This is a genomic window from Sulfuritalea sp., assembly GCF_017302275.1.
In the GTDB taxonomy this organism is placed as follows: domain Bacteria; phylum Pseudomonadota; class Gammaproteobacteria; order Burkholderiales; family Rhodocyclaceae; genus Sulfuritalea.
In genome coordinates, this window is sequence record NZ_JAFLDR010000023.1 from 1 (window position 1) to 56,714 (window position 56,714).

56 protein-coding genes and 1 tRNA gene (1 of these 57 running past the window's edge) are annotated in these 56,714 nt (G+C 61.8%); 8 read left to right on the forward strand and 49 right to left on the reverse strand.

Annotated elements, in window-relative coordinates; translation table 11 throughout:
* Positions 1-73: 73 nt before the first annotated feature.
* The 10 genes from J0M27_RS13195 to J0M27_RS13235 all read right to left on the reverse strand — a co-directional run bounded on the left by J0M27_RS13195 (position 74) and on the right by J0M27_RS13235 (position 11,665).
* Positions 74-415, reverse strand: a complete 342-nt coding sequence (locus J0M27_RS13195; protein ID WP_294992380.1) for a P-II family nitrogen regulator — start codon at positions 413-415, stop codon at positions 74-76.
* 107 nt (positions 416-522) lie between these two features.
* Positions 523-2,859, reverse strand: a complete 2,337-nt coding sequence (locus J0M27_RS13200; RefSeq protein WP_294992383.1) for a heavy metal translocating P-type ATPase — start codon at positions 2,857-2,859, stop codon at positions 523-525.
* Positions 2,860-2,880: 21 nt separating this feature from the next.
* On the reverse strand, positions 2,881-3,240 hold the full coding sequence (locus J0M27_RS13205) for a hypothetical protein (protein ID WP_294992385.1): 360 nt from the start codon (positions 3,238-3,240) through the stop codon (positions 2,881-2,883).
* Positions 3,241-3,291: 51 nt separating this feature from the next.
* Positions 3,292-3,723, reverse strand: coding sequence for a hypothetical protein (locus J0M27_RS13210; protein ID WP_294992388.1), 432 nt, complete (start codon positions 3,721-3,723; stop codon positions 3,292-3,294).
* 21 nt (positions 3,724-3,744) lie between these two features.
* Positions 3,745-6,837, reverse strand: a complete 3,093-nt coding sequence (locus J0M27_RS13215) for a CusA/CzcA family heavy metal efflux RND transporter (protein ID WP_294992390.1) — start codon at positions 6,835-6,837, stop codon at positions 3,745-3,747.
* Between the two features lie 9 nt (positions 6,838-6,846).
* Positions 6,847-8,091, reverse strand: a complete 1,245-nt coding sequence (locus J0M27_RS13220) for an efflux RND transporter periplasmic adaptor subunit (RefSeq protein WP_294992393.1) — start codon at positions 8,089-8,091, stop codon at positions 6,847-6,849.
* A 41-nt stretch (positions 8,092-8,132) separates the two neighbouring features.
* On the reverse strand, positions 8,133-9,404 hold the full coding sequence (locus tag J0M27_RS13225) for a TolC family protein (protein WP_294992396.1): 1,272 nt from the start codon (positions 9,402-9,404) through the stop codon (positions 8,133-8,135).
* Between the two features lie 115 nt (positions 9,405-9,519).
* A complete protein-coding gene (locus J0M27_RS13230) occupies positions 9,520-9,864 on the reverse strand; it encodes a hypothetical protein (RefSeq protein ID WP_294992399.1) in 345 nt (114 codons plus the stop codon).
* 85 nt (positions 9,865-9,949) lie between these two features.
* Positions 9,950-10,297 carry an RNA-binding S4 domain-containing protein gene (locus J0M27_RS21390; RefSeq protein ID WP_365962765.1) on the reverse strand — a complete coding sequence of 116 codons (348 nt, stop codon included), beginning with the start codon at positions 10,295-10,297 and terminating at the stop codon, positions 9,950-9,952.
* 87 nt (positions 10,298-10,384) lie between these two features.
* On the reverse strand, positions 10,385-11,665 hold the full coding sequence (locus J0M27_RS13235) for a hypothetical protein (protein ID WP_294992401.1): 1,281 nt from the start codon (positions 11,663-11,665) through the stop codon (positions 10,385-10,387).
* A 281-nt stretch (positions 11,666-11,946) separates the two neighbouring features.
* Here J0M27_RS13235 and J0M27_RS13240 point away from each other — a divergent pair, with 281 nt between their 5' ends.
* The 3 genes from J0M27_RS13240 to J0M27_RS13250 all read left to right on the forward strand — a co-directional run bounded on the left by J0M27_RS13240 (position 11,947) and on the right by J0M27_RS13250 (position 13,624).
* Positions 11,947-12,339 carry a CzcE family metal-binding protein gene (locus tag J0M27_RS13240; RefSeq protein WP_294992403.1) on the forward strand — a complete coding sequence of 131 codons (393 nt, stop codon included), beginning with the start codon at positions 11,947-11,949 and terminating at the stop codon, positions 12,337-12,339.
* 110 nt (positions 12,340-12,449) lie between these two features.
* Positions 12,450-12,731: a periplasmic Cu(I)/Cu(II)-binding protein CopK gene (gene copK / locus J0M27_RS13245; protein ID WP_294992405.1), complete on the forward strand. Its 282-nt coding sequence runs from the start codon at positions 12,450-12,452 to the stop codon at positions 12,729-12,731.
* A 212-nt stretch (positions 12,732-12,943) separates the two neighbouring features.
* Positions 12,944-13,624 (forward strand): heavy metal response regulator transcription factor, encoded by a 681-nt coding sequence (locus J0M27_RS13250; RefSeq protein WP_294992408.1) that lies wholly within the window; start codon positions 12,944-12,946, stop codon positions 13,622-13,624.
* A 31-nt stretch (positions 13,625-13,655) separates the two neighbouring features.
* On the opposite strand, the gene J0M27_RS13255 is transcribed toward J0M27_RS13250, so the two are convergent.
* The 22 genes from J0M27_RS13255 to J0M27_RS13360 all read right to left on the reverse strand — a co-directional run bounded on the left by J0M27_RS13255 (position 13,656) and on the right by J0M27_RS13360 (position 37,330).
* Positions 13,656-14,948 carry an HD-GYP domain-containing protein gene (locus J0M27_RS13255; protein ID WP_294992410.1) on the reverse strand — a complete coding sequence of 431 codons (1,293 nt, stop codon included), beginning with the start codon at positions 14,946-14,948 and terminating at the stop codon, positions 13,656-13,658.
* 1 nt (position 14,949) lies between these two features.
* The gene (gene flgB / locus J0M27_RS13260) at positions 14,950-15,648 is read right to left on the reverse strand and encodes a flagellar basal body rod protein FlgB (protein WP_294992413.1); all 699 of its coding nucleotides are present in this window, start codon (positions 15,646-15,648) and stop codon (positions 14,950-14,952) included.
* A 9-nt stretch (positions 15,649-15,657) separates the two neighbouring features.
* Entirely contained in the window at positions 15,658-15,900 is a 243-nt protein-coding gene (locus tag J0M27_RS13265) for a hypothetical protein (protein ID WP_294992416.1), read from the reverse strand.
* A gap of 46 nt (positions 15,901-15,946) precedes the next feature.
* Entirely contained in the window at positions 15,947-16,210 is a 264-nt protein-coding gene (locus J0M27_RS13270) for a hypothetical protein (protein ID WP_294992419.1), read from the reverse strand.
* 116 nt (positions 16,211-16,326) lie between these two features.
* Entirely contained in the window at positions 16,327-16,902 is a 576-nt protein-coding gene (locus J0M27_RS13275; RefSeq protein WP_294992421.1) for a hypothetical protein, read from the reverse strand.
* A 211-nt stretch (positions 16,903-17,113) separates the two neighbouring features.
* Positions 17,114-17,368, reverse strand: a complete 255-nt coding sequence (locus tag J0M27_RS13280; protein WP_294992424.1) for a DUF2934 domain-containing protein — start codon at positions 17,366-17,368, stop codon at positions 17,114-17,116.
* Between the two features lie 444 nt (positions 17,369-17,812).
* Positions 17,813-18,211, reverse strand: coding sequence for a PAS domain-containing protein (locus J0M27_RS13285; RefSeq protein ID WP_294992427.1), 399 nt, complete (start codon positions 18,209-18,211; stop codon positions 17,813-17,815).
* Positions 18,212-18,455: 244 nt separating this feature from the next.
* Positions 18,456-20,651 carry a copper-translocating P-type ATPase gene (locus tag J0M27_RS13290; RefSeq protein WP_365962770.1) on the reverse strand — a complete coding sequence of 732 codons (2,196 nt, stop codon included), beginning with the start codon at positions 20,649-20,651 and terminating at the stop codon, positions 18,456-18,458.
* Positions 20,652-20,761: 110 nt separating this feature from the next.
* Positions 20,762-21,244, reverse strand: coding sequence for a hypothetical protein (locus tag J0M27_RS13295; protein WP_294992430.1), 483 nt, complete (start codon positions 21,242-21,244; stop codon positions 20,762-20,764).
* Between the two features lie 131 nt (positions 21,245-21,375).
* Positions 21,376-21,780, reverse strand: a complete 405-nt coding sequence (locus J0M27_RS13300) for a hypothetical protein (RefSeq protein ID WP_294992537.1) — start codon at positions 21,778-21,780, stop codon at positions 21,376-21,378.
* A 311-nt stretch (positions 21,781-22,091) separates the two neighbouring features.
* Positions 22,092-22,460, reverse strand: coding sequence for a cytochrome c (locus J0M27_RS13305; protein ID WP_294992432.1), 369 nt, complete (start codon positions 22,458-22,460; stop codon positions 22,092-22,094).
* A 10-nt stretch (positions 22,461-22,470) separates the two neighbouring features.
* Positions 22,471-22,707 carry a DUF2933 domain-containing protein gene (locus tag J0M27_RS13310; RefSeq protein WP_294992435.1) on the reverse strand — a complete coding sequence of 79 codons (237 nt, stop codon included), beginning with the start codon at positions 22,705-22,707 and terminating at the stop codon, positions 22,471-22,473.
* A gap of 336 nt (positions 22,708-23,043) precedes the next feature.
* A complete protein-coding gene (locus tag J0M27_RS13315) occupies positions 23,044-23,463 on the reverse strand; it encodes a hypothetical protein (RefSeq protein WP_294992438.1) in 420 nt (139 codons plus the stop codon).
* Between the two features lie 20 nt (positions 23,464-23,483).
* Positions 23,484-26,642, reverse strand: a complete 3,159-nt coding sequence (locus J0M27_RS13320) for an efflux RND transporter permease subunit (protein ID WP_294992441.1) — start codon at positions 26,640-26,642, stop codon at positions 23,484-23,486.
* Positions 26,643-26,655: 13 nt separating this feature from the next.
* On the reverse strand, positions 26,656-28,305 hold the full coding sequence (locus tag J0M27_RS13325) for an efflux RND transporter periplasmic adaptor subunit (RefSeq protein ID WP_294992444.1): 1,650 nt from the start codon (positions 28,303-28,305) through the stop codon (positions 26,656-26,658).
* Positions 28,302-29,564 (reverse strand): TolC family protein, encoded by a 1,263-nt coding sequence (locus J0M27_RS13330; RefSeq protein WP_294992447.1) that lies wholly within the window; start codon positions 29,562-29,564, stop codon positions 28,302-28,304. Before J0M27_RS13330 ends, J0M27_RS13325 begins: the two co-directional genes overlap by 4 nt.
* Positions 29,565-30,234: 670 nt before the next feature.
* Positions 30,235-30,672 (reverse strand): DUF411 domain-containing protein, encoded by a 438-nt coding sequence (locus J0M27_RS13335; RefSeq protein WP_294992450.1) that lies wholly within the window; start codon positions 30,670-30,672, stop codon positions 30,235-30,237.
* A 148-nt stretch (positions 30,673-30,820) separates the two neighbouring features.
* Positions 30,821-31,288, reverse strand: a complete 468-nt coding sequence (locus J0M27_RS13340) for a hypothetical protein (RefSeq protein WP_294992453.1) — start codon at positions 31,286-31,288, stop codon at positions 30,821-30,823.
* 31 nt (positions 31,289-31,319) lie between these two features.
* Positions 31,320-34,424 carry an efflux RND transporter permease subunit gene (locus tag J0M27_RS13345; RefSeq protein WP_294992456.1) on the reverse strand — a complete coding sequence of 1,035 codons (3,105 nt, stop codon included), beginning with the start codon at positions 34,422-34,424 and terminating at the stop codon, positions 31,320-31,322.
* 1 nt (position 34,425) lies between these two features.
* A complete protein-coding gene (locus tag J0M27_RS13350) occupies positions 34,426-35,568 on the reverse strand; it encodes an HlyD family efflux transporter periplasmic adaptor subunit (protein WP_294992459.1) in 1,143 nt (380 codons plus the stop codon).
* Positions 35,569-35,570: 2 nt separating this feature from the next.
* A complete protein-coding gene (locus tag J0M27_RS13355; protein ID WP_294992463.1) occupies positions 35,571-36,110 on the reverse strand; it encodes a hypothetical protein in 540 nt (179 codons plus the stop codon).
* The gene (locus tag J0M27_RS13360) at positions 36,107-37,330 is read right to left on the reverse strand and encodes a TolC family protein (protein WP_294992466.1); all 1,224 of its coding nucleotides are present in this window, start codon (positions 37,328-37,330) and stop codon (positions 36,107-36,109) included. Before J0M27_RS13360 ends, J0M27_RS13355 begins: the two co-directional genes overlap by 4 nt.
* Before the next feature lie 228 nt (positions 37,331-37,558).
* Here J0M27_RS13360 and J0M27_RS13365 point away from each other — a divergent pair, with 228 nt between their 5' ends.
* Positions 37,559-38,242 carry a heavy metal response regulator transcription factor gene (locus J0M27_RS13365; protein WP_294992468.1) on the forward strand — a complete coding sequence of 228 codons (684 nt, stop codon included), beginning with the start codon at positions 37,559-37,561 and terminating at the stop codon, positions 38,240-38,242.
* A complete protein-coding gene (locus J0M27_RS13370) occupies positions 38,233-39,666 on the forward strand; it encodes a heavy metal sensor histidine kinase (protein WP_294992471.1) in 1,434 nt (477 codons plus the stop codon). The genes J0M27_RS13365 and J0M27_RS13370 overlap by 10 nt, the downstream gene beginning before the upstream one ends.
* 386 nt (positions 39,667-40,052) lie before the next feature.
* On the opposite strand, the gene J0M27_RS13375 is transcribed toward J0M27_RS13370, so the two are convergent.
* The 5 genes from J0M27_RS13375 to J0M27_RS13395 form a co-directional block, all read right to left on the reverse strand.
* Entirely contained in the window at positions 40,053-40,292 is a 240-nt protein-coding gene (locus tag J0M27_RS13375; protein ID WP_294992473.1) for a sulfurtransferase TusA family protein, read from the reverse strand.
* A gap of 11 nt (positions 40,293-40,303) precedes the next feature.
* Positions 40,304-40,720, reverse strand: coding sequence for a DsrE family protein (locus J0M27_RS13380; RefSeq protein ID WP_294992475.1), 417 nt, complete (start codon positions 40,718-40,720; stop codon positions 40,304-40,306).
* 60 nt (positions 40,721-40,780) lie between these two features.
* Complete coding sequence (locus tag J0M27_RS13385) at positions 40,781-41,371, reverse strand: TetR/AcrR family transcriptional regulator (protein WP_294992478.1); 591 nt, start codon at positions 41,369-41,371, stop codon at positions 40,781-40,783.
* A gap of 224 nt (positions 41,372-41,595) precedes the next feature.
* Complete coding sequence (locus J0M27_RS13390; protein WP_294992481.1) at positions 41,596-42,438, reverse strand: nucleotidyl transferase AbiEii/AbiGii toxin family protein; 843 nt, start codon at positions 42,436-42,438, stop codon at positions 41,596-41,598.
* Positions 42,438-43,274 carry a type IV toxin-antitoxin system AbiEi family antitoxin domain-containing protein gene (locus J0M27_RS13395; protein ID WP_294992484.1) on the reverse strand — a complete coding sequence of 279 codons (837 nt, stop codon included), beginning with the start codon at positions 43,272-43,274 and terminating at the stop codon, positions 42,438-42,440. The genes J0M27_RS13390 and J0M27_RS13395 overlap by 1 nt, the downstream gene beginning before the upstream one ends.
* Before the next feature lie 407 nt (positions 43,275-43,681).
* Between J0M27_RS13395 and J0M27_RS13400 the strand changes: the two genes are divergently transcribed.
* Both J0M27_RS13400 and J0M27_RS13405 read left to right on the forward strand, forming a co-directional pair.
* Complete coding sequence (locus J0M27_RS13400) at positions 43,682-44,143, forward strand: MaoC family dehydratase (protein ID WP_294992487.1); 462 nt, start codon at positions 43,682-43,684, stop codon at positions 44,141-44,143.
* A gap of 24 nt (positions 44,144-44,167) precedes the next feature.
* Complete coding sequence (locus J0M27_RS13405; protein ID WP_294992490.1) at positions 44,168-44,767, forward strand: histidine phosphatase family protein; 600 nt, start codon at positions 44,168-44,170, stop codon at positions 44,765-44,767.
* 154 nt (positions 44,768-44,921) lie between these two features.
* Here the strand turns inward: J0M27_RS13405 and J0M27_RS13410 are convergent.
* The 12 genes from J0M27_RS13410 to J0M27_RS13465 all read right to left on the reverse strand — a co-directional run bounded on the left by J0M27_RS13410 (position 44,922) and on the right by J0M27_RS13465 (position 56,311).
* Positions 44,922-45,012 (reverse strand) — tRNA-Ser (locus tag J0M27_RS13410).
* A 51-nt stretch (positions 45,013-45,063) separates the two neighbouring features.
* The gene (gene nadC, locus J0M27_RS13415; protein WP_294992493.1) at positions 45,064-45,912 is read right to left on the reverse strand and encodes a carboxylating nicotinate-nucleotide diphosphorylase; all 849 of its coding nucleotides are present in this window, start codon (positions 45,910-45,912) and stop codon (positions 45,064-45,066) included.
* Positions 45,913-45,958: 46 nt separating this feature from the next.
* Entirely contained in the window at positions 45,959-47,611 is a 1,653-nt protein-coding gene (locus J0M27_RS13420; protein WP_294992496.1) for an FMN-binding glutamate synthase family protein, read from the reverse strand.
* Positions 47,612-47,658: 47 nt separating this feature from the next.
* Positions 47,659-48,534 (reverse strand): DMT family transporter, encoded by an 876-nt coding sequence (locus J0M27_RS13425; RefSeq protein ID WP_294992499.1) that lies wholly within the window; start codon positions 48,532-48,534, stop codon positions 47,659-47,661.
* Complete coding sequence (locus J0M27_RS13430) at positions 48,527-50,044, reverse strand: NAD(P)H-hydrate dehydratase (protein ID WP_294992502.1); 1,518 nt, start codon at positions 50,042-50,044, stop codon at positions 48,527-48,529. The genes J0M27_RS13425 and J0M27_RS13430 overlap by 8 nt, the downstream gene beginning before the upstream one ends.
* Before the next feature lie 416 nt (positions 50,045-50,460).
* Positions 50,461-50,910, reverse strand: a complete 450-nt coding sequence (locus J0M27_RS13435) for a DUF2147 domain-containing protein (protein ID WP_294992505.1) — start codon at positions 50,908-50,910, stop codon at positions 50,461-50,463.
* 167 nt (positions 50,911-51,077) lie between these two features.
* Positions 51,078-51,854 carry a 5-oxoprolinase subunit PxpA gene (locus J0M27_RS13440; RefSeq protein WP_294992508.1) on the reverse strand — a complete coding sequence of 259 codons (777 nt, stop codon included), beginning with the start codon at positions 51,852-51,854 and terminating at the stop codon, positions 51,078-51,080.
* On the reverse strand, positions 51,841-52,833 hold the full coding sequence (locus J0M27_RS13445) for a biotin-dependent carboxyltransferase family protein (protein WP_294992511.1): 993 nt from the start codon (positions 52,831-52,833) through the stop codon (positions 51,841-51,843). Before J0M27_RS13445 ends, J0M27_RS13440 begins: the two co-directional genes overlap by 14 nt.
* Entirely contained in the window at positions 52,826-53,518 is a 693-nt protein-coding gene (gene pxpB / locus J0M27_RS13450) for a 5-oxoprolinase subunit PxpB (protein ID WP_294992514.1), read from the reverse strand. Before pxpB ends, J0M27_RS13445 begins: the two co-directional genes overlap by 8 nt.
* On the reverse strand, positions 53,515-54,813 hold the full coding sequence (locus J0M27_RS13455; RefSeq protein ID WP_294992516.1) for a TRAP transporter large permease subunit: 1,299 nt from the start codon (positions 54,811-54,813) through the stop codon (positions 53,515-53,517). The genes pxpB and J0M27_RS13455 overlap by 4 nt, the downstream gene beginning before the upstream one ends.
* Positions 54,814-54,816: 3 nt before the next feature.
* Entirely contained in the window at positions 54,817-55,338 is a 522-nt protein-coding gene (locus J0M27_RS13460; protein ID WP_294992519.1) for a TRAP transporter small permease, read from the reverse strand.
* Between the two features lie 4 nt (positions 55,339-55,342).
* Complete coding sequence (locus tag J0M27_RS13465) at positions 55,343-56,311, reverse strand: TRAP transporter substrate-binding protein (RefSeq protein ID WP_294992521.1); 969 nt, start codon at positions 56,309-56,311, stop codon at positions 55,343-55,345.
* Positions 56,312-56,439: 128 nt separating this feature from the next.
* On the opposite strand from J0M27_RS13465, the gene J0M27_RS13470 reads away from it, so the two are divergent.
* On the forward strand, positions 56,440-56,714 hold the 5' portion of the coding sequence (locus tag J0M27_RS13470; RefSeq protein WP_294992524.1) for a winged helix DNA-binding protein. It continues 286 nt past the right edge of the window; the window shows 275 of its 561 coding nt (coding positions 1-275); it begins with the start codon at positions 56,440-56,442; the stop codon falls past the right edge of the window.

Consider the following 56,714-nt stretch of genomic DNA (forward strand, 5'->3'; position numbering starts at 1 on the left):
GCCTGCGCGGAAGGATTTGTTCTTTCCTTCGCTGCAGACGATGGACGCTGTTGCTTGTTTTTCATTGCCCGCCTCAGCGAATCTGGACTGAGCGCTGGATATCGCTCACAAAAATCCAGCCCGCTTCAGTCTGTCCGGTATGCGCCGCCTTGGCGATGGCGTCAACCAGAGCATCGGCCACGTCGTCCGCGCAGGCCAGCTCCAGCTTGTACTCGGTGACGACGGCTTCGGCCAGGTCCATCGAGTAATGCTGCTGCGTCGGGTCCGTGCTCGCCAGCGGCCGCTGCACCTGGGATACCGTGATGTTGTGGCAACTGGCGCCGGGGGTAGCCAGTTCGCACAGACCCGATTGCCGCAACGCCTGGAGTACGTCGGCGATGCGGTGCTGACGGATGAATGCCTTGACCTCCTTCATGTCGGTTCTCCTTCGTTCACTTTGTAATCTGTCTTTGGTTCAGTTGAACTACTCGCACGAACAAATAGCCCTCGCTCATAGCCGTCCTGTGTGTTTTCGTCTGTCATCTACTTGGTATTTTCTTCGCCGGGATAGGCCAACAGACGCAAGGCGTTGATCACTACCACGAGCGTGGAGCCTTCATGCACCAACACCGCTAGGCCAATGCCAGCCCAGCCAAATAAAGTGGCGGGAATCAGCAGTGCCACCACGCCTAGCGAGACCCAAAGGTTCTGGCGAATGATGCGCCTCGATGCGCGACTCAAAGCCACGGCAAAGGGCAGCTTGGACAGATCGTCCGCCATCAGCGCCACGTCCGCCGTTTCCAGCGCCACATCGGTGCCGGCACCACCCATCGCAATGCCGACCGTGGCGCGTGCCATGGCCGGAGCGTCGTTGACCCCGTCGCCGATCATGGCCACCTGAGCGTAGCGTTCTGTGAGCTCTTCCATGGCCTTGACCTTGTCTTCCGGCAGCAGTCCCGCTTTCACTTCATCCAGACCGACCGCGTCGGCGATGGCGCGGCCGACGCGTTCGTTGTCGCCAGTCAGCATGATGGTCTTGCTGACACCGATCCGCTGCAATCTTTCCAGCACCTGCTTTACCCCATCGCGCGGGGTATCGGCTAAACCCACGACGCCGAGGAACTGCCCGTCGGCCTGAATGAGCATGGTGCTTTTGCCTTCCGTCTGGAGGCGCTCAGTGTGCTGCCGAATGGCTTCGGGGATGGATTCGCCATCAAACAGCTTGGCGTTGCCGATGGCTATCTCTTTTCCATCGACTTCGGCGCGCAACCCTTTTCCGGTAACGGCTTCGACTTCGCCGGCCTCGCTCCAGATCAAACCGCGCCGCTTCGCCTCCGCCACCACCGCCTGCGCCAAGGGGTGGGCGCTCCGGCTTTCCACGGCGGCAGCCACGGTCAGCAGACCTGCCTCGTCCGCGTTGATGGCGACGACATCGGTCACCCTGGGCTTGCCGACGGTCAAGGTGCCGGTCTTGTCGAAGGCGATCGCCGTGAGCACGCCGAGATTTTCCAGATGCGCGCCGCCCTTGATGAGCACGCCACCGCGCGCGGCACGCGCGATGCCGGACAACACCGCCGACGGGGTAGCGATGGCAAGCGCGCAGGGCGAAGCAGCCACCAGCACCGCCATGGCACGGTAAAAGGATTCGGCGAAGGGAAAACCGAACAGCGGCGGAAGCACGATGAGCAGACCGACACCCACCAGCACGACGGGCACGAAAACTCGCTCGAAGCGGTCGGTAAAGCGTTGCGTGGGCGATTTCTGCGTCTGCGCCTCGGCCACCAGATCCATCATGCGTGCCAGCGTGCTCTCGCGTGCCAGCTTGGTCACCTCGACGATGAGGGCGCCCTCGCCGTTGACGGTAGCGGCGAAAACCTTGTCGCCCGCCTGCTTGTCCACCGGCATGGATTCGCCGGTTACCGGAGACTGGTCCACCGCCGAGTTGCCGGTCGCCACCTGACCATCGGCGGGGATGCGCTGACCGGGTTTGACGATCACCCGGTCGCCGCGCTGCAATTCCTCGACACGTACCTCGATCTCCACGCCATCTCGCTGCACGCTGGCGGTCTTGGGTGCCAGTTCCGCCAGCGCCTCGATGGCCTTGCGCGCCCGGTCCATGGCCATGTGTTCCAAGGCATGGCCCAGGCTGAACAGGAACAGCAGCAGCGCGCCTTCTTCCCAGGCACCTAGCGCCGCCGCCCCGGCCGCCGCGACGATCATCAGGGTGTCGATGTCGAAGCGCCGGCTGCGCAAACTCTGCCAGGCATCGCGCAGGGTGTAGAAACCGCCTGCCCCGTATGCGCCCAGCAACAAGCCGAGCGCCAAGCTGCGCGGTGCGTCGGCGCGACCCGCAAGCCAGCCGGCCAGCAAGAGCAAGCCGGCTACGCAGCTAAAAATTAGCTCGCGATGCTCGGCAAACCACCCGGCCTCATGGCCTTCCTCGCGCACGGCATAGCCAAGCGCCTGGATGCGCCCGACGATCGCCGAACGCTGGATTTTCTCGCTGTCGAATTCCAGGCGCAGGCGCTCGGCGGGATAGCTCACCGAAACTTCCAGCACACCGTCCGTGCGTTGCAGGGCATGCTCGATCACGGTGGCGCAGGTCGGGCAGTCCATGCCGTCGATGCGCAGGTTCTCGTGGCGAAAGCGGTCTCCGATCTTCGCGCCGGCCGCTTGCGCCAGATCGCGCACCCGGCTCACATTGAATCGCTGCGGGTCGTAGTGCAGACAAAGGCGGGCGCGGCCGTCCTCGTAGACCACGTGTGCCATTCCCATCCCTTCGGCCTGCAGCAACCTGGTCAATCGCCCCACGCAGGCGTCGCGCTCATCGGCGACATCCGGCAAGATCAGGGGCAAGTCCAGTTTAAGTTTCTCGGCCATGATGAACTTTCTGGCTGACTATCAGCGGTAGTCGGACAATTTGTGAAGGACAAAGGACGCGATATCCGGTGGCATTTCCGCGGACAGCGACTTGAACAAAGCGATGACGCGATTGGCATCAAACGCACCATCCGCAAACAACAGCGGGGTTTGCGTCTTCCCGGCAAAAGGGTTTCCTTCATCCACCGCGTAGTGACGGTATCCCTCTTCCGCGTCCCAGGTAATCGACCGCTCATCGCGATACTTGTCATACGCCAGTTGAAAGGCGACCGGGTGGTCCCGATCGTCGAACCAGACCACCAGGTCGAGGTCGTGGCAGAAAAACCAGCGACGCTTTCTTTCGCCGGGCACCTGCTCTTTCGAAGGAAGCTCTTTCAGCATGATTTTCCCGCTTTCACTCGTTATCAGCGCGCCTCGGGATTTCGTTCACGCTCACTCGAAACGGAAATTGATGTGCGTGCCCTCATCGGTCACGCAGTGCCCCTCGGGAGAAGCCATTGCCCGCCACGCGGCGGAGCAGCGCAAGCTCGCGCCATTCCCGGCGCGCAACACGGGCTCGGCCGAATACACGTAGTGGTCCGTATCCATGCCCGAAGAAATCCGATCCCAATGCTTTCGATCAATCCCGTAACGTCGCTTCAATTCCGCAAGGTTCTGATTGCGTTCGATAGCAAAACCACGCGCTTCAAAACGTGTTCCGCGAAATTCCAGCACCATCATCGAACCCTCCGGCCCCTCGTGCCGGAACGTGCCGACCGTGATCTCTCGATCGCTTTCCCCCTGAATGAGACTGTGTGTATGCCCGACACAGCCGGCCAGCGCGAGGGCCGCCAAGCAGACCGATACTGAAAATCGTGTTTTCATCGTCATCCCTTTCCGTTTCGCTCAGACCGCCGTCCGATTGCGTTCCCTACGGGTTTCCAGCCATTCGTACATCAATGGGAGCAACAGGAGCGTGAGCGCGGTCGAGGTGAACAGGCCACCGACGACGACGGTGGCCAGCGGTCGCTGCGTCTCCGCGCCGACACCCTGGGAGAGCAGCATCGGGACCAGGCCGAGGATCGCCACCGAGGCGGTCATCAGCACCGGCCGTAGCCGCAGCGCCGCCCCCTCGCGCACTGCCTCACGGATGCTGAATCCCTGTCGTCGCCGGTCGTTCAGAAACGACACCAGCACGATGCCGTTGAGCATCGCCACGCCGAACACGGCAATGAAACCGATGGCGGAAGGTACCGACACGTACTGTCCGGTGATTGCCAGGCCGAAGACGCCGCCGATCACCGCGAAAGGCACGTTGGCGATGATCAGCGCCGCGTGAGCCAGCGAGTTGAACGCCGTGTAGAGCAGGATGAAGATGAGGCCGATGGTCAACGGCACGATGACGGCGAGCCGGGCCATCGCCCGCTGCTGGTTCTCGAAGGCGCCGCCCCACTCCATCCAGTAGCCCTCGGGCAGCTTCACCTGGCTGCGAATTTTGGCGTCGGCTTCCTTGACGAAGCCATCCACGTCGCGGCCCTTCACGTCCAGTTGCAGCACGGCGTAGCGGCTCAGTTGCTCGCGGCGCACGAAGGTGTAGCCCTCGTCCATTTCCACCGTCGCGACGCGCGAGAGAGGCACCAGTGCCCCGGTCTGGGTACGCAAGGGAATGTCGCTGATGGCCTGCAGGCTGTCGCGGAAGGCCGGGTCGAGCCGCACCTGAATGTCGAAGCGGCGCACGCCGTCGAGCAGGGTGCTGACGGCCTTGCCGCCGATGCCGGCCTGCACCACTTCGAGAATCTCGTCGGCATTGATGCCGAAACGCGCCGCCGCCTCCCGATTGACCTTGACCACGATCTGCGGCTTGCCCTTGTTGGCCTCCAGCGAGAGGTCGGCGACCCCCGGCACGGTACCGAGCACCGGTTTGATCTCGGCCGCCAGGCGATCCAGCGTGCCCAGTTCGGGGCCGTAAAGCTTGAGGGCCAGGGTCGCGCGCACGCCCGAGATCAGTTCCTCGACGCGCATCTGGATCGGCTGCGTGTTGCCCAATACCACGGTCGGCAGCGCTTGTTCCAGCGTCTCCTTCATCCGGTCGGAGAGCTCGGGCATGGAAATCTTCTCCGGCCATTCGTCCCGAGGCTTCACCTCCACCAGGACTTCCATGTAGTTGGCGTCGGTGGTTTCGCCCTTCTCGGCGCGGCCGATGGTGGCGAGCACCGACCGGGTCTGCGGATACTCCTTCTTCAGCACCGCGTCCATCTTCTGCGAGACGCGCACCGACTCTTCGAGCGATGTCGACGGGATGCCGGTGACGCGGAACATGATGGCGCCCTCCTGCAGCGTGGGCATGAACTCCTTGCCCAGGAAAGGAAAGGTGGCAAGCGCCGCCACCAGCAGTACCACGGCGGCGCCGATCACCTTCTTCTTGTTCTCCAGCGCCCGGTCGAGCAGCGGCAGGTAGGCGGCCTTGACCCAGCGCACGAGGAAGGTGTCCTTCTCTTCCATCGGCTTCAGGATCAGCGCCGCGAGCACCGGCACCAAGGTCAGCGTCAGGACCAGCGAGCCCACCATGGCGAAGGTGATGGTCAGCGCCATCGGCTTGAACAGCTTGCCCTCCAGCCCGGTCAGCGAGAACAGCGGCAGGAACACGACGATGATGATGAGGATGGCGAAGGCAATCGGGTTGATCACTTCGCGCGCCGCTTCCAGGATGATATGGGTGCGGTTCACCGTCTTGCCCGCCTGGTGGGAGAGCAAGCGGAAGCCGTTTTCCACCATCACCACCGCGCCGTCCACCATCATGCCGATGCCGATGGCCAGACCGGCCAGCGACATGAGGTTGGCCGACAGGCCGAAGTACTGCATCAGCAGGAAGGCGATCAGCATGGCGAGCGGCAAGGTCACGATCACCACCAGCGCCGAGCGGATCTCGCCGAGGAACATGAAGAGCACGATCGCCACCAGGATCGAGCCTTCGGTCAGCGCCGCCTTGGCGGTCTTGATCGCCTTGTCGACGATATCGGTACGATCGTAGACGGGATTGAGCGTGACGCCGGCGGGCAGCGCCTGCTGGGCCAGCTTGAGCTTCTGCTTCACCGCGTCCACCACATTCTTGGCGTTCTCGTTGATGCGGGAGAGCGCGATGCCAAGCGTAACCTCCTTGCCGTCGCGGGTTACCGCGCCGAAGCGGACGGCGGCGCCCTCCTTGACTTCGGCCACATCGCGCACATAAATCGGCACACCTTCGTGCGCGGCGACGACAATACTGCCGATATCCGTGGTGTTGGCGACGAGCCCAAGTCCGCGCACCAGATACTGTTCCTGGCCAAGGTTGACGTACTGCCCGCCCACTTGCCGGTTGTTGGCGGCGAGCGCCTCCATCACCGACTTGAAACTCAGGGCGTACTTGATCAGCTTCTGCGGGTGGATCAGGACCTGATACTGCTTTTCCTGGCCGCCCCAGGTGGTGACGTCATCCACCCCGGGCGCGGTGCGCAGCATGAGCCGCACGCTCCAGTCGTGCAGGGTCCGCAGGTCCATCGCCGAGAGCTTCTGGTCGGCCGACTCGATGGTGTACCAGAACACCTGGCCGAGGCCCGAGCTGTTGGGTCCCAGCGCCGGCTCGCCATAGCCCTGCGGCAGGCGCTCCTTCGCCTCCTGCAGCTTCTCGCCGACGAGGCGCCGGGCGAAGTAGATATCCACATCGTCCTTGAAGTAGACCCCAACGTAGGACAGGCCGAACAGCGACACCGAGCGGATCTGTTCGACGCCCGACAGCCCCGCCATCGCGGATTCGATCGGCGCCGTGAGCAGCTTCTCGACATCCTCGGCGGCGAGTCCGGGCGACTCTGTGTAGATATTGACCTGGTTCGGCGTGACGTCGGGGAAGGCATCCACCGGCACGGTCAGCACGGCGCGGACACCGAAGAAGGTCAGCAGCACGAAGCCCAGCAGGACCAGGAGTTTGTAACGCAGCGAGAGATCGACAATTCCGTTTAGCATGCTGCCCCCTTAGTGTGCGTGGCCTTCGCCGAGCAGCGACTTTTGCACCCGTGCCTTGAGGGCATAGGTGCCGGCCGTCACCACGAGCTCGCCGGCCTGCAGCCCGGCCTTGATGACGACCCGGCCGCGCAGCCTGTCGCCCAGTTCCACGGTACGCGGCTCGAAGCCGCCATGCTCCTCGATGAACACCGTGGCTTTGCCGTCCACCAGCACGACCGCGTCTTCCGGCAATAACAGGCCGCGGCCCTTGCCGCCGGTACGGATCGCGGCGGAGGCGAACATCTCGGGCTTGAGCCGTCCGTCCGGATTGGCGACTTCGAGGCGCGCCTGGATGGTGCGGGTTTCCTTGTCGACAATTGCCGCGATGTAAGTCAGCTTGCCGCGGAAGACCTGGTCGGGATAGGCGGCGACCGTTACCTCGGCCTCCGCCCCGGTCTTGACCCGGCCGAGGTCCTTCTCGAACAGGTTGGCCTCGATCCACAGCGTCGAGAGGTCGGCTACGGTAAATATCAGCTTGTCGGGCTGGGCCAGTTCGCCGAGGATGGCGTGCTTCTCGATCACCGTGCCGGCAAACGGCGTGGTCAGCGGGAAAGTCGATACGGCCCGGCCATCGTCGGCTGGCGTTGCCGCCACCCCGAGCATGCGCAGCTTGTCGCCGGCGGCGGCGAACGATGCCTTGGCCTTGTCGTATTCGGCGTGGGCGCGCAAATGGTCCTTCTGGGCGATGATCTGGTCGCCGTGGAGTTTTTCGGCACGCTCGAAGTCGGCCTTGGCCACCGCGAGCTGGGTCTTCGCCTGGAGATAGCTGGAGTGCGCTTCGCCCACATCGAGGCTGTCGAGCACGGCCAGCGCCTGTCCGGCCTTCACCCGATCGCCGAGATTGACGTGGACCTTGACGATGCGTCCCGGCACCCGTGGCGCGACATGGGTGATGCGGTCCTGGTTGGGGCGGATGGTGGCGGTCACGATCAACTGCTCACTGATTTCCTGCGCGACGAGTTCTTCGACCTTGATCCCGGCGGCTTCGATCGCCTCGGCGCTGAGCTTCAATGACTCCTCCTCACCGTGTCCGGCCTCGCCTTCCTTGTGCTCGCCAGGCTTCTCGTGCGCTTTGTCGGCGGCTGCGGCGGGTTTCGCGGCAGCCGGCTGCGCGGCGGCCGTCGGCGATGGTTCGGGTTTGCCGCAGCCGGCCAGTGGGATGCTCGCCATGGCGATCACCAGCGCGATGCCCAGTTCCGTTCTTGATGTCTTCATGAGTTCTTTTCCAATTCGTGTGTTCTTCAGGTGGCCGCTCATCATTTCGTTCCCGTCCAGCCGGCGCTCTGTTCCAGTTCGCTGCGGGTCAGTGCAAAATCGGTCATCGCCTCCAGCACCTCGCGGCGGGTGTCGAGGACTTGCCGGGTGGCGAGCAGCATCTGCACCAGACTGATCTCGCCGGCGCGATAAGCGGCGGTGGATAGGCGCTGGTTTTCTTCGAGGCGCTGCAGCACCGACTGATCCATGCGCCGGACCCTCTGGCGCAAGCTGTCGAGCTTCTGCCACAAGGACAGGACGCGCGCACGGGTGTCGCGTGCGGCGGCCTGCTTCTCTATCTCCGCCTGCGTCAGCTCCGCCGACGCCTTGCCGATGCCGGCGGCGTTGCGGCGGAAGAACGGCAAGGGAATGGAGACGCTCAGCCCGACGAGCTTTTCGCGGGCATCACCCGGGCCCTCGCGGGCCGAACTCAGGCCGACGGTGACATCGGGATAGACCGCGGCGCGTTCAAGGCCGAGCCGGTGGCGCGCCGCCTGTTCGCGGTGGTCGAGCGCGCGCAGCTGCGCCCGGCTGGCCGCCGCCGCCAGCAATTGGTCCACGGTGTAGGGCAGTTCCGGCTTGACGGCAAGCGATCCCTTGACCGTGGGCAGCTTCGCGGCGGGCAATTGCAACAGCGTGGCCAGGTCGGCGCGCGCCTGAATCAATTGTTCGGCAACGATTTCGAGCTGGTTGTTGGCGCGCCCGAGTTCGACTTCGGCAAGATTGGCGTCGAGCTTTGTATCCTCGCCTGCGTCGAAGCGCTTGCGGGTGACGGCGCTGTTTTCCTTGATCAGATCGACCAGGCCCGCTTCCATTTCGGCGCGCAGTTGCAGGCTCACCACGCGGACGAACTTCTGTTCGACCTCGGCGCGCAATTGCCGGCGGGCTTCCTCAATGGTTTCGCGCAGCGCCGCCAGTTCCTGCTCCGCCGCCGTGCGCCGATAGCCCTGCTGGCCGGCGATCTCCAGCGCTTGTGTCAGACCCACATTCCACTCGCGCTGCGTCCTGTCACCGAGCCCCGGATCGGGCACCGTGCGCCGCACGCGTTCAGCGGCGATCTGCGGGTTGTTCCAGAGCAATCCCTGGGCGTCGGCGAGTTGCCCTTCGGCGGTGGCGAGATTCGCCCGTGCGCTGTTCAGGACTGGATTTGACTGGTCGGCGAGTTGCCAGGCGGCTTCCAGGGTCAGCGGGAGATCGGCCGCCGTCGCAGTGGCGCCAACAGGTGCAGGCAGCGCGGTAAGCAGCCCCAGCAATAGCAATAGTGTCTTTTTCATCGAATTCCTCAGCGAGTTGAATCATGCGAAGAATCCGACGGAACGCAGCCGACAGCCCACTGGCGCGGGCTCGGTCAGCCGTCAAGGACGAAAAGGTGTAGCGCGTCCCGCCGGATCAGGCGAGGTGGGCGAGTGGCGGACGGTCGAAGGGATCAACGGTGGCGGAACGGAAGTCCGCCACGAGCGGCACGATGAGTCGAGGCACGCTGTCATTGCCCGGCGTCGGCGACAAGACCGGAACAAACGACGAAAAGGACAAATGGCAGAAACTGCAGTCGGGATCGACCTGGGTGCCGGTGTCGTTCGACTTGTCCGCCGAGCGATCATGTTGATGCATGTGATGCCCGAAATGCGCTGCCTGCGAAGATTCCTTCTGATGCTGGCAGTAGCCGGATGCTGCCGCGAAGGCCGCGTTTAGCGGCAGCAGCACCAGTAGCAGAAGGGCGAGGAAGCGTCTCATGGGCGCTTACAGTACCACAAAGTTAGATATCAGCAATCCACGTGTCTTCAACGTGATCCCAAATCACCACCTCTGCCGATAGCGGCTAGTTTTGCCGTTCAGTTCGTGAACGGATCACGGTCTGAAGAGATATCCGGTGCAGTCCGACGCGTTTCATTTCAACCGCCTGAATGTGCCTTTCTCGGCAGGCTGCGGTTTCCTCGTACATCTGTTTTGCTTCCTTGAGCGATGCGGGATTCGTGTTTATGGCTCGTACCACGACTTCCCACTCGCGGTCAATTACACGGAAGTTGAGTGTATCACCCGGCTTAATCAGATGGGCTGGCCTAGCGATGGCTCCATTAACCATGACTCTGCCGCACTCGACACTTTGGGTGGCAAGTTTCCGAGTCAGGTAGAAGTGAGCGGCCCACAGCCACTTATCAATACGCACTGATCGTAGATCCGCCGCAGCTTGAAATGGGGAATGATAACCAGTCCATTGGCACAAATGTGCGCAGTCCAAGTCTCGCTTCCAGCACTATGACTGCCCGCCTATCGCTCTAGAAATAGCAAAAACCGGTTTCAGCCCAGAACCGAAGCGCGCAATCACATCACGCTGGTTCCGAAGCTCGCCATAGGGCAGGTATCGGAAGTTCAGCTCCTCAATTTTGGAAAACGCCGGTCGCCTTATCTGCTGACGAACATCGTTTTCACGGCTGTCAGGAGCGACGAGGAACAAGCCTTCGCAGGGCTTGAGCTCACTGCCATAGGCCAAGTCAAGCAAGCGGACTATGCCAGAGTAAATCGATGTCGTATGCTCGACCTCGAATGCGGCGACTGCATGCCCCGATTTTTCCTCCAGCCAGATCACGTCAATGAGCCTTACCGCGTCGGCGCCAGGCGAGTTAGTCATAGTGTCGGGAAGTGAAGTTAGGCAGCCGTCGCTCAATTGGCCGTTTTCGTAAGGACGACTACGATCATTGGCCGCAATCCAAACCGCGAACCCAAGCGCAATACCCAAGTCTCTAAGCCAGCCTTGGACCTGAGTATGGGTTTGATCATTATCTTCCACAGAGGCAAATACCTTTTGCTGTGCGGCAGTTTCCTCCCGGACCCTCGCCAGATCATTCTGCCAGGCAAGCTCGGCTTCCAGGTCGCCGTCTCGCGGCGGTGCCGAGTACCGCTCCGATCCAATGTCAAATAGAAGGCCGGCAATTGCCCCCAGATCATTTGAAAGTAGTTTTCGATGCGTGGTATTCAATCCCACGATACCCTCTCTCATCGCCAAGTAATGATCCCAGCGCCCAAGCTTGACCTTGGCCCCGGTAAGCGCGTTGTAACCCTTGACGATGGCGGTATTAAACGGCGGCATCAAGGTCGGGTGAATGAAGTAAAGCAGGTTTGCAACGGCCGGCCCGAGTCCCCTTATGCCAAGTGCGTCTATGCGACGAATTGCTTCGATAATTTGCTCGCCGCTGTTGCAGCAATTGCAGGTATGGAGTAATTGGGCAAAAGCTCGTTGGTTTGCTGCATTCTCATAGATATCGGGAATGCGCAGCTTGGGCTTCCAGAGAAACGCGTGATCCGCCCCTTTGAATATTTGTCGCTGCTCCGCGACGGAACCGACCACCGTTTCGAGGGATGATCCGCGATAGGCGTTTCCAAAACTGCCTGCCTCGATATCGTTTACCACCTGACCAATCCCGCGACGAATCGACCGGAAGTTTTTCAATCGTTCGGTCCACAGAAACCACGTCGAGTAGGTGCCGTGGGGATCGTCCTTCCAGCGCAGTATGAGCGTGCCTATCGGATCAGTCATGGCTATGAGCGAGTATTCAATTGCGCAGGTTATCCGCGACAAACTGGCGAGATAGAGCCAAAGGAATCTACATTTGACCATAGGTTGGTTCCTGTTTTGGTCAAGGCCCGTGAAAGCGTTATGCGAACGGCCTCGCTTCAGGCAATCCTGCAACCCGACAAAGCGCTGACAGAATTGTAATTTCTCGGTCATCGTCCAGTTGGTATGCGCCTCCTAAGATGGAATCACCATCGAACAACAAGTATCCGGTGGAATCATCCCAACATCATTAGGAGATAAACATGAGAACGAAATTTACCGGCCTAACCTTGATAGCCGCATTTGTAGCCGCCACCGCGACGAATGCCTTGGCCCAATTCGATAATCCAATGCCGGAAAGTGAGCATTGGCGTGTTCGCGCGACGGTTCCCGCAGGGGAACCGACCGCCAATCAGCGTGCGCCCTACGGCTATGCGGCATCGGGACCGGTCACTCGGGTGGTGAATATCGACAGCACAACCAAATATCTGAATGTAACGCAGCTCGAAGTCATCCAGATAAACGTGGGCGGCAAGAGTGTCATTTGGATGTTCGATACGCTCGGCACCGTGCCGTTTCCGCTTTCCAAAGTCATTCCTGGAGCTGACGGCGTGATGGTCTATGTCGAGGACAATCCGGCCAACCGGAGTGGATGATCGAATCATTGCTGAATGCTAACGTTAATGTAATTTATGGGCAATCTAACGGTAAGGGTCCTGACAGTAGCATTCGCATCGCAGTTTCAATTTACTTAAGGAGAATGAAAATGTTGAAAAAGCTGCTGATGGTCGTCGCAACGAGTGCAATTGCAGCATCCGCATTCGCTGTCGACCAATCCAGGGTTGAGAAGTCGATCGAGTTGAAGGATGGCTCGACGGTCTACATCTTCAAGGATGGGAAAATGGGCATGGAAGACAAGTTCGGTCAGGCAACGTACATGGCGCCCGGTCACGTGATGGAAACCAAGGATGGCAAGAAAATCGTCATGAACGGCAATGAAGTCTGGCGTGTCGACGAGTTGCTGCACAAGACCCATCGTTCATATTGATTTCGCCGTCGGGTCGGGAAGGTGATGTTTCTCCCGGCTTTGATGACGACAGTATGCGGATTTAGTCATCCACACCATCGTCAAGAGCACCAAGCCGGCGCGCAGGCGCCGGCTCTTCCAATTCACAGCCCGATCGAAGCTGATGCCGACTCGGCACGGTTACCACCGTCTGCCCCGACACAAGCGCTCGCAATGGAGAGCTTGAGCGCACCGTGAAAATTCTGCTCATCGAAGAGGATTCGGAAATGGCCGCCTACCTGAATCAGGGTCTCTCGGAGGCCGGGTTCTGCGTGGACCTGCGCCGCGACGGGAATCAAGGGCTGCATTCGGCATTGACGGAAGCCTACGATTCTATTGTCCTCGACATCGTACTGCCGGATCCGGATGGCTGGCATGTACTGCAAGCCATAAGGCGCGCCGGCAGGGATGTGCCAATCATGCTTATTGACTCGGAGGACCGCGTGGACAACCGGGTGAAAGGATTGGAACTTGGCGCCGACGACTGTCTCGTCAAGCCATTTGTCTTCTCAGAGTTCCTGGTTCGGATGCGCACCCTGATGCGACACAGGTTACCCAGCGAAGCGACAAGGATGCGGGTAGCGGACCTGGAGCTTGACCTTCTGCGACGACGGGTTACCCGGGCAGGAACCCGCATCGACCTCACGGCCAGGGAGTTCTCGCTGCTCGAACTGCTCTTGCGGCGACAGGGCGAGGTACTACCCCGATCGCTGATTGCATCCCAGGTGTGGGACATGAATTTCGACAGCGACACCAATGTCATCGATGTCGCCGTTTGCAGATTGCGTTCGAAGATTGATGATCCCTTCGACATCAAATTTATCCGAACGGTCCGCGGCATGGGCTATGTGCTCGAAGGCCCGGACTGCAATTGACGCAGTGCGAATGTAGTAGTGTGCCGCACCCTCAGTGGGTTGCCGTCGTTCTGAAATACCGCGCAAGCAACAAACGCATTTCCTGTCGCAGATCCGTGCTGCTGGCGTGAGCGGTGCGGGCAAGAAGGTCTGGCGCGATTTCCAGAAATGCCACAACAACCCCCGGGTCGAACTGCCGACCTGAATCTCGTTCGATGATGACCAATGTCTCGCCCAGCGGCATCGGCCTCTTGTAGGGCCGTTGCGTAGTCAGGGCATCGAAAACGTCGACCACAGCGAATATCCTGGCGACACGGGGGATCGCGTCGCCGACCAGTCCATCGGGATAGCCTGATCCATCGAAGTGCTCATGATGATGGCGAATGGTCTGCGCCGCGCCCGCAAGCCACGGGTTGTCCGCTACGATCTCGATGCCGAGAAGTGCATGGGTCTTCATGACCTCGAACTCGTCGGTCGTGAGCTTCCCCGGCTTGAGCAGAATCTGGTCGGGAATGCCGATCTTGCCCACATCATGGAGGAAGGCGCCAACCACCAGATCTGAAATCTCTGGCTTCGGCAAACCCAGCGTTTCGGCCAGGGCGACAGCATAAATAGTCACCCTGTAGTTGTGGGCATCTGTGTCCGAATCCCGTTTGGCGATAGCATTGCCAAGCGAACGCAAAAGCGACAGATTGGAATCCAGCAGAAGACGGGATCGTTCGCCTGACTGGTGCAACATAGCCAGCAGCAAGGGGTAGAGGAGAAATGCCGTGACCAGAACAGACAGCGATGCCGTTACTGCTCCGTTGCGGACTTGCTCCCGCTGTCGCTCCAAGAACTGCTTGTCGAGGCGGCTAACGCCTTCCAGATAACCTGCAAGTTTCGCGTCCGTCCCGAACAGCGGCAGAACGACTTGAATCAAGCGCTCGTCGCCAACTGCGATCCAATTCTGGTGGCTCTGACCCTGCCCAGGCCAGTCATGTTGATGTTGTGCGAAGCGAACCGAATTCGCCAATACGGACGAAACGTCCTCCCATGTCTCGTAGATCAACACTCTATCTGAGTTGAACACGCGAATGGCGACAAATCGGCTTCGATCCAGTAAACGCTTGAGTGCGGCGTGCTCCTCAGGAGCTTTGGTGTCCATGACAATCTGCGTCGCAGAGGACTCAAAATGTCGAGCTCCTTCAGCGGCATTTTCCAGCGCAGACTGCTCGGCTCGGCGAGTTTCAAGCTGGTAGGAAAGGCCACCGGCAACAAGTCCGATGGCAATCGCGGCGGCACCCAGTTTGCGAGCGAGCATCCAACGCAGGTGCCGAGGATTCTCAGGCAAGACGATAGACATCTCAATCTTTCAGATTCAGGAACATTTCCATCATGTGCTTGTAATGGCCACTGACGCGATCGCGCGCGAATTCCCACATCAACGAGTTCTCAGCGAATTTCGATCGCTCGACATCCATCTCCACCGTGTTTCCATCCGCGCTCGGTTGGGAAGGAATATGGTACTTGAGTGGATAAAGCGATGCGGACGTTTGGGCATGCCCCGAAATGTGGCCGGAAGCCGTGGTCAAAAGCGTGAGGGGTGGTGTATCGGCTATTGATCGCGCAATGCGCAGGGCTTCGTGAATGTCGACGTCCAGCGCCTTGTAGCCGGGCGTGTCGGCATTGGCGATGTTGGAGGCGATCAATTGCTGGCGATAGCCACGCAAACCAAGCGCGACTTCCTGGAGGCTGTGCCCACCACCACCATGATTCGCTTCGCCGATCTGAAAATGCCGCGGGTGGGAGCCGCCGCCCTGAACGCTCAGGACGGAAGCGCGTCCGCTGGAATGCGACAGCGCACCATTCGAGCCGGCACTGCCGCTATGGTTTCCATGCGCACTTCCTCCTGGCGCTTGATTGACAGCCTGTGCCAGCGCGGTCTCAAACGATTGTCCCGCGCTTGCGTCCAGAACCACCGCGTTGGTGCCGTGATGACCAACCCCGCCACCGAGAGCTGGCTGGACGGGGGGTGAATTTCCGATTGGCGAGACCGGCGGCATGGGTTCCGCTCATCCGTTTCTGATCAGGATCGCCGCAACCGGATCAATCGGCCCAACATGGTGCCATTTTTCGATCGATCCGGATTCGACAATTTCATCATGGCAGCCATGGTTGCATTCCATGGTCCAGTGTTTCATCAGCACGGCCTGGCAATACGTAAAGCGGATCGTCTTCTGGTCGCAACCGATAACATCTGCCAACAGGCGACAGGAGCATCGATTGCCGTGTTCGTCATGATTGCGGTCGTTCATCGTGAAAACGCCGAGGCCCCGACAAGGGGCCTCGCGTTGAACGGGCTTACTTGCCGTCCCGGGGGTGCAGATGCCTATTCTTGTCCTTGGTAGGATCTGGCTTGGCGGTCTTGGAATCCGCCACTTTCTGCGGCATTCCGGTCTTCTCCTCCATATGGGAATGGGGCTTCACTTTCTTGTCGGCTTGCACGCTGGCGGCCGGAGCCTTCTCTTCTGCGGCTTTTTCCGTATCCGAAGCAGCTTGTGCGCCTATGGACAGGGTGGCGATGGCGGCAAACAGACCTGCCGAGAGGATGGAATTCAGTTTCATGATTTTTTCTCCAAAGAATGTTTAGGGAAGGAATTGTGGTAGTCCGAAGACACTGGACGAAACACAGTCTGCGCGATGGCTACCGTCGACAACATGACCCGTTGATTACATTGCTGTCAGGTTTGTCCCGGTGCAGCTACTGTTGTTGAAGAATGGTGAAGCTCGGCATTCCTTCTTGTTACGAAGAGCCAAATTCCAAATCCAGTGAGGGCGGTGTAATTGAGAACCGTAAACCAGGTCGTATTCCATGCGAGTCCATCGAAGCCCCAACTGCTTACTGGATAGAACACTGGGGATGGATAGAAGTCGGCAGAGTGTGTGAACACGTCAATGATGATATGTGACCACCAGCCCAAAAGGGGTAGCCAGAACTGATGACGAACCACATAGACCAGTCCCGAGATAACCGCGGCCACCAGCGCGCTGTGTAACAAGCAGTGCAATTGTTGCGACAGAGTCACGACCAAGGCAGGAAGCATCGGCTCCTTGCCCGGCAACGCAACTGCATAAGTCCACCAATCACCTGGGTTTCCGCTAGCAATCGCCCACGCCAGGACGGGCAAATTGTGGAGGAGATCGGGCAACACGGCCAATGCCAACGCCCAGTGAATTGAGGCGCGATTTACGCGCGAACGACGATTCAGGATGGCGAAGCCAGACCTGGCCCAAAGTGCATGCGCGAGGATATCCATGATGTTTTGTTGCAGCCTGTCAGTTCGTATTTAGGAGAGGCATCGCATCGGTCGCGGCTGGCCCACAGATGCGCGCGGCTGCCAATGTCCCCGTGGATGAAAACGCCACTTCAAGCTCCTGCACCAGACAAGATCGCGCTGTCGGGGTTCCTTGCCGACCAGATTCGTCTTGAGCGAATTCGAGGGGTGACACTAAAGGCAGGAGATCGACTCACGAATTGCCCGATGCGGTCGCGCCACTCCCGAGCATTTTTCCTACATCGGCTTCCGCATCAAGCCAGTCGGACATCTCATTGCCAGGCGCAAAGCCTCGCTGTTCAGCGCGGAAATAGGCCGCTACGGCGATCAATTGTTCGCGGGGAACAGCATCATTGGCCGGTACCGTGTCCAGATCAACTGACTCACGCAGTTGGCGGGTCGCGCCACCGCTCTTGGGCTTGCTTACGTTCTCATTCCTGTTCTTCATGATCATCTCCTTATTGACTCAAGCTTGGTCGGCAATAAATGCGTAGCATGTCCAGTCGCATCTCCGTGGCACCAATCAAAGACTTTTTCATTGACTCTGCCCGCACCAATGGACATCGATCCAGCGACCGTCCTGTACATTGATCCGGCGCTGCATTCAGGCGGCGGCAATTGGTGCACAGCAGAGCACGCGCCGTCGTCATCGCATCGTGTAAAGAGTAGTCGCCGGATTTAAGGATGTCCTTGACAAGCTCGCCATGACATCGAGATTCTCACGCCGAGGATCATGCGCGGGAAGGTGTTCCAACCATTTTCGGCATATTTGCAAGGCCCCTTGTAGCAAATCTTTGTCGCCCCTTGATGTGCTATCAAATGTGGGGAGTGGACCGGAGGCTGCAACGATCGGTTTGTCACCAGGGAACATGACCTGCTCTCGAATCTCGGATCAAGGACATGCTGTTTGTTTCGCCTGGCGCAAGCGGAGGGCGAACAATTCCCGACTGCTGGTCTGCGTCCGATGCATACTGAGTTCAACGGCAAATGCGCGTCCATTCATGTCTGTCGCCTCAAATTCATGCCATTCACCGTCCGCACAGAGATATTCGAGGTACCTCGCGCCATAGCTCGGCGAACTTCGTCCGCGAGACAGGCCCGCGATAAAATTGAAAATTGGCCTCCCGATCAAATTGAGCCGACTTGCCCCGAATATCTGCGCTGCCGTCGCTTTACAATCGCGGATTTGGCCGAAGCTATCCAATGTCATGGTGGCGAACCCAGCCCTGATCGCCAACGTCGCCGTGGGCAAGAACGCATCCTGTTTCTGCTCGGACCGATGACGCGCCATGGAGACTCTCCCGAACACGTCATTCCGGTCTTGTCGGTCCAGTTCGCAATCCATAATCACGCAGGAAGTCTAATCCGGCGACCCTGACGAGAAGATGGCTACTTGATTACCAATCCGTCACCGGAATGTCAGGGTAGGGGCGCCACGAACGCCTTGAATCACGGTGACTCCCAAAGCAGGGTCAGGATTGCGCTTCAGTCGCGACGATCTGCGTGAGGATGAAATACCGGCCAGGTCATCTAGGTCACAGCTTGACGCGATTCAGTCGTAGCGCATTGGTGACTACGGATACCGAGCTCAATGCCATCGCGGCGCCGGCAAAGATCGGCGACAGCAGCAAACCGAACGCCGGGTAGAGCACCCCGGCGGCAACCGGGATCCCGAGTGCGTTGTAGCCAAAAGCGAACACCAGGTTCTGACGGATGTTGCGCATCGTGGCGCGCGACAGGACCGCGGCGCGCGCGATACCGCGCAGGTCGCCTTTGACCAGCGTCACTCCGGCGCTTTCCATGGCCACATCGGTGCCGGTGCCCATGGCGATGCCGACGTCCGCCTGTGCCAGTGCGGGTGCATCGTTGATGCCATCGCCGGCCATTGCGACCTTGCGCCCCTCGGCCTGCAAGCGCTTCACATGACCCGCCTTGTCCTCCGGCAGCACTTCGGCTAGCGCCTCGTCGATGCCGAGTTGCCGGGCGACGGCTGCAGCGGTGCTGCGCGAATCGCCGGTAAGCATCACGATGCGTACCCCCGCGCTCTTGAGCGTTGCAATCGCCTCAGACGTGCTCTCCTTGATCGGATCTGCGACGGCGGCAATTCCTGCGGCTGCGCCACCAATGGCGAAGAACACCACCGTTTTGGCTTCGGCTCGCCAGGCTTCCGCCCGTGCCTCCCACTGCTGCGTATCGACACCGCGTTGCTTGAGAAAACCCGAACTGCCGACCAGTACGCGCTTGCCATGAATATCGGCTTGCACGCCAAGGCCATTGATCGCATCGAATGCCTCGGCTTGCGGTGGCGCAAGGCCGCGCGCCTTGGCGCCCGCGACGATCGCGAGTCCTATCGGATGCTCCGAAAGCTGTTCCACTCCGGCGACGAGCGCGAGCGCTTCATCTTCTGGAATGCCATCGACGACAAAATCGGTCAGCGCGGGATGGCCGAGTGTCAAGGTGCCGGTCTTGTCCACCACCAGGGTGTCGATGTCACGCATGCGTTCAATCGCTTCGGCATTGCGGAACAGAATGCCGGCGCGCGCTCCTTGCCCCATGGCGACAGTCATCGAGATCGGCGTCGCAAGGCCGACGGCACACGGACAGGCGATGATCAAGACGGCAACGGCGTTCAAGAAGGCATAGGCCAACCTCGGCTCCGGACCGGCAAACCACCATACGAGCGCCGTGACGACGGCGATAGCCACGACAATCTGGACAAAGTAAGCCGCGATGACATCGGCAAGCCGCTGGATCGGTGCGCGTGTGCGCTGCGCCTCCGCCACCATATGAACGATGCGTGCCAGCAGCGTGTCCGCACCCACGCGCTCGGCACGGATCAGCAGTGATCCATTGCCGTTGACGGTGGCACCGGTAACCTTGTCGCCCGTGGCCTTGGCCACCGGCACCGGTTCCCCGGTGATCATGGACTCGTCGATGCGACTGCTGCCTTCGAGCACCGTGCCGTCCACCGGCACCTTCTCGCCTGGCTTGACGCGTAGCCGGTTGCCGACGGCGACAGTCTCCAGCGCAACCTGCTCCTCGCTACCGTCATCGCGCAACCGCCAAGCGAGGTTGGGTGCGAGTTTCAGCAATTGCTGAATCGCCTGGCTGGTCTGCCCCATCGCTCGCAATTGCAGGAAGTCACCCAGGATCACCAGCGTCACGATCACCGCCGCCGCTTCGAAGTAGGTTCCGACGGCACCGTCGTGTTCGCGGAACTCCGGCGGAAACAAACCGGGCATCAGCACCGCGGCAAGGCTGAACACATAGGCCAGGCCCACGCCAAGTCCAATCAGCGTGTACATGTTGAGCGACCGCTGGACCAGCGAAAGCCAGAATTTGTGCAGGATCGGCCAACCGACCCAAAGCACGACTGGCGTGCCCAGCACGAACTCGACCCAGCCGCGTAACCGTGGCTGAAGACCGAACAAATCATGCAGACCGATCATCGGCGACATGGCGAGCACCACCAGCGGGATTGACAGCGCGACACCGATCCACAGCCGGTGCGCAAGGTCGCGCAACTCGGAGTCATCCGATGCTCCCGTGCCCGCGACGGGGACCAGGGCCATTCCGCATTTTGGGCAACTGCCGGGCTGCAGACTGCGAACCTCTGGATGCATTGGGCAGGTATATTCGGCGGCGCGCGGGATGCTGTCGAGCAGCGGGATCAGCGCCATGCCGCACTTCGGACAACTGCCTGGGGCGTCGCGCACGATATCGGGGTGCATTGGGCAGGTGTAACGTGTGCCACTTGACGCCGCGGCGGCGTCCGGAGTCGTGAAACTCGCATGTGCATGAGCGTGCGCGTGCTCATGGTGCGAATGATTAATCTCGGCCTTCATGGCGAACCTCTCTTGAAATCGTTTGTTTGAATTGTGGGTAGCGTTTCATGTCGGCCGAGCAGTCCCGGCCCCAGCGCGCGATAGACGGCCACCATCACGGGCGGCAAGACCAGCCACTGCAAGAGTGGCGAAAGACCAATGCCGAAAACCAGCGGCATGTTCGTGGTATAGCCCCAGCTACCAGCGCGATAGACGTTGTACCACTCGCTCCATGCCGTATAGGCCATCGCGCCGGCCACGACGATTGCACAACCGCCCCATGGGCGCGATATCGGCCAGTCCTTGTCTCCAAGCATGACGACTGCCAGCGCAAACATCGCGAGCGCAATCACGACATCGCCCAGGGTGCAATGAAACAGCGCCCATGCGACACTCAAACCATCCGCCGACGCCCACAGCGTGTATAGCCTGACGTGGGCGATTTCCCAGGCCAGATTCAAGGCAAAGGCAAGCGCCGACCACAGACCTGCCCGTGCCATATCGCGGGGTGTCGTTATCGTAGTCACAATCTATACAGGTCGGTCGGCCAAGGCCGCGTTGAGCGGCACGGCGCAGCCGCATACGATCTGCGCATCATGTTCGCGCTGCCCAGGCGCCATCAATGTCCGCTTTACTTGGCGGGCATCGACCCCATGGCCTGATCGCGCTGCATCATCTGCTCCATCATCATTTGCATCATGTCCATGCGCTTCTCCATCATTTCGTGGTGCTGCATCATGTCGCCCCCCATCATGGCGCCTTTCTTGTCGCCCATCTTCATGCTGCCGTGATCGCCTGCGCCCATCATCATCGGGCCACCCATGCCGCGCATCATCTTCATGTTTTCCTGCATCGCCTGCATGTGCGCCTGCATCAGCTTCTGGCGTTCCGTCGGATCCGTCGTCTTGTGGATCTTGTCCATCTGCGCCTGCATCGCCTTCATTTTTTCCTGCATCTTGGGCATTTGCTTGTCCATGTCCATGCTCATCGCCGGCTTGGCCGGTGCAGCTTTGTCCTGAGCCGCCAGGATAGGCATCGACAAGGTGGAACCAACGATTGCAGCAACAAGTATTGAGGTTTTGATAGGGATCTTCCTTCAGAGTTGAATAACGTGATGCCAACATTCCTGGCGACTGCCAATCGCCAAGGCTTGCGCCATCGGCCCCGGTTCTCGCTGACGGAGTCCGTATGGCCAATTGCGAGAACGTCTCTTTTAGATGCAAGTTCAATCACGGTCTGTACGCTGCCGCACAAGGCGGTTCCATGGCTTGTTGTCGCGCCCGACGCAAGGCATTGGTACGAGTGTTCATGTCGGTGCTGGGAGTCCGCTTCGTTCGCGGCTATGCCTTAGCGGATACCTGCTTTTTTCTGTTCAGCACGCACATAGGCCGTGATGTGCGCCACGTCATCGGGCGTAACCTGGGGCACTGGCGCCATGTCGCCAAACTGCCAGTGATGGGCGCGCACGCCGTTCTTGACCGCGAGTTGAAACGCAATGTCGGCGTGGTGCGATGGCTCATAGATACGATGCAGGAGCGGCGGTCCCTTGTCCGACCCTTGCAGCGCAACGCCGTGGCACGAAGCGCAGTGCGTTCCGAATAGCTTCTTGCCGACTGCCGGATTGGGCATCAGGCCGGGGCTGGGCTTGGGCACCTGCCAGCCCTGGGCCTGTACCACCAGGCTGGGCAGGCTGAAGGCAGCGATCAGTCCTGCCACGCGCAATCGCCTACGAATTCTCGGCATTGCTCCCTCCTGTCTTGCCGTGTCCGCCATGCCCACCGTGACCGAAGAAATGCATCAGCGGGCACAGCAGAAGCAGTAGATAGATCCATCTTCCGGTCAGATGCTCCCAATGCTCACGAATCACAAAGAAAAGCACGATGACTGCGATCATGGCAATGACGACGCTCCCTCGGGATCGATACCACGGCTCGGGATGGTGATGGCTGGCTTCTGGATTCATGGGTTGCTTTCTCGTTTTTGATTACTGCCGGGAGGCGGTGCGGAACAGCAGGCCGCAGGTTTTGCCGTGGCGTGTGCCTTGGCGTTTTCCTCGCGCCAAGCGCGGAATGCCATCCGCCAACGGTGGGCAGCACTCCGTAGTTTTCGGACGAGGTCAGTGGGAGTGGCCACCGCTTGACCCGCTGCTGGAACCACTGCCGGAATAAGCTCCGCTAGTGACGCAGCCTCCCAGCAACACCGTGAGCAACGCTGCCGCAACCAGCCACATCTTCTTCGACATCACTTTCTCCGCGAGTTGAACAATGGTTTGGTGCTCGGCTTTCCTCACCTGACGACTTCAATCGAAACGAACTTGATATTCCTTTCCTGACTGGTCCTGACAGATGCCTTGAGGTGGTTTGCCCGCTCCCCATGTCAGGCGACACGACAATTCGGCCCCGTCCTGCGCTCTTGGTACAGGCTCTGCCGAATAGACTTCATGGCTCCGGTCGTGCCCGGCGAAGATTCGATCCCAATGCTTGGGATCGGTGCCCTTGTAGCGACGTTGAAGTTCGGCCAGATTGGTGTGGCGGTGAATCTCGAATCCCTCTGCGGTGTAGGGTCGATCTCCGATCGTCAGGGTGAGGCGCCGAGGATTCTCGTGGATGAACTCACCGCGGACCAATGCCGGCGAAGAGTCGGCCTGCAACTGGTGCAAATGAGGAGCACAGCCGGCGACAACGGCGGCACCGGCAACAATCAAACCTGTCTTGAACATGATGTCTCCTTCATGATTTCTTATCGATCAGCTCCGATAACTGCTACCCCTTCGCTACCGCGCTTCAAGCGCCATTCCTTGACCAGCGCATAGATCGCCGGAATCACGGCCAGCGTCAGCACCGTCGACGAAATCATGCCGCCGACCATCGGAGCGGCAATCCGGCTCATGACTTCCGATCCGGTTCCGGTACCCCACATGATGGGCAGCAGGCCGGCCATGATCGCCACGACGGTCATCATCTTCGGTCGAACGCGCTCCACCGCGCCTTCCATCACAGCCGCATACAGGTCCTCAGCGCCCGGTTGCCGTCCCGCCAGCGCCGACTTTTTCTTCACCGCTTCCCACGCATGATCGAGGTAGATCAGCATGACGACACCCGTCTCGGCCGCCACTCCGGCCAGCGCGATGAAGCCGACTGCCACCGCCACCGACAGGTTGTAGTTGAGCAGCCACATCAACCAGACTCCGCCGACCAGCGCAAAGGGCACCGAAAGCATGACAATGAAGGTCTCGGTCAGACGCTTGAAGTTGAGGTAGAGCAGCAGGAAGATCGACAACAGAGTCACCGGGATTACGACCTTCATTTTTTCAATGGCCCGCTCCATGTACTCGAACTGACCGCTCCATGTGACGTAATAGCCGGGCGGGAACTTGACGTTTTCCGCCACGGCCTTCTTTGCGTCGGCGACATAGCCGCCGATGTCCCGGTCGCGGATGTCGACGTAGATGTAAGCGGAAAGCAGCGCATTCTCGGTACGGATCGACGGCGCCCCCTTGGCCACCTCCACTTTCGCCAGCTGCCCCAGGGGGATCATTGCCCCCGCCATGGTCGGCACCAGCACCTCGCGGGCGATCTGCTCCGGATCGGAGCGCAGCTCGCGCGGATAACGCACCTGTACGCCGAAACGCTCGCGGCCCTCGACCGTGGTGGTCACCATCTCGCCGCCCAGCGCCGTACCGATCACGTCCTGAAGATCGCCAATTGCCAGACCATAGCGAGCCAGTTGCTCGCGGTCCGGTTTGATATTGATATAGAAGCCGCCGGTAATGCGCTCGGCAAAGGCGCTGGTGGTGCCGGGAACGGCTTTCACGGCAGCTTCGATCTGCTTGGCCAGCTTCTCCATCTCGGCCAGATCCTTGCCGAAAACCTTGATGCCGATCGGCGTGCGAATACCGGTGGACAGCATGTCGATGCGCGCCTTGATCGGCATGGTCCAGGCGTTGGCGACGCCGGGGAATTGCATCGCCTTGTCGAGTTCGGCAATCAACTTGTCGGTGGTCATCCCGGGGCGCCATTCTGATTCCGGTTTGAGATTGATCACCGTCTCGAACATTTCGGTCGGTGCCGGGTCGGTCGCCGTGTTGGCGCGACCGGCCTTGCCGTAGACCGAACTGACCTCGGGAAAGCTCTTGATGATCTTGTTCTGCGTCTGCATGAGCTCCGCTGCCTTGGTGATCGACATGCCCGGCAGGGAGGCCGGCATGTAGAGCAGGGTTCCCTCATTCAACGTCGGCATGAACTCGGAACCGAGCTTTGTGGCCGGATAGATCGAGACGCCAAGGGCCAGCAACGCCAGCGCGATGGTCATCTTCTTCCAGCGCATCACGCCGGCGATGATTGGCCGATAGACCCAGATTAGGAAACGATTCACCGGGTTCTTCGCTTCCGGCATGATCTTGCCGCGAATGAACAACATCATCAGCACCGGCACCAGCGTGATCGACAGCAGCGCCGCGCCGGCCATGGAGAATGTCTTGGTGTAGGCCAGCGGCGAGAACAGCCGGCCCTCCTGGCCTTCCAGGCTGAACACCGGCAGGAAGGAGACCGTGATGATCAGCAGCGAGAAAAACAGCGCCGGTCCGACCTCCTTACAGGCGGCGAGCATGGCATCGGCACGATCTTTGGCCGAGTGGCCTTCCGGCAGGCGCTCCAGGTGCTTGTGCGCGTTTTCGATCATGACAATGGCGGCGTCGATCATGGCGCCGATGGCGATGGCGATGCCGCCCAGACTCATCAGGTTGGAGTTCATGCCCAGCGAGCGCATGGCGATGAAGGCAATCAGTACCCCGACCGGCAGCATCAGGATGGCGACCAGGGCGCTCCTGACATGCAGCAGGAAGACGATGCAGACCAGAGCAACGATGATCGATTCCTCAAGCAGTGTCCGCTTGAGGGTGTCGATCGCGCGGTGGATCAGCTCCGAGCGGTCATACACAGTTTCCACCGTCACCCCCGCAGGCAAGCCGGGGCCGATTTCAGCGATCTTGGCTTTCAGGTTATGGATGACTTCCAGTGCGTTCTGACCATAGCGGGCCATGGCAATGCCCGACACCACTTCGCCCTCGCCATTGAGCTCCGTCAGGCCGCGCCGCTCGTCTGGCGCCAGCTCAACGCGGGCGATGTCGCGAATCAGTACCGGCGTTCCCTTCTCGCTCTTGACGACCAGCATCTCGATGTCGCCACGGCCGGTGAGATAGCCCTCGCCACGCACCATGTACTCGGTCTCGGCCATCTCGACCACGCGGCCGCCGACGTCGCGGTTGGAATCGCGGATCACCTGCGCCACTTTCATCAGCGGAATGCCGTAGGCGCGCAATTTCACCGGATCGACCGTGACCTGATAGGTCTGGACGAAGCCGCCAATCGAGGCCACTTCGGCAACACCGTGCGCCTTGGTCAGCTGGTAGCGCAGATACCAGTCCTGGATGGTGCGCAACTCAGCCAGCGTCTTGTCCTTGGCAAGCAGCGCGTACTGATAGACCCAGCCGACCCCGGTGGCATCCGGTCCAAGCGAGGGCGTGACGCCCTTTGGCATGCGCCCGGCAGCGAAGTTGAGGTATTCCAGAACCCGCGAGCGCGCCCAGTAGATGTCGGTGCCATCCTCGAAAATGATGTAGACAAAGGACGCGCCAAAGAAGGAAAAGCCGCGCACCACCTTGGATTTCGGCACCGAGAGCATGGCCGTGGTGAGCGGATAGGTGACCTGGTCTTCGACCACCTGCGGCGCCTGGCCGGGGTATTCCGTATAGACGATGACCTGCACGTCCGACAGATCCGGCAGCGCGTCGATCGGCGTGCGTAGTACGGCATAAATGCCGGCGATCGTGACGAACAGCGTGGCGAGCAGGACCAGGAAGCGGTTCCTGCCCGACCATTCAATGATATTGGCCAGCATGGCGTTCCCCGCTTCAGTGGCCGGAATGGGCCGAGGGACGCGACGCGCCCGTGCCTTCGAGCTTGACGATCACCCACTCACCGGGTTTGCGCTCGACGAATGTGAAGGCGACCGTCGCACCGGGCTTGAGCGTGCCGATCAGTGCGGAATTGGCGAGCACGAAGTCCATCGTCATCGCCGGCCACTTGAGGCTGTCCACCGGGCCGTGGGCGATGGATACCGTCCCCACCTTGGCGTCGATGGCGTCGAGCTTGCCTTCCGCCTGGTGGCTGGAACCCTTGGCGACAGGCGCCGTCTGCTTTGCCTCGGCCCCCGCGCCAGCAGGTGCCTTGGCTGACGCCTCACCTTCCGCCTTAGGCGCCGCGCCGTGTGCCGAATGTCCGAAGCCGCCGACTGCCGCCTTCAGATTGCTTTCCGCATCGATCAGGAAGTTGGCGGCCACCACCACCGGCTCACCGTCCTTGACGCCCTCGATGACCTCAACATAGGTGTCGCTGCGCGCGCCGAGCTTGACCTCGCGCGGCTCGAAGCGACCTTCCCCGGCCTGGATCAGCACAATGCGGCGGGTGCCGCTGTCGATGACGGCCGAGATGGGCACCGTGACAACGGCCCCTTTCACCGCGACGGCGACTTCCATCTGGGCGTACATCCCGGGCTTGAGCAATTGCCCTGGATTGGCGAGTTCCACGCGGACCGGAATGGTGCGAGTCTCGGCTGTCAGCGTCGGATAGACGTAGGTGACGGTGCCTTTGAACACCTTTTCCGGGTAGGCATTGATTTTCACCGTGGCACCAGCGCCGACTTTCACCAGTCCGATGTCCTGCTCGAAGACGTCGGCGACAACCCACACGGCCGACAGATCGGCGACTTGGTACAGGGCTTCGCCCGGCATGAAGCGCATGCCTTGCAGGGCTTTTTTCTCGGTGACGATGCCACTCACCGGCGACCGGAAGCTCAGGGTGCGCTTGGTCTCGCCAGACTTGGCCAGCGCCTTGAGCTGCTCTTCGGAGATGTCCCAGTTCTTGAGGCGCATCAGGCTCGACGCCGCCAATTGCCGCATGCCGGCCTGGGCTTCGCTGCCGGCTTCGTTGAGGGAATCGACGCCTTGGGCGGCGATGACGTATTCGCGCTGGGCCGATACGAGTTCGGGACTATAGACCTCGAACAGGGCCTGCCCCTTGGCTACCGGCTGGCCAGTGGCATTGACGTGCAGGCGTTCGACATAACCCTCGAACTTGGGCGAGATGGCATAGGTGCGGCGCTCGTCCGGCTCGACGCGGCCGGCAGCGCGGACGAGCTTGTCCAGTGCGCGCAGACTGGCGACCTCGGTTCTGACCCCGAGTTTCTGTATCTTCTCGGTGCTGATCCTGATCTGGTTGGCGGGCGTTGGTTCTTCTTCCTGTGCGCCTTCGTAGACCGGTACGTAATCCATGCCCATCGGGTCTTTCTTTGGCGTCGGCGAGGTGTCGGGAAGCCCCATCGGGTTGCGGTAGTAGAGCAGCTTGGGCTCCTTCCTGGCGCCGACAGGGGCGACAGCTGTCGACTGCGCGGCGGGAGCGGCGCCATGCTCGCCACCGCTTTTGCGCGCTCCGATCCAGTAGCCACCGCCCGCTGCCATTGCCGCCACCGCGACGGCGACCACCATTCCCGTTCCCTGTTTCATAGATCTTCCCCGATGAGTCGTTCGATGTCCGCCAGGCGCGCCTGCTGCTCAGCCTGCGCCTTGATGACGTCCTGCTTCGCCTTGCGAATCTGCCGTTGCGCGTCGAGCAAGGTGGCGAAATCCACCTTCCCGGTTTCATACCCGGCGAGCGCCGCGCGAAAGGTGAGTTCGGCCTGCGGCAACAGGCTGGATTGCGCCAGCGTTTCCACGCGCCGTGCGGCGTTGATGCCGGCCAGGTTTTCGGAAAGATCGGCCAGCAATTGGTTGGCGGTCGCCTCCTTGCGGGCGCGGCTGGCCTCGATCATTTTCTCGGCTTCACGTTCCTGGCTGCGACGGCTTTCCTGTTGCAGTGGTATGTTCAGCTCGAACATCAGTTCCCACATGTTCACGCGGTTGCGCGTCTGGATCGGCGAAATGCCGAGAGTGAAATCGGGGTAGCGGTTGCGATAGGTCAGGTCGCGGTTCTTTTCCGCCGCGCGAATCCGCGCGTCATCGGCAAAGAGGTTTGGATTCCTGCCGCGCAGGCGATCTTCCAGCGTCACATAGTCGAGCCTGGCGACTGCTGGAATCGGCCGCAGACGTTCCGGGACGGCCAGTGCGGACTGGGCCGGGCGCGCCAGCAGCCCATTGAGGCGGGAACGCGCATGGTGGCTTTCGGTCTCCATCTGGATCAGCTCGCTTCTCATCGCGGTGCGTTCCACCTGGACACGGATCGCGTCTTGTTGCGGCACCAGGCCACCGGCGTAGCGCGCCTGGGTGATCCCCTCGATGCGATCGATCAGATCGATGACTTCCTTCGTCAGGGTGACCAGCTTCGCCGCAGCGAAATACTGGGCATAGGTGGCCTTGATGCGCGCCGCCTGTTCGGTCCAGGTGATACCGGCTTTACCCTGCGCCACATCGGCCTCAGCCTCGGCCGCATCGCGCTTGAGATCGCGCTTGCCCCAGAAAGGCAGCGGCTGGGTCAGCGTGTATTTGGTACTGCCTACACGGCTTGGCAGCAGGTTGAAGCTGGTGCCGGACTCGGCGCCGAAGTTGGTAACGTTCTGCAGCTCGGTGCGCAGCATCGGGTCGGGCAAGGCTCCGGCCGGATAGACGCGCTCGCGAGCGGCTTCAGCTTCCAGACGCATGGCGGCATATTCCGGATTGCGCGCCTTGGCATAGTCGAGCAGGCTTTCAACGCTGGTGCCCAGCGCCGCTTCCTGCGCCCGTGCGGGTGTCGCCTCAGCAAAAGCCAGCAACAGTATCAGTGCCAACACGAAGGGTGTTCCGTGCCTACGGACTCCCAGGGGAAAATGTAAATGGTTCATGGATGACTTGTCCAAACTTGAAAGGCGATTCCTCATTTGCCGGGCCGTCGTGGCCTTTTCTTTCGAGCCACGCTCGATCCTGACGCTGGATTTTTATTGACGTGTCTTTTGCTGCAAAGATAGACAATGAATGCTGCAATCCCCGCCGCAACCAATCCCCAGAGCAGCATGTATTCGAGGAAGGCAGGCGGCGCAGTTTCGATGCGGCGGACGGGCATCCTAGTGGGTGTTCTCTCTGGGCGCCGGCTCGGACTCCGCTTCGCTTCGGGCTTGAGACGGCTCGGATTGATCTGTCGGCGGTATGGGTTGCGTGCCTGCAGTGGCAAGGTGACTTTGCTCCGCGTGTGACGTGTGCCCCCTGTTTTCCTCACGTGCTCCATGACTGTCCCCCATCGCATGATGATTTCCCGTCATCATGGGCAACATGAGCAACATCATTGGGCCAAACGCATGAGCAGACCCTGTCAATAGGCCAAGCACTGCGAACACCACCACCAGGTTAAATTTCAAGGAGTGCATGTTATTTATCCTCCCTGAGCTGGGTGAGCGGAAGCGCGCTGTTCGGCGTCCCGATCAAGACGGCTGTAGCGACAGCATTCACGATGTTCTCCGGTCTGTCTTAGTGCTGAGCAAAGACCTGCGTCGTGCCGTCGGTTCTTACCAAGAGGGTTTGGTAGGGAACAGGCGTGGCGCTTTCCATGCCAGGTGAGCCGGGAGGCATGGAGGGCACGGCCAGACCCAGAGCCCTGGGCTTTTCCTTTAGCAGTCGCTGGATGTCGGCGGCGGGTACGTGTCCCTCGACGACATAGCCGCCGATCTTCGCGGTATGGCAGGATCCCAGTCGATCGGGCATCCCCAGTTTCTTTCTAGACGCCGTGACATCTTCGACGTCGTGGGTATTGACCTGAAATCCGTTCTGGCGCAAATGCTCGACCCATTTCCCACAGCAACCGCAGTACGGGCTCTTGAACACCTCGACCGCAGCCGGGGATTGCGCCCAAACATGCGCTGAACCAAGCGCGGCAATGAGCAGTAGAGAATGAAGACGAAGTTTCATGGCGAAGTTCCCTGGTTAGGCGGATGGGCACAGTCTGCCCGGCCCACTCCGACAGGAAGCTGACCGACAAATTACATTTCTGTAATCTTCCACACGGTTGCAGAAAGACGTGTAGATGAGGCTGCGACCAAGGAACTTCGTACAAAAGTCAGTGCTTATGATCCGTATGCCCGTCCTTCACCACGGCCAGCGGCGAAGTCAGCGGTGTAAAGCGCGCCTGCTCGGCGGGCTTGCCCGAGAGGGTGATAGCAACCACCACCTTCATGTCCGACGTCGAGGCATACTTGCCGACGCCCTTGAGGCGGTTGTCACCATCGGGAACCAGCTTGACGCTGGCTTTCTGCTTGCCGGAGAGGATGGTCGCCGTGCCGCCAGCGCCGACTGTCGGAATCTTGGCACCGGCGTGGTCGGTGACGTATACGATGACCGGGTTGTCCTTGGTTTCCTTGCTGTCCTTGGCTACCACTAATTCGAAGTGATAAGCCCCCGCCATCCGCAGTTGCCCACCATTGGGCGCCTTCTGGGTATCCAGGACTTCATCGCTGTGGGCAAGCAGGCTTGAACTCGCCAAACAGAAGACGCTGGCAGCGGCTATCAAACGCAAGGCTCTCTTCATGGGAAACTCCTTTGTGGTGGGTGGGGGGGGATTAGAAACTTTCACGTTCTTTGGCGGCAAGCAGGCGATCCAGCGCGGGCTTTCCCCACAGCCAGAACATCAGCGGCGTGAGCAGCGTATCGAGCAGCGTCGAACTGATCAGGCCGCCGAAGATCACCACCGCCACCGGATGCAGCACCTCCTTGCCCGGGGCGTCGGCCGAGAGCAGCAGCGGTAGCAGGGCAAATGCCGCGACCAATGCGGTCATCAGTACCGGCGTCAGGCGCTCCAGCGAGCCGCGCACGATCATGTGCTGACCGAAGATCTCGCCTTCGAAGGCGCACAGGTTGATGTAATGGCTGATCTTGAGGATGCCGTTACGCGTGGCGATGCCGGTCAGGGTGATGAAGCCGACCAGCGCCGCGACCGACAGCGGCTGCCCCGAAATCCACAGTGCGATCACGCTGCCGATCAGTGCCAGCGGAATGTTGCCCATGATGATCAGGGTCAGTGCCGTCGAGCGGTAACGACTGTAGAGCACCATGAAAATCATGGTCAGCGACACGGCGGCAAGCAGGGTGATCAGCCGCGCGGCCTGCTCCTGGGCCTGGAACTGGCCTTCCAGCGCCGTGAAATAGCCTTCCGGCAGCGGTTTTGAGGCCAGTTCGACGCGGATGTCGGCGATCACCTTGGACATGTCGCGGCCGTCGGTATTGGCCGAGAGCACGATGCGCCGACGCGAATTCTCGCGGCTGACCTGGTTCGGGCCGTCGCTTTCCTCGACGCTGGCGATTTTCGATAGCGGCACGTAGCCATTAGGGGTTTCGATCAGCAAGTCGGCCAGTGCCTGTGGGCTGCGCGCACTTTCCGGCAGGCGCACCAGCAGGTCGAAACGCCGGTTACCCTCGATGATCTGGGTAATTCGCTCGCCCTCGATCATCTGTTCCAGGCTGCGCAGCAGGTTGCCCGGGGCGACGCCGTAGCGCGCCGCCTGTTCGTAGTCGAGGCGGATCTTGACCTGCGGGATCAGCACCTGTTTCTCGATCTGCAGATCGGTCACGCCGGGAATTTTCGCCAGGCGCTCGCGCAGCTCGGCGGCCAGGCCGCGCAGCGTGTCGAGGTCGTCGCCGTAGATTTTTAGCGCGATCTGGGCGCGCACGCCGGACAGCAGGTGGTCGAGACGATGCGAAATCGGCTGGCCAACGTTGGAGGCCGCCGGCAGGCTCGCCAGGCGTTGCCGGATGTCGGCGATGATCTGCTCGCGGCTGCGGTCGGAGGCCTTGAGGTCGACATCCATCTCGGTGTAATGCACGCCTTCGGCATGTTCGTCGAGCTCGGCGCGACCGGTGCGGCGGCCGACCTTGGTCACCTCGGGCACCTGCGCCACCAGTTGTTCCGCCAGCGTGCCGATGCGGTTGGATTCGGCCAGCGAGGTGCCGGGGTTGAGCAGCACGTTGACCGTCAGCGTGCCTTCGTTGAAGGGCGGCAGGAAGGAACGCGGGAAGAAGGGCACGCTCGCCGCGACGATCAGGACCAGCACCAGGGCGCCGGCCAGCAAGGCGCGTGCGTGTTTGAAGGACCAGTGCAGTAGCTTGGCGTCCCAGCGTTTTAGACGGATCACCAGCGGGCTGTCGCCGCCATGCAACTGTTTCATGCGCGGCAGCAGGTAATAGGCCATGACCGGCGTCAGCGTCACCGAAACGATCATGCTGGCCAGAATCGATACGATGTAGGCGATGCCCAGCGGCGTGAACAGGCGCCCCTCGATGCCGGGCAGGACGAATAGCGGCACGAACACCAGCACGATGATCACTGTGGCATAGACGATGGCCGAACGCACTTCCAGGGTCGCGGCGGCGATCACCTCGGCCACCGGGCGCGGCGTGGCCAATGCGCGATTCTGCTTCAGCCGCCGCAGCACGTTTTCAACGCCGACCACGGCGTCATCGACCAGCTCGCCGATGGCAATCGCCAGACCGCCCAGCGTCATGGTGTTGATCGACAGGCCGAAGTAGTGGAACACCAGCGCCGTGGCCAGCAGCGACACCGGAATCGCCATCAGCGAAATGATCGTGGTGCGCACATTGAGCAGGAACAGGAACAGGATCACCGCGACCAGGATCGCACCGTCGCGCAGGGCTTCCTCGACGTTGTTCACCGAGTGCTCGATGAAGTCGGCCTGCTTGAACAGGAAGGACGGTGCCTCGACGCCCTTGGGCAGGCTCTTGCCCAGTTCAGCGATAGCCTTTTCTACCTCGCGGGTCAGGGTCACACTGTCGGCCGACGGCTGCTTCTGCACCGACAGGATCACCGCCGGCTTGCCCTTGTAGCTGCCGTCGCCACGCTTGATCGCCGGCGCGAGTTTGACGTCGGCGAGCTGTTTGAGCAGGATGGGCTGACCGTTTTTCACCGCCACCACCAGGTTCTGCAAATCCTCGATGCGCGAGCTGCGACCGATCTGGCGAATCAGCCATTCGCGGCCCTGCACTTCGAGAAAGCCGCCACTGGTGTTGGCGCCGAAATCGCGCAGCGCAGACTCCAGCTTCTCGCGTTCAATGCCGAGGGCCTGGAGCTGGGCGGGCTTGAGCTCGACGCGGTACTGTCGCACCTCGCCGCCGATGGGAATTACCTGGGCGACGCCGGGAATTGTCAACAGGCGCGGTCTCACGACCCAGTCGGCATACTCGCGCACTGCCATCGGACTGACCTTGGCGGGATCGGCAGGAAGCGCGATCAGCAGAATCTCGCCCATGATCGAGGAGATCGGACCAAGCTGCGGCACGATGCCCGGAGGCAGTTGTTCGCGCACCAGGTTCAGGCGTTCGGCGACCTGCTGCCGGTTGCGGTAGATATCGGAGCCCCACTCGAATTCGACATACACGATCGACAGGCCGATGCCCGATACCGAGCGCACGCGCGTCACGCCGGGCATGCCGTTCATGCTCGATTCGACCGGGAAGGTGACCAGTTGCTCGACTTCTTCCGGTGCCATGCCGCCGGCTTCGGTCATCAGCGTTACAGTCGGCTTGTTCAGGTCGGGAAAGACATCGACCGGCATCTGCCGCAGCGTGATCGCGCCGTAGATGATCAATAGCAGCGAGACGCAGATGACGATCAATCGCTGCTTGAGTGCGGCGTGGATAATGAAATCGAACATCTCAGCGTACCTGGGACAACAGGCCGGCGCCTTCAACTACCACGCGGTCGCCGTCGCGCAGGCCATCGACGATGGCGACGTTGGCGGCATCAAGCGACTGATGGCGGACGCGCCGTACGACGAAGCGTTCAGCCTCGGCATGTACCCAGATCGCCATCTCGCCAGCGCCGACTTTGGTCAGCGCCGAGCGCGGCACCGCCGCGCCCTTGATTCCCTGTGCCGTGCGCACGATGACTTTCACCGGCTGACCCACCGCCACGGCAGGATTGATCGTGGCGATTTGAAACAAGAGTGGCAGTGCCTGCTCGCGCAACTGTCGGCCGGCGCCAACGAATTTGAGTTCCAGCGCAGTTTGTTCCACCAGTGCGCTGGCGGAGACAAGTGTTGCCGCGATGCCCGGATCGTAGGCCAACGCCTCCACCGCCAGGCGAGCGGGATCGACGATCTCGAACAAAATCTCTCTGGCGTCGACGATCTGCCCGGCCACCAAATGGTGCGAGGCGCTGATCACGCCCGCTGCAGGTGCCAGTAGCGGCTCTGCGGCATTGATGCTGGCGCCGACGAAGGCACGGCGCTTTTGCAGCGCGTCGCGCTCGATCTTTGCCGCTTCGATTTCCTTTTGCGGCACCGCGCCCTCAAGCTGCTCGAAGCGCCTGACGCGCCCATCGGCAATCGCCAGTTGTGCTTCCAGCTCGGCCAACTGCGCCTGCTGGTTGCCGCGCTCGATGGCGCCGCTGACCGGGCGCAGGTAGGCCAGGACCTCACCTTTGGCGACTCTTCTTCCGGGCACAGGCATGCCTTTGGGGCCGGGCATGACACTGCCCGCAAAGGTCGCCTGGACCCGACCACTCGTATTCGGGTCAGGAATCACCTTGCCGTTGATCTCGACCGTCGCGGCGAGATCGCCGATGCGGGCAGCACGGGTACGAATTTCGAGTTGGCGCTGCACCGCCTTGGGCACGAACAGGCTGCCGTCGGCCAGGCGTTGGAGCAGGCCCGACGCGCCTGGTGTCGCTCCGGCAGCGGTAGGCGTGGGTTTGGATGCTTTGTCCTGACTGTGATCCTCGTCGCCGTGGGCCAGCGCGACCGTGGTCACGCCAAGCAGCATTGCAACGACGAGGGATCGCATACGCGTGATTCGCATGTTCAGATTCCTTTGGATTTATGGCGGCGGCGCACGGCCAGCAGGGCTCCGGCGGCAAGCAGAAGAAGACCGGCGACGATCCATACGATCCGCTCGCTCCAGCCATGGACATGTTGCTCACCCGCCGCAGCCGGGGAAATATCCAGCGTTGCCGTCAATAGATCGGTGGTGTCGCCGGCCTCGATGGCGATGGTCAGCGGATGCCTGCCCGGGGACATGGCCGTCGCCACATCCATGGCATAGGTTCCGGGCGCTATCTCGCCGGCGACACCCTTCAGCCCCGCACCCTCGACCTCCACATTGGCCTTTGTTACCGGCTCGTTGCTGGCGAAGCGATCAAGATAAACCACCAGCTTCTTGCCTTCGATGGCTGCAATCACTTCGAAATCTTCAGTTGCCGCCGCTGCCCGCGGCGACAATGTGACGAGCGGAAGCGGTTCAGGAGCCGGAGCCGCGTGCGTATGGCCATCGCTGCTGTCGCCTCCAGCCCAGGCGGGAAAGGCGATGACAGCGGCCAACAATAATGCTCTCGCTTGCTTCACGGCAATACTCCCAGGGCTTGATTCAGACGCGATATGGCTGCGGCACGGGCCACGCGCTGGCGATCGAGAAAGGCTTCGGCGTCGTAGGCGGCGGCGCGGATGCGCAGCAGCGTTGCTAGATCGGATTCGCCGAGCGAAAAAGCCTTTTCGGCCAGGCGCAAGTTTTCGGCGGAGAGCAAGCGGCGCTCTTGTGCCATGATGAGCTGTCGCTCCGATGACGCGAGGGTACGCTCCGCCCGTTCCGCGTCAAGTTGGGTACGGGTTTGGGCGCGTATCATTTCGGCATCGGCCTGGTCGGCGTCGGCCTTTGCTGCCGAAGTTTCGCGGCGAACCAGAGGCCCCGAGGAGAACGGAATTTTCAGGCGTATGCCCACCGTGTTGGCGTAGGGCTCGGCGAAATCGCCGCGCTCGCGCACCACGCGCAGCGCCAGCTCCGGCGCCGCACGGCGCGATTCATCAGCGACTGTCACCCTGGCGCGGGCGCTGCGAGTGGCAGCGGCAGCAGCGACAATCGATGGGTGGGCATCGGGCATACTCATAAGCCCGCCTGAACGGCGTAGCGTTGTCGGCACTTCTTCGCCCACATCCTGAGGCGCTACCGTACCTGTCAGCGTTCGTAATGCCTGTTCCGCCTGCAGCAGCGCCGTCTCGGTTTCGGCCTGCTCGGCACTCGCGGCAAGTACCTCGGCTTGCGCCAGATTGGCGTCGATGCGGGACAATTCGCCGACCGTGTAGCGGCGCCGCACATCAGCTTCCAGTGCCTGCGCAGTTGCAAGGCGACGAATCGCCAGCGCGTTGACATTACGCGCCGCCGCCAGCGACCACCAAGCCTCGCGCAACTCGCCTGCCAGCCCCCAGCGCAAGGCGGCGCGTTTTGCCGCCGCTTCTTCGACGCGGCTCGCCGCCTCCGCCTCGCGCGCGGCCTTTTGTCCAGGAAGCCACAGCGGCGCTGCGAGCTCGACTTCCCACTCTTGCCTACCCAGATTGCGGTTGTAGCGGTCATTCAGGCTACCAATTGCGACCGACGGCGGTTCCGGCGTGAGACCGGTGGCAACTTCCTGCGCGGCTCGCGCCTCAGCCTCGCGGGCGTCCAGTCCTGCCGCCTGCGGATGCAGTCGCCAGGCTTGCTCCAGCGCACGAGCCAAACCGGTCGAGGCAGACGGGGTATCGGCGGCCAGCGTCGGCAGGGCAAGCAGTAGCCCAATAGCGCATACGGCCATCCCCCGTTTCCAGCGGATTGACGTCATTTCCATATTGGGCATTCAGCTGCGATCAATGGACGATTCATGTTGGGGTTCCATGGAATCTTTGTTTAGACTTCGAGTAAGGCGCATTCTGATTAGGTCATTCCGTCAATTGGCTGACGCCCGGATTACATTTATGTAATCTTTGAAGTCCATCGAATCCGTGCGCGCACAATCGCGCCATCAGCACTAGATGGAATCGCGATGAAAATACTTCTTGTCGAAGATGAGCGGAAAACCGGCGAGTACGTCAAACAGGGTCTGGTCGAGGCGGGTTTCGTCGTCGATCTGGCACTCGATGGCGTAGACGGTCTGCATCTGGGCGAAACCGGAGACTACGATCTGGCGATACTCGACGTGATGCTGCCCAAACTGGATGGCTGGCAGGTACTCGCCGGCATTCGCCGCGTCAAGCGTGAATTGCCAGTACTATTTCTCACGGCCCGCGACCAGGTTGCGGATCGCGTAAAGGGATTCGAGCAAGGCGCCGACGATTACCTGGTGAAGCCCTTTGCCTTTGCCGAATTGCTGGCCCGGGTGCGTTCCCTGTTGCGTCGAGGGAGTCGCAGCAAGGAACCAGAGCAGATGCGGGTGGCGGATCTGGAACTCGATTTGCTGCGCCGCCGGGTAACCCGTGGTGGCCATCGCATCGACCTGACGGCCAAGGAATTCGCATTGCTCGAACTGCTGCTGCGCCGGCAGGGTGAGGTTCTTCCGCGTTCGCTGATCGCATCGCAGGTATGGGACATGAATTTTGACAGTGACACCAACGTGATTGAAGTCGCAGTCAGGCGTCTTCGGGCAAAGATGGATGACGGATTCGAGCCTAAGCTCATCCGTACAGTGCGTGGTATGGGTTACGTGCTGGAGATGCCCGGATGCGATTGAGGGAGCAAAAGTCGATTACCTTTCGCCTGACACTGCTCTTCGCGTCCGCCTCGACAGTGGTTCTGCTGCTACTTGGATTCCTGATCGGCCGTTCGGTCGAGGAACATTTTGAAGAGCAGGACATGGAAGTACTCTCTGGCAAGTTGGAGCTTGCTCGGCATGCTCTTGAGAAAGTCCATACGAAAAAGGACCTGGACTCGCTTCCTCAACAGTTGGAGGACTCCTTGGTCGGACACCACGCGCTGGAGGTTCTCGTCGTAGCGCCGGACGGTCGAACTCTTTTTGCCACGACCGGTGCTGATTTTCCGCAAGGATTGCTTGACCGGCAGGTACTGGGTGTTCCCGCTCGCCCAACAGTCTGGAAATCAAAGCAGGGTAAACCTTTCCGAGGACTTGCCGCTCGGACGCAAACGGGCATCAGTGGCATCCCACCGGCTGTGGTTGCCGTGGCAACCGATATTACCCATCACGAGCACTTCATGAGTTCATTCCGAACCACCCTATGGTCCGTGGTGGTCCTGGCAGCTCTTCTGACGGGCTTACTTGGCTGGGCAGCCGTCCGGCGTGGGCTCGCGCCATTGCAGGCCATCAAACGTGAGGCTGCGGGGATTACTGCGCATCGCCTTGATGCCCGACTTCCTACCGACTCGATTCCAACCGAACTGGCGGATCTTGCCGAAACTCTCAACGAGATGCTTGCCCGTCTGGAGAGTTCCTTTCAGCGACTGTCTGACTTTTCTTCGGACTTGGCCCATGAGTTGCGCACCCCCGTCAGCAATTTGCTGACGCAGACGCAGGTGACGCTGTCGAAGGCCAGGACGGAGGACGAGTACCGCGACATTCTCGCCTCCAATGTGGAGGAATTCGAGCGTCTGTCGCGCATGATTGCTGACATGCTCTTCCTCGCCAAGTCGGAAAATGACTTGATCATCCCCAACCGCGAGCCGGTCGATCTGGCCGTTGAGGCTGAGGGATTGCTCGAGTATTACGGAGTTCTCGCCGAAGAGAAGCGCATCAGGTTGGAGCGCGCCGGAAGCGGCATCGTATGGGGAGATCGCCTGATGATCAGGCGCGCTATCAGCAATCTGCTATCCAATGCCGTTCGCCACACGCCGGATGGTGGCCGCGTCACCGTTCGAGTGGACGACAGCGATCATAGGGTGGCGAAGCTTGTGGTCGAGAATACCGGGGATACCATTCCAGCGGAGCACATGGGGCGACTGTTCGATCGGTTTTATCGCGTCGATACTTCCCGCCAGTATCTTGGCGAAGGCGCGGGGCTGGGTCTGGCGATTACGCGCTCGATTGCCCGCGCTCACGATGGAGAGATCCTGGGACGATCGGACCACGGGATCACGGCTTTCGAGCTGATTTTGCCCTTCGGCCCACCGAATTCGGGTGAGCTCGCGGATGGTGTAAAGTAAAACGAGGCCGGTGGTCCCGATACATGAGTACGCTGAAATGCGAATGCTTGTGAGTTTGCTTAAGTAGTCGTAATGATGGTGCCTAAGCGGCGGCCTCATCGCCCACGGGACGTAGGTCAATTAGGCCAGACGGAAAACGACTCCCGCCTGGCCTAACCTCCATACGAATTGACCTTGTCGTTGCCCGTCCGGTGCCAAATTATCTGTGCACCAATTCAGTCACGAGGGCGCAGCTGGTCTTTCTAGTCTGTTGGCAGTCGTCGCCATCGGGTGAATAGTCGAACGAGCATTGCCTAGACTGCAGCATCGTCCAGTCGTCGTCCGAATAGGCTTGGCGCGGCAGATTGGGCGGGAAGTATATGCAGCCAAAGCAAAGCTCCTGTGTCTCACCGGTTTTTTCGGACATGGTAGCGCAGCACACCGCCTTCTTCGGTCATCGACAGCAAGCTTTGGCCCATACGTTCGCACCATGACGGGATGTCCTTGCGGGTGCCGACGTCGGTGGCGATGATTTCAAGGACATCGCCAATTGCCAGAGCCTTGATGGCCTTGTTGGTTTCCACCATCGGCATCGGGCAGCATTTCCCAGTGGTGTCGAGGGTCGAAGTTACCTGCGTTTCGCTCATGGCGGGGCTCCTCAGAAGTATTGGTAGTGGTCTGCCTTGGCTGCCTTTTCGTTTAGGAACCAGGCGGCGCCGACGATACCTTCCGCTTCGGGGATCAGGTTGCCTTCATTCACCCCAAAGATGGCGCCCGCCAGGCTACATGCATAGAAGTTCACGCAGCCTGTTCCCTTGAGGGCCTTGATGATGTCGTAGACCTCGGGTGGCAGTCCCGCCTTGGCTACGCCTTCGCGCACCATCGCCTCCTCGGCGGCGTGCCGTCCGTCGATGCGGAGCGCGGCGGCACCCTCGGCCGTCAGTGCCTTGACGGCCCAATTGACGAACAGCATATCGACCTGGGTACCCTCCGAAGCGGTCAGATAAGCAAAAGCAAGCGGCGTCAGGATCTTGTCGTACGAGTCGTCGCGAACCACGATAGCCATGGATTTCATGTTGTGTCTCCTTAGAATGAATGTTCGTTCGAATTGAAGGTAAAAAAATACGGCCCGAGATCAGGCCGCCACACTACGCCAGGCACACTCCCAGACAGACTCCATCTTGTCGGGAAGCGGCTGGGCGAGAACACCATCGAGCCGTGCCGTGATGAGGCGAATGGCGCCTCCGAACAGGCACGACGTTGCAACCATTACATCGATTTTGCGAATTTCCCCCTGGGTTATTCCGTTCTTGACAAATTCCCGCATGGTTTCAAACGGCTTGGATGAACACACGGGACGCTCGGAAGGAAGAAACTCCCGATGCTTGGCGTAAAGCATGAAGTCCATCGCCTCGCGATTCGACTCCGTCAGTTCAAACAACATTGCCATTACTGCGTGACAACGATCATGGGCCGTTGCATGTCGTTGAGCGATTCGGCCCAGTTCCCCCTGCAGTCCCTCCATTAGACCCAAATAGAGCGCACGGGCGACGTCTTCCTTGTCTTTGAAGTAGTGATAGATCGAACCAACGCTGACCTGTGCCGCTCGGGCGATGTCGGGCACCGACGTGTTGAAGTAGCCCCGCTGGGTGAACAGAACCAGGGATGCGCCAAGAACCTTCTCTCTGATTTGTCCTGGTGGAACGTTCGTGGGTGTGCGAGGCATAACCTAATTCTTATATCGAATGAATGTTCATTTTAACGGGGCTCACAACTTTGTCTACGGGCACGTAACAATGTCACAGACAGAACCATGCGATCGTTTGTGTGAGGCGATTGAGTGTCGAATTCAAAAGCATCCTCATTCAGGTCTGGTTTCTTGCCCGCGGTTTGAGCGGGACGTAACAACAAATAGGCCATGGTGTTTCTCTTTGGTACGTAGGTAGCCGATTAGCCTTCCGCCCTCGGCAAGTCGGCGGCGCGAACAGCACGCAGCACTTCCCGAAAGACGTCATCGAACGGTGGCAGATGGTTCATCTGGTGGGTGAGACGGGCGGCCCAGAGCCGCCGTAGACGATCTTCCTTGGCGGCGATTGCCTGCTCCATGCCGGCAATGACGCGTTGCCGCAATGCCAACTTGGCATCGAGTTCGGCACGCATCTCCGCAACGCGCATGTTGGTGGAGCCGAACAGATACCAGAGGTCATACAAGTCACGTGGCTCGTTGCGTGCCCGATCGCTCAGGGCCAGCAGCTTTTCAACCGCGATCTCCTCGATGGCGTAGACCTTCACGGTCGGCCCCTCGGGCAAGTCATCAAAGCTGTCGTAGGTACGCTGAATCGGGCGATCTTGCAGAGGGAAGCACAAGACTTCGTTGATCGTGATGTCAACCTTTACATCGTTTGCGGCGGGCAGTGGCCCCTGATAGCGCAGGTAGAAGGTGTGGCTGTTCTGGTGGCCGTGGCGGTCTTCGCGGTCAAAAGCGATCCGCAGGCCCGAGTCGGCTTCAACGGTGGCGAAGATTTCGTTCAGCTCCGCCAGGATCTTTTCGAGGGTGATCGGACGGATCAAGGTGAAATCCAGGTCTTCCGAAAACCGGTAGTCCTCAAACCAGCAGCGTCGCAGGGCCGTGCCACCTTTGAAGGCCAATACCTCGCGTAATGGATGGCCTGCCAATCCGGTCAGGAACCAGGCCAGTACGTAGTCGCGTTCGATGACAGCCTCGGGAATGCGCCGCCCGCCAGCGGTCATCAGCGTGTTCGAGATCAGGGAAATGTTGCGTTGGGGAATCATCAGCCAAGCCTCACGGCATCCAGTTCTTCGGGAGTCACGTTGAGCTGGAGCCGCCAACGTGAAAGGAATGCCCCCTCGGCGGGGAGTAGTGGATCAAGGCGCTGGTAAGTTGCCGTCAGCATGCAGCGCAATGGTTCCAGCGCCGGAGCATCGGCCAAGCCGTAGTGTTCCAGCAAGTAGCCGAGGCGGCGCACGACGGCACCAATGCCGAGGCGTCGTGCGTAGTCCACCAGCCGTTCGACTTTCAGTACGTCTCGCTTCATCCACAGGCCCTTGGCGACTTCGGTAACGCCACCGGCAAATGCCGGGTGTCGGAGACCATCGATGATGGTGCGCTCCATGTCGCTGATCATCACGAAGCGTTCCTTGTCGACCCAATGCTTCATGACCCCGAATTCTTGTTCCGCTGCGATGTGGATAAACCGAAAGTCATAGCCACCCACCGTCTGCGGACGCACGCGCCGCGTACATGACACATACACGGTGAAGTTCGGCTGCGTCACCATGCGGTGCAGTTCAAACGCAGTACCGTGCGACAGGAAGTAGGGCGCTGTACCAGCGAGTTCGCGCGCGATCAGGTACGGGCTGCCGATGTGCTCTGTGGCCCGGCCAAGTTCGAAGGGCACGAGGTTGTACAGACCGGGCTTCAGTCGCGTCACCAAGCCGCGCTGCTGGGCTTTGTGCACGAGATTGCGCGCCGATGCAGCCGACAGGCCGGTGATCGATTCCACATCGGCCAAGGTGAACATGGACCGGTGCAGCTCATTCAACTCAGTGAATAGCTGCGCTGCCCGTGGGCCTAGCGTCTTCGTTTGCAAGTGATACTTAGCGCTCAATTAGCGTCCATAAAAGAAACGTATTGTGTAGCAAATATAACATTTACGATACTAAGAGGCAAGTTTGTCCCTCATTGGGGGACAAATTAAGCGTGGAATATAACCTTGCCATTTCTGATCGAGCGGGCTGTGGCATAGTGCGGCGGTGTGCCGTCGTGACTCTAATGCCGAGGAATCGTCGATCCGAGAATTCGCTAAGTTTGAGCTGCGACTGGAAAGACAACTGTGAAAGAACTGTACGGCATGACGCGGTAAAACTAGTGATAAGGCGGTTTGCGAGAGCGCCTGGTTGATAAAAAGTTACATATAATCAAGGCCTACTTTATTCAGAAAACTCGCTGATCCGCCTTCTAAGCCGGGGGTAACAGGTTCGAGTCCTGTCGGGCGGGCCACCTACCAGGAAAATCATGAACATGACTCGCTTTGCGGGAATCGAGGATGCCCGGTCCAGATTGGGCCAGGAAATCGGCGTCAGCGACTGGATGCTGATCGACCAGGCGCGGGTCAATGCCTTTGCCGAGGTGACGGGCGACCGGCAATGGATTCATGTCGACGTCGAACGGGCGAGCCGCGAATCTCCGTTCGGCGGCCCGATCGCCCACGGCTACCTGACGGTATCGCTGCTGGCCAAGTTTGCCCAGGAATGCATTGCCGTCGACGGGGTCAAGCTGGCAGTGAACTACGGCCTCAATCGTGTGCGCTTTGCGGCGCCGGTAAGGGTTGGCAGCCGGGTGCGTGCGCGTTTTGTTCTGGTCGGCGTGGAAGATATCGCCGGTGGAGCGCAAATGCTCTGGCAGGCCACCGTCGAGATCGAAGGTGGTCCCAAGCCGGCATGCGTCGCGGAGATGGTCACGCGCTGGTATTTCTGATCCGACGCAAGCATCCTCGGCGCAATGGATACCGCAAAGGCGCCTGCCTACCTGTGCATTGCCCGGCATGGGGAAACCGACTGGAACATCGCCGGTATTCTCCAAGGCTGGATCGACGTTGAAATCAACGACCGCGGACGCCGGCAGGCCTACGAGCTGGTTGCGGCTTTTTCCGGGGCAGGCTTTTCACATGTGTACTCCAGCACGCTGGCTCGCGCGCTGGAAACAGCGAGGATAGTCGCGCGATCGTTGGGCTTGCCCGCGCCGCATTGCCATGTGGGCCTGAAGGAGAGGAATTTTGGCGAGATCCAGGGTGTTCCCAAGGCCGAACTGGCAGAGCTGAACCCGGTGTTGTTGCAGCAGATCATGAAACGCAATCCGGCGATTTCGTGCGAGCAGGGTGAGTCCATGGACGCCTTTGCCGACCGTGTCTTGTCGGCGATCGTCGACATCGGCGAACGTCATCGCGGGCAGCGCGTGCTGGTGATCACCCACGGTTGGGTGATGGATGTAGTCACTCGGCATATCGCCGGATTGCCGCGCAGCGCGATACTTAACATGAAGCGCAAGAACGGGGAGTCGGTCTGGCTGGAAGTGAATGGGGAGGCGATACGGCCGCTGTGATTCCTGAGCTCCTCAAAATCACGAAGCGCGAATGTAGTGAATTTGACCGCAGCATATACGGCAGTCAGGGAATTCATACTGTGTGCGGAAATGTATGTTGGAGCCGCCTTGTAAATGCAGAATTCAATTTGGACAAGTGGTTAAGCAGGTCGGGTGGCGGAGAGGGAGGGATTCGAACCCTCGTTAGGATATTATCCTAAACACGCTTTCCAGGCGTGCGACTTAAACCGCTCATCCACCTCTCCGCTGCTGCCCGCATGGTTTGCCCGTGCAGGCAGGGCGCGAATTCTAGCAGATCAGCCCTCGCTGTGCCGCAGCGAAAGGTCGACCGCGCGCACATTCTTGGTCAGGCCGCCGACCGAGATGCGGTCGACGCCGGTTTCAGCGATGGCGCGCACGGTTTCCAGGCTGACGCCGCCCGATGCCTCGAGTTCGGCGCGCCCGGCAGTGAGGCCAACCGCCTGGCGCATTTGCGCGAGATTCATGTTGTCGAGCAGGATCATGCGGGCGCCGGCGTCGAGGGCTTCCGCGAGTTGCTCCAGGGTTTCCACCTCGATCTGGATGAATACGTCGTTGCGTCCTATGGCGCGGGCTTGCTCCAAGGCGGCAGTTACGCCGCCAGCGGCCATGATGTGGTTTTCCTTGATCAGTATTCCGTCATAGAGCCCGAGGCGATGGTTCTTGCCGCCGCCGCAGGTGACGGCGTACTTCTGCGCCAGCCGCAGGCCGGGCAGGGTCTTGCGGGTGTCGACGATGCGCGCGCCGGTGCCGGCAATGGCATCGACATGGAGCCTCGTCATCGTGGCGGTGGCCGAGAGCAGTTGCAGGAAGTTCAGCGCCGCGCGTTCGGCGGTGAGCAGGGCGCGGGTGCTGGCCTCGATCTCGCAGACCACTTCGCCGGCCCGGATCGAGTCGCCGTCGCGCAGGTTCCAGCGGATCTCGGTCAGCGGATCGAGCCGGCGAAAGCAGGAGTCGAACCATGCCGTACCGGCCAATACCGCGTCTTCGCGGCTGACGACGGTGCCCAGAGAACGCTTGTCGGCGGGGCTGAGCAATGCGGTCAAATCGCCGCCGCCGATGTCTTCGGCCAGGGCGGCGAGCACATTTCGCTGCACTTCGGCAGCGAGTTGGAGCGGGAATTCCATGATGCCTTGCGCCGGTTAGGTAATGCAGGGATTCTACCCTTCAGCGTCAGCGCTGTTTCGATCCGCGCAGGCTGAGCGTAGTCGCCGGCGGGGCAAAACTGTCGGCACTGGCGACATCCCAAAACACCCTGAACACCGGGTGATCGGGTACGCCGGCAAGCAGTTCGCCGGGCCGGGCCCAGTGGTGCAGCGCCGCCAGCGAACGGACCTCGGTGGCCGACACGCGACGTATCACGTGCTCCGGCCCCAGCTCGCTCGGATGGTTCAGACCGGCAGCCCCCAGCATCTCCTTCAGCGCGATCAGCGTATTGCGATGGAACTGGTGCACGCGCGCCGACTTGTCGGTGACATCGAGGGCGCGCATGCGCACCGGATCCTGGGTGGTGACCCCGGTCGGGCAATGCCCAGTGTGGCAGGTCTGCGCCTGCAGGCAGCCCAGGGCGAACATGAAGCCGCGCGCCGAATTGCACCAGTCGGCGCCGGTGGCGATGGTGCGCGCCATGTCGAAGGCGGTGACGATCTTGCCCGAGGAACCGATGCAGATCTGCTGCCGCAGATTGACGCCGACCAGGGTGTTGTGCACCAGCATCAGGCCCTCGCGCAACGGCGCGCCGACGTGGTCGGTGAATTCCAGGGGCGCCGCGCCGGTGCCGCCTTCGCCGCCGTCGACGACGATGAAGTCGGGCGCGATGCCGGTCTTCAGCATGGCCTTGACGATGGCGAACCATTCCCAGGGGTGGCCGATGGCGAGCTTGAAGCCGACCGGCTTGCCACCGGACAGGTCGCGCAGGCGGGCGATGAACTCGAGCAGTTCGACGGGTGTCGAGAAGGCCGCGTGGCGCGGTGGCGAGATGCAGTCGACGCCGACCGGGACGCCGCGCGCCTCGGCGATCTCGGGCGAGACCTTGGCGCCGGGCAGGACGCCGCCATGGCCCGGCTTGGCGCCTTGCGAGAGCTTGATCTCGATCATCCTGACCTTTTCGATGGCGGCGTTCTCGGCGAAGCGCGCGCCGTCGAAATGCCCGTTGGCATCACGGCAGCCGAAGTAGCCGCTGCCGATCTCCCACACCAGGTCGCCGCCGTTCTGCCGGTGGTAGCGCGAGATCGAGCCCTCGCCGGTGTCGTGAAAGAAATGCCCGCGCCGGGCGCCTTCGTTGAGCGCCAGGATGGCGTTGGCGGAAAGCGCGCCGAAGCTCATCGCCGAGATGTTGAAGACGCTGGCGGAGTAGGGCTGCGTGCAGCCGGGACCGCCGACATCGATGCGGAAATCATGATTCTCGATGTGGATCGGCGCGATCGAATGGTTGATCCACTCGTAGTGCGGTTCGTAGAGGTTGAGCTGGGTGCCGAAGGGCCGCTTGTCCAGCGCCTGCTTCGAACGCTGGTAGATGATCGAACGTTGCGCGCGCGAGAAGGGCAGTTCCTCCGAATCGGCCTCGATGAAGTACTGGCGGATCTCGGGACGGATGTATTCGAAGAAAAAGCGGAAATGCGCCAGGACCGGATAGTTGCGGCGGATCGCCTGGCGCGGTTGGAGGAAGTCGATGAGGCCGATCAGCGCCAGCGCGCCGAAGACCAGGCCGGGCCAGATCCAGAGCGTTGAGACGGCCATCAATGCCAGGCAGGCGGCGGCAAGGAGGATGCAGGCCGCCCAGGCGTGGTAGCGCTGCGGAACGATGCTGTCGAGCTTCTGCAACATGGAATCCTCCCGTTGAAAGCCGAGGCGGAGCGGCTACTTTTACTGCATCAGGCGCGGCGGCGCAAGCGTTCCCCGAGCGCTATGGAAAGCGAGCTGCCGGCGATCACCACCATGCCGGCGATCGACAGCAGGTCCGGGAGGTGATCGTAGAACATCCAGCCGAGCAACCCGGCCCAGATCAATTGGCCATAGAGGAAAGGCGAGAGGAAGGATGCCGCCGCGTAGCGGAAGGCTCGCGTCAACATCAGGTGGCCGGTACCGCCATAGATGCCCAGCGAAGCGATCAGCGAGGCGTCGATCCAGCCCGGCGTCGGGCCGCCCCAGTACAGCGGTGCCGCCAGCGTCATGGCCACCGTGCCGACCAGCGCGGTATAGAACAACATGGTCAGCGTGTTCTCGGTGGGCGAGAGCTGGCGCGTCTGGATCTGGTAGATCGCGTAGCAGGTGGCGGCAAGCGTCATCCAGACAATGCCTTCGGCATTGAGTGCGCCGCCCGGCCGGGCGATCAGCAGGGCGCCGCCGAAGCCGGCGAGCACCGCGATCCAGTGGCCGCGCGTGATCGATTCCTTGAGCAGCCAGTGCGAGAGGATGACGACGACCAGCGGCGTGACGAAGAGGAAGGCGGTGCTTTCCGCCAGCGGCATCAGCGAGAAGCCGGCCATCGAAAATCCGGTGGTGCCGGTGAGCATCAGGGCGCGCGTAATCTGGGCCACCGGCCGCGTGGTGGTGATCAGCTCCAGGCGCATCGACGGCGCGAGGAAGATCAGCATCATCAGGCAGTGGAAGGTGTAGCGGCCCCAGACCATCATCGGGATCGGGTAGGTGCGCGACAGGTACTTCGAGGTCGCGTCGAGCGCGGCGAAGCAAAGCGTGGCGCCGACCATCAGCAGGATGGCCAGGCCGACCTTGCGCCGGTCAGGCATGTGTCGCGATCAGTCGATTCAGCGTGCCGCGCGCGGCAGGTATCAGTTCGCCGGCCGTCATGCCGACCGGGCCCTCGCCGGCGGCGGCAAGCAGGTCGGCGGCCATGCCGTGGATGTGTACGGCGCCGCACAGCGCGGCCTCCGCTGGCCAGCCCTGGGCCAGCAGGGCGCCGGCCATGCCGGCCAGCACGTCACCGCTGCCGGCCGAAGCCAGGCCCGGATTGCCGGTGGCATTGATGCGCCAGCGGCCGTCAGGGAAGGCGATGATGGTGCCGCAGCCCTTGAGCGCGACATGGGCATTGAAGCGCTGCGCGAGCTGCAACGCGGCGCTGACGCGGTTCGCTTGAACGTCGTCGGTGGGGATGCCAAGCAGACGTGCCGCTTCGGCCGGGTGCGGCGTGATCAAAGTTGGCGCGTGGCGGTGTCGTACGCGCGCGGCAAGAACCGGGTGCGTAGCCAGTTGATTCAAGGCATCGGCGTCGAGCAGTGTCGGGAAGTCGGCGCTGGCGATACGGCGAATCAACTCGGTCGCCGTCGTCGAATCGCCCATTCCGGGGCCGACCACGATGGCCGTGGCATTGGACAGAGCGTCCGCAGGCGAACGCAGCATCAGCTCGGGCTGAACTGGATCGATCGCCAGTGGCTGCAGCAGCCCGGCAAAAACGCGGCCGGCGCCAAGCTGCAGGCCGGCGCGTGCGGCGAGCAGGGCGGCGCCGCTCATGCCGGCGGCACCGCCGATCACCGCCAGCGAGCCATGGCTGCCCTTGTGGCTGTTGCGCCGGCGCGGCACGAGGCCGGCGCGAAAATCCGCCGTCGACAGCAGGGCGCCGGGAAAGCCATCCAGCGCCAGATCGAGACTAGCGATGCTGACCTCGCCGCAATGGTCGGGCCCGTCGAGGGTGTAGAGCCCGGGCTTGCCGCCGATGAATGACAGGGTGTGCGTCGCGCGCACGGCGACGCCCATGACGCGGCCGGTGTCGCCATCGAGTCCGCTGGGCATGTCGAGCGCCAGCACCGGTCCGGCATAGTCGTTGATGCGCTCAATCAGCGCCGCCTGGTCGCCTGCGATGGATCGGGTGAGGCCGATGCCGAACAGCGCGTCGACCACCAGCGAGAACTTGCCGGCCGGCACCTCGCGGCAAAAGTCGGCGCTGGTGCTACGGCAACTCCGGTAGGCCGCCGCCGCATCGGCCGGCAATCGCGACGGATCGGCCGTGAACTGGATGCTGACCGACACTCCGGCGCGCGCCAGTTCGCGTGCCATGACGAAGCCGTCGCCGCCGTTGTTGCCGGGGCCGGCGCAGACCAGCACGCGGCCATGCCCGAAGCGTTCGCGGACGAAGCTGGCGGCAGCGCGTCCGGCGCGTTCCATCAGCGACGGATTGGCAGTCGCGTGGAGTTGTTCGAGGGTGCGCAGTTCGGCGGCGCGCAGCAGGGTCGTCGTTGCTCCGGCCGCCGCGCCTGACGCCGAAGTTGCTGGCGTTCCCCTGCGCTGAAATTTCGTTTTCATGCCGTGATTGTAACCGTGCCGCCTCAGGCCCCGCCGGCGGGCATCGTCCGTGGAATCGTTCCGTACATGTTGACCCCTTTGCTCGGGCTGGATTCGACATCCAGACGTCCGCCCAAGGTGACGATCCGTTCTCTCATGTTTGCAGAGACCTTGTCCGTCGCTGGCAGGATTGGGCGAGCCCAAGCCCTGTTGACGACCTCCGCAATTGACCCACGGCCAAAGCAATTTCCATCGAAACTTGACCTACCTTGATTGGCTATCCTGCAAGATTTTGAGCAGGGGCAACGGGAGTGGTCAATGTGGGCATGTTGGCCAAGATCAGGCGGATGCATTTCCGCGAGGGAGTGCCGCTGAGGGAAATTGCTCAGCCCACGGGACTATCGGGAAACACCCTACGACAGCAGGTTTGATGGCACCTACTCGGAGCGCAGCCAGGTTTGTGTGCGGCCGATGAAGAGGAAGGAACCGCGCATTTCCAGCTTCTTGCCGCCATCGATGACCGTGACCTTGGCGTTGTAGGTCTTGCCGTTGTTCGGGTCGAGGATCTGGCCGCCGCCATAGACATTGTCGCCGTCTTTCTTCAATCCGCTGAGGATGGTCATACCGATCACCGGCTTGCCTTTGCGTGCGTCGTCGGGCGGGCATTCGTCGCACTTCGAGTCCTGCTTCGCCGGGTCCATGATCTTCTCCACGGTGCCGGAATACACGTCGTTCTTCTCGACGATGCGTACGATGGACTTGGGCTTTTTGGTCTCGTCGTCGATCGTGACCCATGCGCCGACCGGCGAGAGCGGATCGGCGAAAGCCGCCAGTGACAGGCTGGCGGCAATAATGGCGGCGCAAAGGCGGGGCAGCTTCGGGCTCATGGCGTTCTCCTTGTGGGTTTCCAGGGTCGACGAGGCGTCGGTGCCGGTACGGAGGCGACGGCGACGACGGGCCGTATTTTGCTTCGTTTTGCCGCTGCCGGCCGGGCTTTGGCAGGCGGCGCGACGAACTCGGCCTTCCTCTCTTTGAGGGCATCGGCAGTGTACACCTACTGGCCGCCAGCCAGCTCGGGGACGGTGGCGAGGGAGAGTCCTGCGTGCTTCAGGCCGTCGCACAGGCGGCGGGCGACGGCCACCGCGTCGGGGCTGTCGCCGTGGACGCAGATGCTGCCGATAGCCGTCGGGATGCGCGTGCCGTCGATGGCGACCAGCGCGCCGGCATCGAGCATCGCCCGCACATGCGCCAGGCAGGTCTCGGCGCCGTGGATCATGGCGTCGGGGCGCGAGCGCGGCACCAACTGGCCATCGGGCAGGTAGGCACGGTCGGCGAAGATTTCCTCGACCACCGCAAGCCCGGCGGCATGGCCGGCGGCGACGAGTTGCGACGCGGCCGGTGCCAGCAGAATCAGGGCCGGGTCGATGGCCCGAATGGTCGCGCAGATCGTCTCGGCAAGCTTGCGGTCGACGCAGGCCTGGTTGTTCAGGGCGCCGTGCGGCTTGACGTGACTGACGCGCATGCCTTCCAGAGCCGCGATGCCGACCAAGGCGCCGATCTGCGCGGCGAGCTGGTTCTCCAGTTCCGCCGGTGTCAGCGACATGGCGCGGCGACCGAAGTTGCGCAGGTCGGGGTAGCTTGGGTGGGCGCCGATCGAAACGCCGTGTTCCTGCGCTAGGCGAAGCGTCAGCCGCATGACGTCGGGGTCGCCGGCGTGGCCGCCGCAGGCGATGTTGGCCGAATTGACGATGGCCAGCATGGCGGCGTCGTCGCCCATGGTCCAGGGGCCGTAGCCTTCGCCGAGGTCGGCATTCAGGTTAATGCGTGGCATCGATGACTCCGTCGATCAGGTTGGCGCCATAAAGGGCGGCGAGGTCGGGTTCGGCCGTATCCGGCACGACGGTGGCGAGGCTGGCCGCCAGCGCCTGCGCGGCTTCCTGTCGTGCCGCAAGTGCTTCATCCAGTGTCACGGCGGCAAAGCGCAGGCGCGTTCCGGGCAGGGCGTGGCCCAGGCGCGGCAGGTCGGCGCCGATCACCGTGGCGATCTTGGCGTAGCCGCCGACGGTCTGGCAATCCGCGAGCAGGACGATGGGCCGGCCGTCGCCCGGCACCTGGATCGCGCCCGGTGTCACCGCGTCGGAAACGATGTCGGCGCCGCCGACGTGGTTGAGGCGCGGCCCGTCGAGGCGCAGGCCCATGCGATCGGCCTCGCGCCCGACGACGAATTCGCCGCCGAGAAAGTTTTGCCAGGCGGCATCGCTGAAGCGCTCGCGCTGCGGCCCAGGAATGACCCGGAGCGGCCCATCGTGGCGCGCCGGCGCAATGCCGAGGCGGCGCGGAATCGCCGTCCCGCCAGCGCCGACTTTGAGCAGTTGCCCGGGCGCGAAGGGACTGCCGAGGTCGGCGCGCTCATAGCGCGAACGGCTGCCCAGTTCGCGGCGCCCCTCGATGCCGCCGGCGAACGCAAGGTAGGCGACGCCGCTGCGCACGGCATCGATGCGCAGTTCCTCCCCGGCGTGCAGGCGATGGCTGCGCCACGCCGCCACGGCGTGCGTGTTGGCTTCGCCGACGATGCGCGCGTCGACCTCGCCGGCGATGGCGAACAGCGCATCGGCATCGCTCTTCAGGCGCGGTCCGGCGAGGCGCAACTCGATCGCGGCGGCATCGGTTCGGTTACCGGCGAGCGCGTTGGCCAGCGCCAGCCATTCCGGGTCGAGCGCGCCGGAGAGCGGCACGCCGAGATGGCGATAGCCGGGGCGCCCCGCGTCCTGCAGGCTGGCGGGCAAGGGGCAGGCGAGGATCTCAAGCATGGCGTGGGTGATCGCGCAGGTTTTCAAATTCGTCGGGCGTTACGGCTTCGATGCGCAGTACGTCGCAGGGTGCGAAGCGTGCCGGGCGTTGCGGGTTCGCCGGATCGAACAGCTTGAGCGGCGTGCGTCCGAGCAGGTGCCAGCCGCCCGGGCTTTGCCAGGGGTAGATCGCGGCCTGGCCGCCGGCGATGGCGAAGCTGTTGGCCGGCACCGCCGTGCGCGGCGTGGCGCGGCGCGGCAGGTCCAGCCAGTCGGGCAGGCCGCCGAGATAGGGAAAGCCGGGCAGGAAGCCGATCAGCGCCACCTGCAGGTCGACCGCGCACAGCGCGGCGATGAGCTCGCCCTCGCTGCGGCCGGTGGCGGCCGCGACGTCGGCAAGGTCGGGCCCGAATTCGCCGCCGAAACAGACCGGCACGATGATGGGCGTGGCCGATCGCCGTGTCGCCAGCGCCGACTCTTGCACCGCCGCCTGCAACAGCGCCTGGCGCAAGTGGTCGTGGGGCAGGCGCAGGGGATCGAAATGCACGGTCAGCGAGCGCCAGGTCGGCACCATGTCGGTGATGCCGTCGAGGCCCAGCGCCTGCAGCGCATCGCGTGTCGCCATGACACGCGCATTGGCGTCCGGGTCGATGCGCTCGCCGAATTCCAGGGTCAGCGCGCCGTCGCCTAACTCAAGCAGCTTCATCCCACCATGCGCTGCGGCAGCCAGGTCACCAGTCCGGGGAAGGCGTAGAGCAGGCCGACCGCACCCATCATCAGGGCGAAGGCGGGCAGGGCGGTACGCGCGATCCAGGGCAGTTGTTTGCCGGTCATGCCCTGCAGGACGAACAGGTTGAAGCCGACCGGCGGCGTGATCTGCGCCATCTCGACCACCACCACGAGGAAGACGCCGAACCAGATCAGGTCGATGCCGGCGGCGACGATGGTCGGCTGGATCACGGCGATGGTCAGTACCACCATCGAGATGCCGTCGAGGAAACAGCCGAGGATGATGAAGAAAATCATCAGGCCGAAGAGCAGGCCGAACTGGCCGAGGCCGAGGCTGGCGATCCATTCCGCGAGCTGGCGCGGCAGGCCGATGTAGCCCATCGACAGGGTGAGGAAGGCGCTGCCGGCGAGGATCAGGGCGATCATGCAGTACAGGCGTGTGGCGCCCATCAGGCTGTCGCGGAAAGTGGCCCAGGACAGCGATCCCTGTGCCGCGGCCAGGACCAGGCTGCCGACCACGCCCAGCGCCGCGGCTTCGGTCGCCGTGGCGATGCCGACGTAGATCGAGCCCAGGACCAGCGCGATCAAGAGCACCACCGGGATCAGGTGGCGCGAGGCGTAGAGCTTCTGGCCGAAGCTGTAGCGCTCGGTGGCGGGCGGCACGGCACCGGGATTGAGCAGGGCCCAGACCACGATCCAGCCCATGAACAGCAGGCCCAGCATCAGGCCGGGCAGCACGCCGCCGATGAACAGCTTGGCGATCGAGACTTCGGCCGCGACACCATAGACGATCATGATGATCGAGGGCGGAATCAGGAGGCCCAGCGTGCCGGCGCCGGCCAGGGTGCCGAAGGTGATGCCTTCCGGATAACCGCGTTTGGCCAGTTCGGGCAGGGTGATCTTGCCTATCGTGGCGCAGGTCGCGGCCGATGATCCGGAGACGGCGGCAAAGATGGTGCAGCCGATGACATTGACGTGGAGCAGGCGGCCGGGCAGGCTTTCCAGCCAGGGCGCGAGGCCCTTGAACATGTCGGACGAGAGACGCGTGCGGAACAGTATCTCTCCCATCCAGAGGAACATCGGCAGCGCGGTCAGGGTCCAGGACGAGGAGGCGCCCCAGATGGTGACGGCCATGGCGTCACCCGCGGCGCGCGGGGTGAACAACTCCATGGCCATCCAGCCGACGCCGAGCAGGGCCAGGCCGATCCAGATGCCGCTGCCGAGCAGGGCGAACAGGGCAAGGATCAGGACGAGGGTGATCGCGACATCCACGGCTTATTCGCTCCTCACCGGTTCGCTGCCAGGTTTTCGTTGGTGTCGCTTCTCGCCGCGAATGACGGCCACCAGTTCCTCGGCCAGGGCGATGGCGAAGATGGCGCTGCCGACCGCCATGCCCAGTTGCGGAATCCACAGCGGCGTGGCATCCGTGCCCTGCGAGACGTCGTTGAACTGGAAGGACTGCCACACCAGGCGCGCCGCGAACCAGGCCAGCAGCGCCGCGAACAGCAGGCCGGCGGCGTGGCTCCAGAGCTCCAGGGCATGGCGCATGCGCGGGCCGGTGTGGTCGAGGATCAGCGTGACGCGGATGTGTTCGCCGCGCTTGAAGGTATGCGCCAGCGCCAGGAAGGCGGCGGCGGCCATGCAGTAGCCGGCGTAGGCGTCGGTGCCGCGGACATGGAAATCGAACAGGCGCCCGAGTACCGACAGCAGGATCATCGCCAGGGTGCCGATCATGAACAGCGCCGCCGCCCAGGCGGCGGCGCCGTACAGACCGTCGAGCGCGCGCCGGATCGACACGCGCTTACTTGCGGTAGGCGTCGAGGATGGCCTGGCCTTCGGCGCCGGCGGTCTTCTGCCATTCGCCGATCATGGTGTCGCCGACTTTCTTCATGTCGGCCTTGAGCGCGGCCGAGGGTGCGGCGACGGTCATGCCGTTCTTGGTCAGGGTCTCGATCCAGACCTTGGTCTTCTCCTCGCTGGTCTTCCAGCCGCGGGTTTCGGCCTCGGCGGCGGCCTTGAGCACGGCATCCTGGCCCGCCTTGTCCAGCGCGTCGAAGGCCTTCTGCGAAACCAGCACCGCATTCTTCGGCAACCAGGCCTGGGTGTCGTAATAGAACTTCACCTGCTCCCAGACCTTGGAGTCGACGCCAGTGGCAGCCGAGGTCATGAAGGCGGCGACGGCGCCGGTGGCGAGCGCCTGGGAGAGTTCGGCGGCCTGGATGGTGACCGGCTGCGCGCCGACCAGTTCGGCGATGCGCGAGGTCTGCGGGCTGTAGGCGCGCCACTTGACGCCCTTGAGATCGGCGCCGGCGTTGATCGCCTTGGCCGAAAAGATGCCCTGCGGCGGCCAGGGCACGGAGAACAGCATCTTCAGACCCTGCTTGGCGAGCAGCGCTTCGAGCGCGGGCTTCTGCGCGGCGGCGAGCTTGCGTGCCTCGGCGTAGGAGGTGGCGAGGAAGGGCACGTTGTCGGTGCCGAACAGCGGGTTCTCGTTGGCATAGCCGCCGAGCAGGATCTCGCCGATCTGCGCCTGGCCGCCCTGCACCGCGCGCTTGATCTCGTTGGCCTTGTACAGCGATCCGCCGGCGTGGACGGTGATCTTGAGCTTGCCGGCCGTGGCCTTGTCCACGTCGGCGGCAAACTGGCTGATGTTCTCGGTGTGGAAATTGGCAGCCGGGTAGGGCGTGGGCATGTCCCACTTGGTCTGGGCGGAGACAGAGAGAGCGGTGAAACCGAGTGCGGCGGCAAGCAGGCGTAGGCGGGTATTCATCGGCGGGGTCCTCACGAAGGTGGTCGCTGGAGATGTGGATGCAGCAGATAACACGTTAACATTACATTTACAAAACGTCAATAAAATGTTTAAAATATTTCGTCGAGCGACAACCGGAATTCTTCACCATGGCAAAAAAACCGACGGGCAGGTCTTCCACCGCGCAGGACGCGATTGACGAACCCGAGTTGCGCCGCATCGTCTCCTCCGAGCATCTGGTGTCCGACCGCTGTCCGGAACTGTCGGAACTCGAGTTCGGCCTGATCATCGCCAGCCACGCCTTCGGCCGCTGGATGACGCGCTGCATGGCGGGTGCTGGCGTCAAGGACATGACGGAAACCGAGATCCTGGTCGTACATCACGTCAATCATCGTGGACGCGAAAAGAAACTCGCCGACATCTG

Bases quoted from the DNA above. Each gene is read 5' to 3' on its own strand.
- J0M27_RS13195 (WP_294992380.1), bottom strand. From the start codon at position 415: ATGAAGGAGGTCAAGGCATTCATCCGTCAGCACCGCATCGCCGACGTA.
- J0M27_RS13200 (WP_294992383.1), bottom strand. From the start codon at position 2,859: ATGGCCGAGAAACTTAAACTGGACTTGCCCCTGATCTTGCCGGATGTC.
- J0M27_RS13205 (WP_294992385.1), bottom strand. From the start codon at position 3,240: ATGCTGAAAGAGCTTCCTTCGAAAGAGCAGGTGCCCGGCGAAAGAAAG.
- J0M27_RS13210 (WP_294992388.1), bottom strand. From the start codon at position 3,723: ATGAAAACACGATTTTCAGTATCGGTCTGCTTGGCGGCCCTCGCGCTG.
- J0M27_RS13215 (WP_294992390.1), bottom strand. From the start codon at position 6,837: ATGCTAAACGGAATTGTCGATCTCTCGCTGCGTTACAAACTCCTGGTC.
- J0M27_RS13220 (WP_294992393.1), bottom strand. From the start codon at position 8,091: ATGAAGACATCAAGAACGGAACTGGGCATCGCGCTGGTGATCGCCATG.
- J0M27_RS13225 (WP_294992396.1), bottom strand. From the start codon at position 9,404: ATGAAAAAGACACTATTGCTATTGCTGGGGCTGCTTACCGCGCTGCCT.
- J0M27_RS13230 (WP_294992399.1), bottom strand. From the start codon at position 9,864: ATGAGACGCTTCCTCGCCCTTCTGCTACTGGTGCTGCTGCCGCTAAAC.
- J0M27_RS13235 (WP_294992401.1), bottom strand. From the start codon at position 11,665: ATGACTGATCCGATAGGCACGCTCATACTGCGCTGGAAGGACGATCCC.
- J0M27_RS13240 (WP_294992403.1), top strand. From the start codon at position 11,947: ATGAGAACGAAATTTACCGGCCTAACCTTGATAGCCGCATTTGTAGCC.
- copK (WP_294992405.1), top strand. From the start codon at position 12,450: ATGTTGAAAAAGCTGCTGATGGTCGTCGCAACGAGTGCAATTGCAGCA.
- J0M27_RS13255 (WP_294992410.1), bottom strand. From the start codon at position 14,948: ATGTCTATCGTCTTGCCTGAGAATCCTCGGCACCTGCGTTGGATGCTC.
- flgB (WP_294992413.1), bottom strand. From the start codon at position 15,648: ATGCCGCCGGTCTCGCCAATCGGAAATTCACCCCCCGTCCAGCCAGCT.
- J0M27_RS13265 (WP_294992416.1), bottom strand. From the start codon at position 15,900: ATGAACGACCGCAATCATGACGAACACGGCAATCGATGCTCCTGTCGC.
- J0M27_RS13270 (WP_294992419.1), bottom strand. From the start codon at position 16,210: ATGAAACTGAATTCCATCCTCTCGGCAGGTCTGTTTGCCGCCATCGCC.
- J0M27_RS13275 (WP_294992421.1), bottom strand. From the start codon at position 16,902: ATGGATATCCTCGCGCATGCACTTTGGGCCAGGTCTGGCTTCGCCATC.
- J0M27_RS13280 (WP_294992424.1), bottom strand. From the start codon at position 17,368: ATGAAGAACAGGAATGAGAACGTAAGCAAGCCCAAGAGCGGTGGCGCG.
- J0M27_RS13285 (WP_294992427.1), bottom strand. From the start codon at position 18,211: ATGGCGCGTCATCGGTCCGAGCAGAAACAGGATGCGTTCTTGCCCACG.
- J0M27_RS13290 (WP_365962770.1), bottom strand. From the start codon at position 20,651: ATGCACCCCGATATCGTGCGCGACGCCCCAGGCAGTTGTCCGAAGTGC.
- J0M27_RS13295 (WP_294992430.1), bottom strand. From the start codon at position 21,244: ATGGCACGGGCAGGTCTGTGGTCGGCGCTTGCCTTTGCCTTGAATCTG.
- J0M27_RS13300 (WP_294992537.1), bottom strand. From the start codon at position 21,780: ATGCCTATCCTGGCGGCTCAGGACAAAGCTGCACCGGCCAAGCCGGCG.
- J0M27_RS13310 (WP_294992435.1), bottom strand. From the start codon at position 22,707: ATGAATCCAGAAGCCAGCCATCACCATCCCGAGCCGTGGTATCGATCC.
- J0M27_RS13315 (WP_294992438.1), bottom strand. From the start codon at position 23,463: ATGTTCAAGACAGGTTTGATTGTTGCCGGTGCCGCCGTTGTCGCCGGC.
- J0M27_RS13320 (WP_294992441.1), bottom strand. From the start codon at position 26,642: ATGCTGGCCAATATCATTGAATGGTCGGGCAGGAACCGCTTCCTGGTC.
- J0M27_RS13325 (WP_294992444.1), bottom strand. From the start codon at position 28,305: ATGAAACAGGGAACGGGAATGGTGGTCGCCGTCGCGGTGGCGGCAATG.
- J0M27_RS13335 (WP_294992450.1), bottom strand. From the start codon at position 30,672: ATGAAACTTCGTCTTCATTCTCTACTGCTCATTGCCGCGCTTGGTTCA.
- J0M27_RS13340 (WP_294992453.1), bottom strand. From the start codon at position 31,288: ATGAAGAGAGCCTTGCGTTTGATAGCCGCTGCCAGCGTCTTCTGTTTG.
- J0M27_RS13345 (WP_294992456.1), bottom strand. From the start codon at position 34,424: ATGTTCGATTTCATTATCCACGCCGCACTCAAGCAGCGATTGATCGTC.
- J0M27_RS13350 (WP_294992459.1), bottom strand. From the start codon at position 35,568: ATGCGAATCACGCGTATGCGATCCCTCGTCGTTGCAATGCTGCTTGGC.
- J0M27_RS13360 (WP_294992466.1), bottom strand. From the start codon at position 37,330: ATGGCCGTATGCGCTATTGGGCTACTGCTTGCCCTGCCGACGCTGGCC.
- J0M27_RS13365 (WP_294992468.1), top strand. From the start codon at position 37,559: ATGAAAATACTTCTTGTCGAAGATGAGCGGAAAACCGGCGAGTACGTC.
- J0M27_RS13370 (WP_294992471.1), top strand. From the start codon at position 38,233: ATGCGATTGAGGGAGCAAAAGTCGATTACCTTTCGCCTGACACTGCTC.
- J0M27_RS13375 (WP_294992473.1), bottom strand. From the start codon at position 40,292: ATGAGCGAAACGCAGGTAACTTCGACCCTCGACACCACTGGGAAATGC.
- J0M27_RS13380 (WP_294992475.1), bottom strand. From the start codon at position 40,720: ATGAAATCCATGGCTATCGTGGTTCGCGACGACTCGTACGACAAGATC.
- J0M27_RS13385 (WP_294992478.1), bottom strand. From the start codon at position 41,371: ATGCCTCGCACACCCACGAACGTTCCACCAGGACAAATCAGAGAGAAG.
- J0M27_RS13390 (WP_294992481.1), bottom strand. From the start codon at position 42,438: ATGATTCCCCAACGCAACATTTCCCTGATCTCGAACACGCTGATGACC.
- J0M27_RS13400 (WP_294992487.1), top strand. From the start codon at position 43,682: ATGAACATGACTCGCTTTGCGGGAATCGAGGATGCCCGGTCCAGATTG.
- J0M27_RS13405 (WP_294992490.1), top strand. From the start codon at position 44,168: ATGGATACCGCAAAGGCGCCTGCCTACCTGTGCATTGCCCGGCATGGG.
- nadC (WP_294992493.1), bottom strand. From the start codon at position 45,912: ATGGAATTCCCGCTCCAACTCGCTGCCGAAGTGCAGCGAAATGTGCTC.
- J0M27_RS13420 (WP_294992496.1), bottom strand. From the start codon at position 47,611: ATGTTGCAGAAGCTCGACAGCATCGTTCCGCAGCGCTACCACGCCTGG.
- J0M27_RS13425 (WP_294992499.1), bottom strand. From the start codon at position 48,534: ATGCCTGACCGGCGCAAGGTCGGCCTGGCCATCCTGCTGATGGTCGGC.
- J0M27_RS13430 (WP_294992502.1), bottom strand. From the start codon at position 50,044: ATGAAAACGAAATTTCAGCGCAGGGGAACGCCAGCAACTTCGGCGTCA.
- J0M27_RS13435 (WP_294992505.1), bottom strand. From the start codon at position 50,910: ATGAGCCCGAAGCTGCCCCGCCTTTGCGCCGCCATTATTGCCGCCAGC.
- J0M27_RS13440 (WP_294992508.1), bottom strand. From the start codon at position 51,854: ATGCCACGCATTAACCTGAATGCCGACCTCGGCGAAGGCTACGGCCCC.
- J0M27_RS13445 (WP_294992511.1), bottom strand. From the start codon at position 52,833: ATGCTTGAGATCCTCGCCTGCCCCTTGCCCGCCAGCCTGCAGGACGCG.
- pxpB (WP_294992514.1), bottom strand. From the start codon at position 53,518: ATGAAGCTGCTTGAGTTAGGCGACGGCGCGCTGACCCTGGAATTCGGC.
- J0M27_RS13465 (WP_294992521.1), bottom strand. From the start codon at position 56,311: ATGAATACCCGCCTACGCCTGCTTGCCGCCGCACTCGGTTTCACCGCT.